Raw genomic sequence first — 57,208 nt, 5'->3', positions numbered from 1 at the left:
GAGGCAGGCTGAGCGACCGGCGGCGCGACGCTGTCGCCGGTCCCCCCCCGAAATACCACGTCAGTGATCCAGTGACCGCGCCCCTTGGGCCGGTCGCCGCAAACACTGTTGCCCGCAGCCCGCACCGGGGCGTGGGCGCGACAGGAGACATCGAATGAGTGCGATGACATTTTCCTCTCTCCAACGGCCATTTCGCAGGGCGCTGCGGGGTCTGCTGGTCACCATCGTCGGGGCCTTGCTGGTGATCATGATCGTGCAGATCGTGTTGCGCTACGGGTTCAGCGCATCCCTGCTCTGGGCCGAGGAAGTCTGCCGTTACCTGCTGATCTGGCTGGCCTTTCTGGCCGTTCCGCTGGCGTTTGAGCGGGGCGAGGTGGCGTCGCTGACGTTTCTGTCGGTGCGCATGGCGCGGGTGCCCGCGCTGGTTCTGGCGAGTGTGACGGCGCTGCTGTCGCTGATCCTGTGCCTGCTGCTGGTCTATTATGGATGGCGGTTTGCCGACATGGCGGGGCGCGCGACGATCCCGGCGATCCGGTTCATCCTCGAGGATCTTTTCGGCGCCAATGCGCCCGAGGCGCCGGGCACCTTCTGGGTCTACGTGGCGCTGCCGGTCGGAATGGGCCTGCTGGCGCTGCGCCTGATCGGGGATCTGGTGCTGTGCCTGCGTGCGATTTCCAGCGGCGACACGCTGGGCGACATCCTGATGCGCACTGAAACGGAGCTGGCGGAATGACCCTCTATCTCGTGGCCTTCGTGGTCTTCATGATCGTCGGTGTGCCGATTGCCTTTTCCCTCGGGCTGGCCTCGGTCGCCTATCTGCTGATCAACGATCAGTGGCAGCTGATGATCGGCTTTCCGCAAAAGATGATCGCCGGGATCGACAGTTTCGTATTGCTGACCATCCCGTTCTTCATCCTGGCGGGCAACCTGATGAATTCGGCCAACCTGACGCGCCAGATCGTGCGGTTCGCGCAGATGCTGGTGGGCCGGGTCAAGGGCGGGCTGGCGGTGGTCAATGTCGTCTCGTCCATGATGTTTTCCGGGGTGTCGGGCGCGGCCACGGCCGAAGCCTCGGCCATCGGGTCGGTGATGATCCCGGCGATGGCCAAGGATGGATACCGTCCCGAGTACGCCGCCGCCCTGACCGCCACGGGGTCGATCCTGGGGCCGCTGGTGCCGCCGTCGCTGTCGCTGATCCTGTATGGCGTGCTGACCGGCACCTCGATTTCCGATCTGTTCCTTGCGGGGATCGTACCGGCCTTTCTGCTGTGTGGTCTGCTGATCCTGTATGCGCTGTGGCGCGCGCGGGTCGAGGACCACCCGATCCCAGCACCGATTCCGAAGAATGAGCGGGTCGGGCTGGCGGTCAAGGCGCTGCCTGCCTTGTTCCTGCCGGTGATCATCGTCGGCGGCATCCGGTCGGGCGTGTTCACCCCGACCGAGGCGGCGGCGGTGGCGGCACTGTATGCGCTGCTGATCGGGGGGGTGCTGTATCGCACGCTGTCGGGGTCGAAGATCGCGCAGGCCTTTTATGACACGGCGACGATGACGGCAGGCGTGATGCTGATCGTCGCCATGGCCTCGATGACCGCATTCATTCTGGGGATCGAGAATATCCCGCGGGCCATCGCGTTGGGGATGCGCAGCATCAGCGAACAACCCTGGATCCTGATCCTGCTGCTGAACATGGTTCTGCTGGTTCTGGGGCTGTTCCTGGAGCCGCTGGCGGCGCTGGTGCTGGCGATGCCGATCCTGAACGAGGTGTTTCCGCTGCTGGAGATCAACGCGGTGCAGTTCGGCGTGATGGTCGTGCTTAACCTGATGATCGGGATGATCACGCCGCCGGTGGGGCTGTGCCTGTTCATCGTCGCGGCCATCGGCAAGCAGCCGCTGGAAAAGGTCGCCCGTGCCATTCTGCCGATGATCGGCATCTGCCTGATCGTGCTGGGTCTGATCGCCTTCGTGCCGTTTCTGACCCTGTCCCTGCCTGCATTTTTCGGAGGTTAACCATGACTGACATGACCAACTCCAACACCACCAACCAATCGACGGTCGCGGCGTTTTCGATACTGGAGGAGATGGCGGCCCATTCCCAGCCCAGCCGGGTGACGGATCTGGCGGTGACGCTGGGGATGCCGCGGGCGCGGGTCTATCGCTATCTTCAGACGCTGGTCAGCCTTGGATACGTGCGCCAGGACCCGGTGACCGAACGCTATCGGCTGACGCTGAAGCTGTTTCACATCGGTCAGGCGATCGCGGACGGCACGCAGCTGACCTCGGTCGCGCGGCCCGTGATGGCGGCGCTGCGCGACCGGATCAGCCAGACCGTGACGCTGTCGCTGCCCGAGGAGGCGGGGATGCGGGTGATCGACATCGTGCGGGTCGAAACGCCGGTGCAGATCGTGACGCGGCCCGGTGCGCTGTTGCCCTTGCAGACATCCGCGCAGGGCAAGGTGGCGCTGGCCTGGGGCAGCTACGGCGCGCAGGCGGACCCGGGCGAGGATGCGTCGGGCAAGCGCTATGACCCGGCGCGCCTGGCCGAGGAAATCGCCGCGGCCCGCCGTCTCGGCTGGGCGGTGGCGCCCGAGGAAACGCTGCGCGGGGTGAATGCCGTCGCCGCGCCGATCTTCGACATCGAGGGCCGGTTCATCGCGACGATCACCATCGTCGGATCGGTCCAGGACATCAAACCCGAACCGGCGGAGGCCTTTGTGGTCGCCGCCACTGGCGCGGCCCGCGAAATCTCGGCCGAGCTTGGCTGCATGGAGTACCCGATATGACCCGATATTCACTTGCCATCGACATTGGCGGCACCTTTACCGACGCTGTCCTGCTGGCCTCGGATGGCACCAGCTATGTCGACAAGACGCTGACAACGCACAACGATCTGCTGGAGGGGTTCTTTCGCGGCGTCGATCTGGTCAGCGCACGCGCCGGTATCCGCGCACAGGACATCGACGACGTGGTCGTGCATGCGACGACGGTCGTGACCAACGCCCTGATCGAGCGGAAGGGCCCGCCCGTCGCGTTGCTGCTGACCGAGGGGTTCCGCGATATCCTGTATATCCGCGAAGAGCACCGCTATGACATGTACGACCCGCAGATCGAATTCGCCGAACCGCTGATCCCGGCCGAGCGGACCTTTACCCTGAAGGAACGCACCTACGCAGATGGCAGCGTCGGTCTGCCTGTGTCGGGCGACGAGGTGCGCGCGGTGATCGCGCAGTGCCGTGAAAAGGGGATCGTCTCGGTCGCGGTGTGTTTTCTGAATTCCTATCGCAACGGCGCGAATGAACAGGAGGTCGCCCGCATCTTTGCCGAGGAAGCGCCGGAGATCTATGTCTCACTCTCAAGCGTCATCGCGCCGCAGATGCGGGAATACCTGCGCGCCTCGACCGTGGCGATCAACGCCTATACCGTGCCGATCACGCGGCCCTACCTGACGGCGCTGATTGCCGAACTGAAGGCGCGCGGATTTCGCCAGCAACCCCTGATCATGCTGTCGAACGGCGGTGTCATCGGGGCCGAGCGCGCCAGCACCATGCCCGTGCGCATGATCGAGAGCGGCCCGGCGGCGGGCGCGCTGGTGGCGTGTTATTTCAGCCGGATTTTCGACATTCCCGATCTGATTTCTTTCGATATGGGCGGCACCACCGCCAAGGCCTGCATGGTGCAGAACCATGAACCGCTGGTGACGGGCACCTTCGAGGTCGACCGCCGGTATCGCTTCAAGCCGGGGTCGGGGATGCCGATCACCGTGCCGTCGATCGACATGATCGAGATCGGCGCCGGCGGTGGTTCGATCGCGTCGGTCGACGATCTGGGGCTGCTGAAGATCGGGCCGGAATCCGCGGGCTCCATGCCGGGGCCGGTGTGTTACGGGCGCGGCGGCACCGACCCTTGTGTCACCGACGCCGACCTGGTGCTGGGCATTCTGGATGCCGACCGGTTCCTGGGCGGCGATATGGATCTGGATCTGACGGGCGCGCAGTCGGCCTTTGATACCCTGGGCAAGGCGTTGAATTTGCCACGGAATCAGGCAGCCTGGGGCGTTTTTGAGGTGGTCTGCGAACAGATGGCGGCCGCGACGCGCACCCATGCGACAGAGCGCGGTATCGATTATCGCGGCTTGCCCCTGCTGGCCTTTGGTGGTGCCGGGCCGGTGCACGCGTGCATGGTCGCGGAGCTGACGGAGAGCACCAAGGTGATCTATCCGCCGCTGGCGTCTGTCCTGTCGGCCTTTGGCACGCTGGTGACGCCGGTGCAGATCGACCTGGTGCGCAGCCATGTCACCACGCTGGACGCGCTGGAGTGGTGCGCGGTCGACGAGGTGCTGGGGGCGATGGTGAGCGAAGGGGCCACGGCCCTGGGCGAGGCCGGCATTCGCGAGGCGGAGTTCACCTTCTCCTTCGCGGCGGAAATGCGCTATCTCGGGCAGCAATCCGAGGTGCGGATCGAGCTGGATTTCGACCCGCGCAAGACGCGCAGCACAGGCGACATCCTGGCGCTGTTCGAGGAAGAATATCACCGCCAGTATGGTCTCAAGCTGGACGGCATGAAGGTGGAGATCGTCAACTGGCTGGTGACGGCTGCGGGGCGCCAGCCCGAGCGGGCGGCGGTCCGGGCGCCCGACGGTTCCGCGCGCAGGTCCGAAACCCGGCCCGTGCAGATCCGTGGCACGGCGCAGGATGTGCCGGTCTGGCAGCGCGCCAGCATCACCGACACCGACCGCATCGCGGGCCCGGTGATCATCGAAGAACGCGAAACCACGATTTTTGTCCTGTCAGGCTGGGAGGTTAGCCGCCACGAAAGCGGCAGCCTGGTTGCCGAAAAATTCGCGGGAAAAGTCGCAGCTGAAAAGGAAGCAAACTAATGGACGGCGTCGAACTGCAAATCCTCTGGAGCAACCTGATCGGGATCGTCAGCGAACAGGCGCGCGCCCTGCAACGCATCGCCTTCAGCCCCATCGTGCGCGAGGCGGGCGACCTGGCCAACGGTCTGTTCGATGAACAGGCGCGCATGGTGGCGCAGGCGGTGACGGGCACGCCGGGTCACATCAACTCGCTTGCCGCGGCGGCGCGCAACCTGCTGGACAATTGCGATGCCGACAGCCTGCAACCGGGCGACGTGCTGATCACCAACGATCCCTGGATGTCGGCGGGGCACTTTTTCGACATCACCATCCTGTCCCCGATCTTTCGCGGTGAGCGGATCATCGGCTATGCCGGATCGACCATTCACCACTCCGACATCGGGGGCTACGGCATCGGGTCGGGCGCGCGCGACATCCACGAGGAGGGTCTGTGGATCCCGACGATGAAGCTGTACGAGGCGGGCAAGCCGAACGAGACGCTGTTCCAGATCATCCGCCGCAACGTGCGCACGCCGGACGCGCTGATGGGCGATCTGGGGGCGCAGGTGTCATCGGGCATCATCGCGTCGGACCGCCTGAACGCGCTGTGCGACCGCTATGGGCTGGACGATATTTCCGAGCTTTCACAAGAGATTATCACCCGATCCGAGACCGCGACGCGCGATGCCATTCGCAAGCTGCCGGGCGGCACCTATCACGGCGCGTCGCGCTTTGACGTGCCCGGCGGGCAGGTGATCGACCTGAAAACCGCCGTCACTGTCGACGCCGAAAAGGGCGAGATCGTGATTGATTTCGAAGGCTCCTCGCCGCCGTCGTCCATGGGGATCAACGTGGTTCCGGCCTATACCCATGCCTATGCGACCTTCGCCGTGCGCTCGTCTCTGAACCCGGATCTGCCGAACAACGCAGGCTCGCTCGCGCCGATCCGGCTGAAGCTGCCGGACGAATGCGTGGTCAATGCCAAGTATCCGTCACCGGTGAATGCGCGTCACGTGGTGGGCATGTACGTGCCGTTCCCGATCCTGAAGGCACTGGCGCAGGTCATTCCCGACCGTGTCGTGGCCGAAGGGTCGGGCGCGGTCTGGACCATCCAGATTTCGGGCAAGGACCGGGCCGGGGTGCCTTTCACCTCGTCCATGTTCAACTACTCGGGCGGGATGGGCGCGCGGGCGACCAAGCCGGGCATTTCGGCGGTGTGCTATCCCACTGGCGTGTCTGCGGTGCCGGTCGAAGTGCTGGAGGCGACCTATCCAATTGCCTTTACTTGCAAGGAGTTGGAGCATGGCACGGGCGGCGCGGGCAAGTATCCGGGCGGGGACGGGCAGCGCATCGGATATCACATGCGCACCGGGCGGACGTGGTTGCTGAACACCATTCCGTCGCGGCTGGTGTCGGGGCCCGAGGGTCTGCTGGGGGGCGGTGATGGCGCTGCGGGCGTGTTCCAGATCAACGGCGAAGCCATCGCGGACACCCGCAAGCGCGAGATGCAGCCGGACGACGAGGTTTTCATGATCACGCCGGGCGGCGGCGGCTACGGGGCGGTGTGATGGCCTATCGCGCGACCTTTGCGGCGCGGTTGCGGGGGCGGCAGGGTCTGGCGGGGACGTTCGTCAAGTCTGCCGATCCGGCAATGATCGAAGTGCTGGGGCATTCGGGGTTGGATTTCGCCATCCTGGATGCCGAGCACGGGGCCTTTGACCGGGGCACGATTGCGGCGATGATGATCGCCGCGCGGGCCGCGCAATTGCCGCTGCTGGTACGGGTGCCGGAGCTGGCGGGCCACTGGATCGCGACGGCGCTGGACGCGGGTGCGGCGGGCATCGTGGCACCCCAGGTGCCCGATGCAGAAGCGGCGGAAAACCTAGCGAAGAGAATGCGTTACGGACCGGGTGGGCGGGGATTCACCCCCTCGGCCGCCGGGGCGGACTATGGCAGCCGGGGGATCGCCGGGCACCTGTCGCGCGCGGGAGAGGAGACGGTTCTGATTTGCCAGATCGAGGACGAGGGGGCCGCTGCACGCGCTGCCGAGATTGCCTCTGTGCCGGGTGTCGATGGCCTGCTGGTGGGGCCGGTCGACCTGGCGGTGTCGCTGGGGCTGACGACCCCGGATGCCCCCGAGGTAGAGCGGCTGTCGCGCGATGTCATGACGGCGGCACAGGGCGCGCAAAAGGCGGCGGGGCTGTTTCTGGGCCAGCCGGGACGCGGTGCCGAATGGGCGGCGCAGGGCGCGACGTTGTTCGTGCTGGGCACCGATCAGGGCTATGTGCTGCAGGGCGCGAAACGGGCGCTGGCCGAGATGCGGGGCGCGGCCTGATGCGCCCCGCGCCGGCAAAGAGGTTAACAGGAAGTGAGGCCGTCAGTGGGCGCGTCGGTGGGTGCGTCGGTGAGCCTGCATGGTTTACGCGCTGTTTTCCGAGATTAATTGAGAAAAGGCGCGATTTGGCACGTCGGTGCCTGCGTCGGTATCCGGGCGGTATCTGAACGGTGCAACTGCGCGGGCTGCGCCCGGATTAACGCAGCGTGCGCCGCTTTGGGCGCACGATCGGCACGGGGTTTCAGGCGCGCGAGTCTTGGGCGCGCAGTCGGCGCGTCCTTGTGTGATCGCGCAACCGGTCCTCGCATTTGGCCCTCGCATTTGGCCCTCGCACTTGGTCCTCGCAACCCGCACTCGCATCCGGGTCTCGAAATCGGCGCGGCGTGTCAGCGCAGGTTGTCGATGATGCAATCGAGTGATTTGAGCAGCGCCGCCCGGCTGTCTGCATCCAGACCGGCGGTGGCGCGGTCTTCGCTTTGCTGGGCCAGCAGGCGCAATTCCTCGGTCACGGCCTCTCCCTGCGCGGTCAGCCAGACCCCCTTTGCGCGGCGGTCCGAGGCAGAGGCGCGCCGTTCCAGCAGGCCATCGGTTTCCAGACGGTCCAGTATGGCCACGAGGCTGGAGCGTTGCAGGGCCACGGCCTCGGCCAGGCGGCTTTGCGGCTGGCCCGGCGTGGCGCGAATGATGGCCAGCAGACCAAGATAGCGCGGCGCGGCACCATAGCCTGTCACGCGCTCTTCGAACGCGCGATAGGCCAGGATCTGGGCCAGGCGCAACTTGAACCCGATATCGTCACGCAGGCTGTCCGGAATCAACCCGTCGGGGTTGGCCCCGGCTGCACTCTTCTGGCGATCGCTCATGTATTCCTCTTGACAGACTCGCCCGCTCCAAACATGTTCGGCATCGAACAGTTCGGATGGAACCTATTCGCTTTCGTTCAATGTGGCCGAGGGAGACGCTTTGCACAAGAGCGCGGCTGCACGAAGGCGATCATTCGGACCACAGGAGGGGGGAATTCCACGGTGACACAGGTGGCAGAGGCACGGGGTGCTTACTGGATTGCGGGCGCGGGCGACGTGCCGCTGCTGGAGCTGACGATCGCCGAGATGCTGGAGCGCCAGGCCGCCGAGCACGGGGCGCGTCCGGCGATCGTGGTGGAGGACGCGGCGCGCGGCCGGGTCGACCGGCTGAGCTATGGCGAGCTGAAGGCGGCGTCGGATGCGCTGGCACGCGGCCTGATGGGTTGGGGCGTGCGGCCGGGCAGCCATGTCGCGGTGATGGCGCCGAACTGTGTCGAGTGGGTGCTGCTGGAATATGCGCTGGCCAGCATCGGGGCGGTGCTGGTCACGGTGAACCCCAGCCTGCAGGAAGACGAGATCGGCTATATCCTGGGCCAGGGCAAGATCAGCCACCTGATGTTTGCCGCCGGTTATCGCCGGTATGATATTGCCGCCGCGCTGGTGCGGCTGATGCCGGACCTTGCGGATGTTCGGGGCGGCGTGCGGTCTGGCGAGGTCCTGCCCGCGTTGACGCATCTGGCGCTGATCGGGGCGGGGGATGCCCGGTTCGCGGCGTCATTCGATGACGTCGTGGCATTGGGGGCGGGACAGGATCTGGCGGCGCGGCGGGCCGGGGTGCGCCCCGGCGACGTGGTGCAGATCCAGTATACCTCGGGGACGACGGGGCGGCCCAAGGGGGCGATGCTGACGCACCGCTCGACCCTGAACAACGCCTGGCTGATGGGCCGGCGCGCCGGGTTTCGCGCCGATGACGTGATGCTGTCGGCCATGCCGCTGTTCCATACGGCGGGGTGTGTTTGCAACCTGATGGGGATGCTGGTGGTGGGGGGCTGTCTTGTCACCATGGATGCGTTCGAGCCGGAGCGGATGCTGGCGCTGTGGCAGGCCCATGCGGCGACGGTGATCAACGGCGTGCCGACGATGTATGCGCGCATGTTGGATCATCCGCGCTTTGGCGACTTCGAGACAGGTTCGCTGCGGCTGGCCAATACCGGGGGCACCTCGATCCCGCCCAGCCTGATGCGGCGGTTGCGCGATCTGACCGGGGCCGAGCCGATGATCGTCATGGGGATGACCGAGTGCAGCCCCGTGATCACCCAGACCGATCCGGCGGATGATTTCGAGACGCGGATCACCACGGCGGGGCGGGCGCTGCCGCATACCGAAATCCGCATCGTCGACCCGGAGAGCCGGGCGCTCTGTGCCTTTGGCGAGGCGGGAGAGCTGTGCATTCGCGGCTACCTGGTGACGGTGGGGTATTTCGACATGCCCGACAAGACGGCGGAGGCGCTGGACGCGGATGGGTGGTTGCTGTCGGGCGATCTGGCGGTGCTGGAGGAGACGGGCCATCTGCGCATTGTCGGGCGGTTGAAGGACATGCTGATCCGGGGGGGCGAAAACGTCTATCCCGTTGAAATAGAGGATTGTCTGCTGGGCCATCCCGATATCGCGCAGGCGCAGGTTGTCGGTGTGCCCGACGCCGATCTGGGCGAGGAAATCTATGCCTTCGTGCTGCTGCGAGAGGGGGCCGCGTTGCAGCCCGAAGCGGTGCGCGATTACGTACGGACCCGTCTGGCGCGTCACAAGCTGCCCCGCCATGTCGAGGTCGTCGACAGCTTTCCGATGACCGCGAATGGCAAGATCCGCAAGGTCGCGCTGCGCGACGCCGCTGCCGCACGGGTGGCTGAAATGAGGGAGGGGAGCCGCGCATGACCTTGCCGCTGCTGTACGAAAAACATGGCGAGATCGCCGTGATCACGATCAACCGCCCCGAGGCGCGCAATGCGATTTCACCGGAGGTCGCGTGCCGGTTGGCCGATGCCTTTACCGATTTTGCCGGTGATCCCGGCCTGCGCGTGGCGATCCTGACCGGGGCGGGAGACCGGGCGTTCTGTTCCGGCGGGGACCTGGCGCTGACGCTGCCGCTGATGACGGGGGCGCGCGCGCCGGAAACCGAGTGGGACCATCGCCTGCTGCGCGAACCCGAGGTGATGTCGCGGTCTGCCCTGCGCGACTGGGAGCTGAACAAGCCGATCATCGCCGCGATCAACGGCGCCTGCATGGCTGGCGGGCTGGAGACGGTGCTGGCGACCGACATTCGCATTGCCGCCGAACAGGCGACATTCGCCTTGCCAGAGGTCAAGCGCGGGTTGATCCCCTTTGCCGGGTCCATCGTGCGGCTGCCGCGCCAGATCACCTATTGCATGGCGATGGAGATGCTGCTGGTGGGCGACGCGATGGACGCCGAGACGGCGCGCGAGGCTGGATTGGTCAACCGCGTGGTGCCTGCCGAGGCGCTGATGGAGACGGCCTGGACGCTGGCGCGCAAGATTGCCGCCAACGGGCCGTTCGCGGTGCAACAGGTGAAGCAGACGGTGCTGGCGTCGTCGGGGCGCACGCTGGTCGAGGGCTATGCGCTGGAGGATGCCGCGAAAGAGGCGGTGATGGCGACCGAGGATGCCCGCGAGGGGCCGCGCGCCTTCATGGAAAAGCGCCCGGCGCGGTTTCGGGGGCACTGAGGCATGGCCGTGACGTTGCAGGACAAGGGGGCGGTGGTCACCGGTGCGGGGCGCGGTATCGGGCGGGCGATTGCGCTGGACATGGCGCGGCGCGGGGCCGCGGTGGTGGTGAACGACATCGAGGGAGACGTGGCCGAGGCCGTGGTGGATGAGATCCGCGCCGCCGGGGGCCGCGCCGTGGCCGAGGTGGCCGCGATCGGCAGCGCCGAGGCGGCGGAGGCCTGTATCGCCCGCGCGCTGAGCGCGTTCGGGCGGTTCGACATCCTGTGCGCCAATGCGGGCGTGTTGCGCGACGCTGTGCTGTGGAAGGCGAGCGACGCGGATTTCGACCTGGTCGTCGCGACCCATCTGCGGGGCGCCTTTACCTGCGGGCGCGCGGCGGCACGGCATTTTCGCGACGCCGGGCAGGGCGGGCGCATCATCCTTGTCGCCTCGCCCGCCGGGCAGCGGGGCAATTTCGGCCAGACCGCCTATGCCGCCGCCAAGGCGGGCGTTGCCGCCATGGCGCGCACGTGGTCGATGGAGCTGGCGCGGGCGGGCGTGACCGTCAACGCGGTGGTGCCGGTGGCGTTGACGCGCATGGTCGCCACCATCCCCGGCATGGCCGAGCACGTCGCGGCCGCCGAGCGGGGCGAGGCGCTGCCCGACGCCTTGCGCGCCGATGCGGGGCTGGGGCTGGCCGGGGACGTGGCGGGGCTGTTCAGCTATCTGGCGTCGGACGCGGCGGCGGGGATCAGCGGCCAGTGCATCGGGATCGGCGGCGACCGCCTGTCGATCTGGGCGCATCCGCAGGAAGTTTCGGTCGCCCTGAACACGGGCGGCTGGAGCGCGGACGACATCGCGCGGGGCTGGGACGACCTGGCCCGCGATCATCTGCAAAGCGTCGGAGTTCAGATGCCCGAGTAGGGCCCGGCGATCACACTTGTTCCGACGCGGGAGGCGGCGGACTTTCAGGGAGGAAAACGACATGAAGACGATTACCTGCATGATGGGCACCTGCATGATGGGCGTCGCATCCGCGATCGGCCTTTTGGCAAGCACGGCGCAGGCCGACACGACCCTGCGGCTGTCGACCTGGCTGCCCGCGCAGCATTCCTTGCAGACCACGGGTTTCGAGCCATGGCTGGCCGCGATCACCGAGGCGTCGGGCGGCAGCATCACCAGCACGATCTTTCCGGCGCAGCAGCTGGGGTCGGCGCTGGATCACTATGACATCGCACGCGACGGCATTGCCGACCTGAGCTTTGTCAATCCGGGCTATCAGCCGGGGCGCTTTCCGGTGATTTCGCTGGGCGAGCAGCCGTTCCATGTGTCCAACGCCGTCGAGGGGTCGGTTGCCTTTGATCGCTGGTATCGCGAATACGCGGCGACCGAGATGCCCGATATCCATTATTGCATGGCCTTCCTGCAAGATCCGGGAACGCTGCATACGGTCAGCGAAATCCTGGTGCCGGGCGACCTGGCGGGCAAGACCATCCGCCCGGGCAATGCCACGATGGGGCGGATGCTGAACCTGCTGGGCGCGGCCAGCGTCCAGGTGCCCGCCCCGGAGGCGCGCGAGGTGATTGCGCGCGGCGCGGCCGAGGGGATCACCTTTCCCTGGGACAGCATCTTTCTGTTCGGGATCGACGAGGAGACGACCTATCACCTCGACATGCCGCTGTATTCCACGACCTTCGTCATGGCGATGAACAAGGACAGCTATGACGGGATGTCCGCCGAGGAAAAGGCGGTGATGGACGCGCATTGCACAAGCGAGTGGGCGGGGAAGATCGCCGCCGGATGGGCCGAGAAGGAAGCCTCGGGGCGCGACCGGGCCATCGCATCGCAGGATCATCATGTGCATGTGCCGAGCGAGGCCGAGATGACCGCCTGGAAAGAGGCCACCGCGCCGCTGCTGGAGGAATGGCACGCCGAGGCGAAACAGGCCGGATACGACGATCAGGCGATCTATGACCGCTTTGAGACGGAAATGTCCGCCGCCAACGCCCTCGGGCAATAAGCAAGTCAGCAGAAAGGAGGGGGCGCGCGCGGCCGTGTTTGCACGAATGCGCCGCCCCCTGAATGACCGCCATGACCGGATTTCGCCGTTCCTTTGATCGCGCCGCCAGCCTTGTCGAGACGCTGGCCGCCCTGTGCCTTGCCGTGGTCACGGTGACGGTCTTTGTCTCGGCCCTGGGGCGATACTTTTTTGCCACGCCGATCCCCGATGCCTTTGACGTGTCGCGGCTGTTGCTGGGGTTGGCGATTGCCTGGGGCTTTGCCGTGCTGGGGCTGCGCGGCGGGCACATCTGCGTCGACATTCTGGCCGAGGCGCTGCCTGCGCGCCCGCGCCAGGTCATCGAGATCGTGGCGCAGCTGGTGTTGCTGGGGTTTTCGGTGCTGCTGGCCTGGAAGATCCATTCGCGTTTCGACAGCGCCTTGCAATCGGGCGAGGCGACGTTCGATCTGCGGCTGGCGGTCTGGCCGTTCATCTTTGCCATCTGGCTGGGCTTTGCCGCCTCTGTGCTGACCACGTTCGCGGGGCTGATCCTGCTGTGCCTTGGCCAGCGGCTGGACCCGTTCGAGCGCCTTGACGACCCCCTGGAGAGCGGAGCCTTTCCCCATGAGTGAAGCGGATATCGTTGCCATCGCCGGATTTCTGGCGCTGTTCGGCCTGATGGCCCTGCGGGTGCCGGTGGGCGTGGCCATGGGGGTGGTGGGCCTTGGCGGGTTCGCCGCGATCACCGGGTGGAAACCGGCGCTGAACCAGCTGGCCATCGCGCCGCTGCGCACGATCACCGATTACAATACCTCGCTGATCCCGATGTTCGTGCTGATGGGGGTGTTCGCGACGCGCACCGGGATATCATCGGAACTGTTCCGCGCCGGGCAGGCGTGGCTGGGGCACCGACGGGGCGGGCTGGCGCTGGCGACGATTTCGGCCTGCGCGGGGTTCGCGGCGATTTCGGGGTCGTCCGTGGCGACGGCGGCCACGATGAGCAAGGTCGCCCTGCCGGAGATGCGGCGCGCGGGCTATTCCGACCGGCTGGCCACCGGCGTCGTGGCGGGGGGCGGGACGCTGGGCATCCTGATCCCGCCGTCGGTCGTTCTGGCGGTCTATGCCTTTATCACCGAGCAGAACGTGGGCGCGCTGTTCATCGCCGGGATCATTCCGGGGCTGCTGGCGGTGCTGATGTACATGGGCACCGTACAGGTGGCCTTTGGGCGCGAATTGCCGCGCGGGGTGCGGGTGTCGCTGGGCGATCGGCTGCGCAGCCTGCGGGGCATCTGGGCGGTCGTGTTGCTGTTCGTGGCGATCATCGGCGGCATCTACGGCGGCATCGTCACCCCGACCGAGGCCGCGTCTGCGGGGGCCGTCCTGACCGCGTTGATCGGCATCTTGCGGGGGCGGCTGAATTTTCGCGACATGCGCGCCTGCCTGATCGAGGCGCTGCGCACCTCTGTTTCGATCTACACGATCCTGATGGGGGCGATGCTGTTCGGGTATTTCCTGGCGATCACGCAGACGCCGCAGAAGATCACCGCATGGCTGGCGGGGCTGGACATCGGCGCCTATCCGACGCTGGCGCTGATCCTGCTGTTCTTTCTGATCATGGGCTGCATCCTGGATGCGATGGCGATGATCATCCTGCTGGTGCCCATCGTCTATCCGGTGATCGTGCAACTGGGGTTCGACCCGATCTGGTTCGGGATCGTCGTGGTCATGACGGTGGAGCTGGGGCTGATCACGCCCCCCATCGGGATGAACGTCTTTGTCATCAACGCCATCGCGCGGGATACCTCGCTGATGACGATTTTCCGTGGGGTGATGCCCTTTGTGGTGGTGGATATCCTGCGGCTGGGAATCATCGTGGCGCTGCCGGCGCTGGTGTTGTGGCTGCCGCGCACGATGGGCTGAGGGGGCGCCGGACGCGCGTTGCTGCTGATGGCGCAATGGGGGCCGGGCGCGCGGTGTGACGGGGACGCGTGAGGGGGCAGAGGCGCCTGAAACGTGCGCCCGCCGCGCGTTCCCCACGGTCGGGTGGTGTGGCGCGACGACAAGCCCCGCCGATCAGGGGGGCAAACGCGGGATGCGCTTGACGGGGCGGGCATTGGGCTGACAGAACGGGCAACCATGACGCGGCTCGCAAAGGACGCTCGATGAAATTCCGTTTCCCCATCGTCATCATCGACGAAGACTTCCGCTCCGAGAACACCTCGGGGCTTGGTATCCGGGCGCTGGCCGACGCGATCGAGGCCGAGGGCCTGGAAGTGCTTGGCGTCACCAGCTATGGCGACCTGTCGCAATTCGCGCAGCAGCAGAGCCGGGCGTCGGCCTTTGTTCTGTCCATCGACGACGAGGAATTCACGCCCGGACCGGAGCTGGACCCGGCGGTCGAAAAGCTGCGCACCTTCATCGAGGAAGTGCGCTGGAAAAACGCCGATGTGCCGATCTTTCTGCATGGCGAGACCAAGACATCGCGCCACCTGCCCAACGGTATCCTGCGCGAGCTGCACGGCTTTATCCACATGTTCGAGGATACGCCCGAATTCGTCGCCAAGCACATCATCCGCGAGGCGAAGGTGTACCTTGAGGGGATCAAGCCGCCGTTCTTCAAGCAACTGCTGGAATATGCCGAGGACGGGTCCTATTCATGGCATTGCCCGGGGCATTCGGGGGGCGTGGCCTTTCTGAAATCGCCCATCGGGCAGATGTATCACCAGTTCTACGGCGAAAACATGCTGCGCGCCGACGTCTGCAACGCGGTCGAGGAACTGGGGCAGCTGCTGGACCATAACGGCGCGATCGGCGCGTCGGAGCGCAATGCCGCGCGTATCTTCAACGCGGATCACTGTTTCTTTGTCACCAACGGCACCAGCACCAGCAACAAGATGGTCTGGCATCACACCGTCGCCCCCGGCGATGTCGTGGTGGTGGACCGCAATTGCCACAAGTCGATCCTGCACGCGATCATCATGACCGGCGCGATCCCGGTGTTCCTGCGCCCGACGCGCAACCAGTGGGGCATCATCGGGCCGATCCAGCGATCGGAGTTCGAGCCGGAGGCGATCCGCGCCAAGATCCGCGCCAACCCGCTGCTGAAGGATTACGACGCGGACGAGGTGCGCCCGCGCATCATGACGCTGACGCAATCGACCTACGACGGGGTGCTGTACAACACCGAAGTCATCAAGGGGATGCTGGACGGCTGGATCGACAACCTGCATTTCGACGAAGCCTGGCTGCCCCATGCCGCGTTTCACCCGTTCTATGGCCAGTTCCATGCCATGGGCCTGAAACGTGGCCGCACCCGGACCTCTGTCACCTACGCGACGCAATCGGTGCACAAGCTGCTGGCGGGCATCAGCCAGGCCAGTCACGTGCTGGTGCAGGACAGCGAGGAGGTGCAGCTGGACCGCGCGCTGTTCAACGAGAGCTATCTGATGCACACCTCGACCAGCCCGCAGTATTCGATCATCGCCAGCTGCGATGTCGCCGCCGCGATGATGGAGCCGCCGGGCGGCACCGCCCTGGTCGAGGAAAGCATTGTCGAGGCGCTGGATTTCCGCCGCGCCATGGGCAAGGTCGACGAGGAATACGGCGCCGACGACTGGTGGTTCCGGGTCTGGGGCCCCGAGGATTTCGACCATACCGAGGACGGCATGGGCGAGGCCAGCGACTGGGTTCTGCAAAAGACCAACGCCGATGGCGTGATCTCGGGTGGCGGGGAAAGCTGGCACGGCTTTGGCGATATGGCGCCGGGGTTCAACATGCTGGACCCCATCAAGGCGACGATCATCACGCCCGGTCTGGATCTGGAGGGGCGGTTCGACGACACCGGCATCCCGGCCTCGATCGTGTCGAAATACCTGACGGAACATGGCGTGGTCGTTGAAAAGACCGGGCTTTACAGTTTCTTCATCCTGTTCACCATCGGCATCACCAAGGGCCGCTGGAACACGCTGCTGGCCGCGATGCAGCAGTTCAAGGACGATTATGACCGCAACCAGCCGCTGTGGCGGGTGATGCCGGAGTTCTGTGCCAAGCATCCACGCTATGAGGGGATGGGCCTGAAGGACCTGAGCCAGCACGTTCATGCGCTGTATGCGAAATACGACGTGGCGCGGCTGTCGACGGAAATCTACCTGACGGACCACCACCCGGCGATGACGCCGTCGGACGCCTTTGCCCATATCGCGCGGCGCAAGACCCAGCGGGTGCCGATCGACGCGTTGGAAGGACGGATCACGACCAGCCTTGTCACGCCGTATCCGCCGGGAATCCCGCTGTTGATCCCGGGCGAGGTGTTCAATGCGCGGATCGTCGAATACCTGCGGTTCAACCGCGAATTTGCGCAGGAATGCCCCGGTTTCGAGACCGATATCCACGGGTTGGTGCATGAGGTCGGACCGGATGGCGACATGCAGTACTTTGCCGATTGCGTCGCGATCTGACAGGTCGCGCCGCGACGGGGCAAGCGCGCGCCGCAGATAGCGGCGGGGGCAAGGGCGCGCCGCTATCTATCTGCGGCGACAGGATAGGGGCAATCCCGGCGGAGCGGGGGCGAGAGCGGCCTGGCCGCGCCGCCGCCGTTCTGTGACGCACGGGGTTCGGTGACGCACGGGCGGCGGGCAGGCCGAAGGCTTTGTCGCCCGCCCACACATGCACCTGATCGGCCCGCGCGATTTCCCGGCGCAGGATGCGTCGGGCTAGGTCGTTTCCCCCTGCGGCCGCCGAGGTGGGCGGACGCGGCACAAGGGGACGATCCGACCGACCTGTCAGTCCCCCTTTGGCGGGGGGGCGAGCAGAAGATCGGGCTCTATCCCGCGCTTTTCCGCGCTGGCGCGCACGGCGGCCTGTAGCGCAGGGCTGCGCGCAAGCAGGCGGCGGAACCGTACCTCGTCCAGCACCAGCAGGGTTGTGGGGGCGATGGCCCGCACTTCGGTGCGGCGGGTCTTGCGTGTCAGGATGGCCATCTGGCCGAACATCTCGCCCCGGCCCAGGCGCCAGCTTTGACCGGCGCTCAGCACTTCGACCGCGCCGGAGGCGATGAAATGGACACTTTGCGTCGTGGCGTCCTTGTGCACGATCGTCTTGCCGGGATTGATGTACTGGGTTTGCAGCGCGCGGCCCAGCCGCTTCAATGCGGGTTCCTCGAAATCGACGAACAGGGGGAACTGGCGGACCAGTTCGGCACGTTGCAGCGCGATATCCAGGGCGGGGCGGTCCTCGGCTGCTGCGCGGCGCAGGCCGAGATCCTGCATCAGCGAGGTATAGACCTCGGCCCCGATCAGGCCGTCGCCGCGCATGGCGATGTATTCGCGTTCTTCCAGCCGCAGGGCCGTGCGGCGGATAAAGCGGCGTTCCAGTTCCTCGGCGTAGCCGGGATATTGCAGGCGCAGACCGTCCAGCGCGGTTTCGACGGTTTCGACGCGCCGTGACAGCAGTTCGTGCAGAAGGTCCGCGACGCGGCGCCCGTGAATGCGGCGGATGCGGCCGTCGATAAAGGCCCCGAGATCCCGCAGGATCAGCTTTTGCGACAACAGCAGTTCGAACCGGTCGGCGGTCATGCGTGCCAGGGGGCCAGACAGGTTGAGACGGCGTTGCAGGGCCACTCCGGCCTGAAAGGCGCGGCCATAGGCGACGCTGCGCCGGGCGGCCCGCTGATAGCCGCTGCGCCCGCCGGAACGCGTGCCCTCGATCAGCTGATCCGCATCCGACAGCACCCGTTCGGCCATGCGCGCGGCGATGGTGCGTTCGCGCATCCGCGCCAGGATCGTATCGCGTTCGTGCCCGGCCAATGCGATCAGCCCGAGGGTGATCCGGTCGCGATCCAGGATATCGGCCCGCGACTCGGCCGTTTCGACGGCCTGGTCCAGGCGTTCGCCGAACATCTTTGCCTCCGAGCGCACGATGTCGCGGGTCAGTTCATAATTTTCGGAGGTGCGCGCAACGTCCTCGCGCACCGTTTGCAGCGCGACGGCGACGACCTGGCGCGACAGAGCCTCGTCCAGCGGTGACAGCCGGTCGAGCCCGAGGCGACCGATCACCGCGCGCAGCGTGGTCCCCTGTACCATCAGCGTGAACAGCGTGAAGCCGGTCGCAAGGATACCCACCACGCGCTTGACCTCGACCGGGACGCGAAAGCTTTCGGTGACGGCCAGCGCAAGCGCCAGCGTGACGGCGCCGCGCAGCCCGCCCCACAGGATCGCAACGCGATAGGGGCGTTGGATATCGGGCGAAGCCCGGAGCAGCGTCAGCAACGGCATCAGCACGAACAGGATCACGGCCCGAGAGGCGACGGCGGCCACGATCACCACGCCGACCAGCGCGATATCCGACAGGCGGACCTCTTCCAGCAGGCGCGGGATCAGCAGCGCGGCGAGGATAAAGATCAGCGCCCCCGCCCAATGCGCCAGCAGATCCCAGACTTCGCTGAGGTTCGTCCAGGCCTGCGGCAGCAGACGACCCGGGCCGACAAGGTTCATCGTCAGGCCCGCGGTGACGACGGCGATCACACCCGAGGCGCCGATGGTCTGTTCCGCGCCGATATAGGCAAGGTACGGCAGCGCGACCGAGATCGAGATCTGGGCGCGTTCGTGATGGGCGAACATGCCCATGAGGCGCAGCGCCAGGCGGGCGGTGATCCAGCCGGCAGCGGCACCGCCCGCGATCAGCATCGGAAATTTGCCGAGGGCGTCCGACAGGCGCGGGTCGGGCACGCCCAGCATGACAAAGCCCATGAACAGGCCGAACAGCGCGATGGCGGCGGCGTCGTTCAGCAGGCTTTCGCCTTCGATGATCCGCGCGAGGCGGCGCGGCGCCGAGATGGAGCGGAAGATGGAGACCACGGCAGAGGGGTCGGTGGTCGAGACGATGGCGCCGATCAGCAGGCAGGCGGCGAGAGGCAGGCTCGATGCAAAGGCCAGCGCATAGCCCACCGTCAGCGTGGCCACGACGACCGCCACCACAGCCAACACCAGGATCGGCACCCAGTCGTCGAGCATCCGGCGCAGGTTCATGCCAAGTGTCGCCTGGAACAGCAGGGTCGGCAGGAAAACGTAGAGGAACACGTTCGAGCGGATCGGCAACCCGATGATCGCCTCGGCCACGGGGTTGAGCGCATCCGTCAGGTCGGTGCGCAGCAGAAAGATCGCGCCGGCGCCGATCAGGATGCCAAGAACAGCAAGGATAACGCTGTAGGGCAGGCGCAGGCGCGCCGCCAGCGGCTCGGCCGTCCCGATGACAAGGAAGAGAGACGCGATAACCGCGGTGATCAGAATAATGTCCATGCGCCTGAATAGCCGAGAAGTTTGCAGGGGGGAATTGGCCGGGTCGCAGAAGGTTGCCGCGAAGCGCGAAAATCGGCCAACGTCCTGCCTTGCCATCAGGGCAACCGGTCGCCGGGGCGGCAACTGTCGCGGGCCCCGTTTGCAGGGGCCCGCGACAGGCCCGCGTCAGGCCTGTGTCAGCATTGCGCGATCAGCTTTCGCCCCAGATCGCCTCGGCGGTGGCGACAACCAGCTCCAGCTTGCGCTTTTCATCGTCTTCGGTGATCGCGTTGCCATGTTCGGTCGAGGCAAAGCCGCATTGCGGCGCGATGCCCAGCTGATCGAGGTCGACATATTTGCTGGCGGCGTCGAACTGGGCCTTCAGGGTGTCGGGGCTTTCCAATTCGCCCGTCTTTGTGGTGATGAACCCCGCCATGATGCGCTTGTCGCCCTTGGGCAGCAGTCGCAGCGGTTCAAGCCCGCCTGCGCGCTCGGTATCATATTCCATGAAATAGACATCGACCGACGTCTGGTTGAAGATCGCGTCGGCCGCAAAATCATACCCGCCTTCGGCGACGTGGGCCGAGCGGAAGTTGCCGCGGCACATGTGCATCCCGATCACCAGATCATCGGGGCGATCCTTGATCGCCTCTTCCAGCATCCAGGCGTATTTGCGCACCAGCTCGTCAGGGTCCTGACCCATGGCGCGGCGCGCTTCGCGCTGTTTGGGATCGCCAAGGTAGGCAAAGAAGATGTCGTCAAGTTGCAGATAGCGGCAGCCCGCGTCGTAGAACGCCTGCACCGCCTTCTTGTAGGTGCGCGCGATGTCGTCGAACAGACGCTCGGGGTCCTTGTAGGGGGCGTATTCGATGTTTTCGGGTTCGGTACGGAAATGCACCGCCGAGGGCCCGGGGATCGAGATCTTGGGTATCTCGCCATGGCTTGCGAGATCGCGCAGGAAGGTGAAGTGCCCCAGCATCGGGTGATCTGCCGAAAAGTCCAGCGGGCCGGTCAGATGCGATTCGATCGGCGTTGTCTTGTGTTCGGTCTTGAACGGCAGGCTGCGGGTCGAGGCCTTCATCTCGAGGCCGTCCAGCATTCCCATGAAGTCATAGTGCCAGAAAGCGCGGCGGACCTCGCCGTCGGTCAGCACCTTGATGCCGGCGTCGCGTTGCAGGGCGACGACATCGCGCACGGCCATGTCCTCGATCCGCGCGAGTTCTTCGCCGGTGATGCCGTCAGCGCGTGCCTTCTGCACGATCGCGGGCCGCAGGAGCGAGCCGACGTGATCTGCGCGATGCGGCGCGCGACGGCGGGCGGATGTGGTGGTGGTCTGTGTCATCGTGACATGCCTTTCTGGGCGGCTCGGGGCCGCACCGGACAACGTGAATGCGCCGCACGCAACGCGCCTGCGGGGCTGCAATGTCACCTCTGCGGAAAAGCCGCCCCCGGCGCGCTCCCCGCGGCCGGAACAGGTGATTGGTCGAGGCAGGTTTCCTGGCTTGCCAACATGCGCCGGTCCCGGCCTTCCCGGTGCATCGTACCAGTGGCATATCGGGCCGGCAGTTCGCCTACAGTTGCGGGGGCAGCATCGGATTTGGACCATGCAACAGGCCGCGCACCGAATTCCCTATTATCCGCAACCTCTGCCCAGTCGGGACGATGCTGCGGCACCTTGACCGGACAGATAATGAGAGAGGTCATGGCGCCTGTCAATCAAACCGGACCATCATTCCATTCATCTAGATAGTGAGGAGGAGCCGATATTGCGCCCGGCGAATGGCATCATGGAACGGGCCTGTCCGCTGTTGGCGTCGCAGTCGGGGTTGCGGGTGGCGCGGTGTCAGGGTGGCCGTGCCATGGGGATCGCCCATGCAATTCGCAAGAGCGCCCTGGCCAATTCGTTCTGACAAGAATTTGAACGATGGGAAGGGCAATTCCCAACCGCGGATATTCCGGCAGGCGCGGCCCGAACAGGACCTGCTGCGGGGCAGGGTAGAGGCTTGTTTTCAAGGTGACAAAGGGGCGGATTCAGGGGCTGGTCGCCGCCGCAACCGCACAACATTCCGCACAGTTGCGTGAGGGCCGCGCGACGCGATCAAGACACCCCGCATGACATTCTCGACTTGCCACTGCGGCACGGGGCTTTATCCAAGAGCCCTAACATAGTGTAAACCGAGCGTCGTCCCCGGAACCGGGGTGCGGCGCATGTCTCGAAGGCAGCACCGGCGGCGTCGAGAGAGAGGATAATGGCCAGAGACTGATGTCCCTATTTCTGATCGTCGCTTTACCGTTTCTCGGGGCGTTGCTGCCCGGCCTGATGGTTCAGGCGGGCCGCCGCACCTGCACGTTGATCACCTTTCTTGTCACGGCGACCGCGCTGATCGGTCTGCTGACGCATCTGCCTGCGGTGCTGAACGGAGAGATCGTCTCGGCCCGGGTCGGCTGGTTGCCGTCGCTGGGGCTGAACGTGAACCTGTTCCTGGACGGGTTGGGCATGTTCTTTGCCTGCCTGATCCTCGGCATCGGTCTGTTGATCATCACCTACGCCGGGTCCTACCTGTCGCGCGATGACAACATGGGTGAATTCTTCAGCTATCTGCTGATGTTCCAGGGGGCGATGGTCGGCATCGTCCTTTGCGACAACATCCTGATGTTGCTGGTGTTCTGGGAACTGACCTCGCTGTCGTCCTTTCTGCTGATCGGGTTCTGGAAACATCTGCCCGAGGGGCGCCAAGGCGCGCGCATGGCGCTGACCGTGACCGGAATGGGCGGGCTGGCGATGATCGGGGGCATGTTGCTGCTGGGCAATATCGTCGGCAGCTACGACCTCAGCACCATCTTGCAGAACCGCGAAGCGATCCAGGCGTCGCCGCTGTCTCTGCCCGCGCTGATCCTGATCCTGCTGGGCTGCTTTACCAAGTCGGCACAGTTCCCGTTCCATTTCTGGCTGCCGCACGCGATGGCCGCGCCGACGCCGGTGTCGGCCTACCTGCACTCGGCCACCATGGTAAAGGCCGGGATCTTTCTGATGGCGCGGATGTGGCCGGTGCTGTCGGGTACCACCGAATGGTTCTGGATCGTCACGTCGGCCGGTCTGATCACAATGGTGCTGGGGGCCGTGATCGCGCTGTTCAAGAATGACCTCAAGGCGTTGCTGGCGTTTTCGACCGTGTCGCACCTGGGCTTGATCACCATGCTGCTGGGGATCGGGACGCCCTATGCCGCGATGGCGGCAGTGTTCCACATCTTCAACCATGCGACGTTCAAGGCGGCCCTGTTCATGAGCGCGGGCATCATCGACCACGGTGCGCATACCCGCGATATTCCCAGCCTTGGCGGGTTGCGGAAACTGATGCCGGTGACCTTTGTCATTGCGACTATCGCATCCTTGTCGATGGCCGGTATCCCGCTGTTCAACGGCTTTCTGTCGAAAGAGATGATGCTGGAACAGGCCGCGCATACCACGCTGTGGGGCAGCCCCTGGGTGATGCCGGTGCTGGCCACCTTTGCCGCAGTGTTTTCGGCGGCCTACGCCTTTCGCTACATCTCGCACGTCTTTCTCGGCCCCGAGCGCCACGATTATCCCGAACACCCGCATGATCCGGGCGTCGGCATGTGGGGACCACCCGCCTTGCTGACCGTGCTTGTCGTTGCGGTGGGTGTGGCGCCCTTCCTTGCCGAACCCCTGGTGCGCCTGGTCACGGCCGCGGTCCTCGGGGGCAGCGCCGCGCTGCCGGATGCGCATCTCAAGCTGTGGCACGGGGTGACGCCGGCGCTGATCATGTCGGCCATCGCCGTGATCGGGGGCCTGATCCTGCTGGCGCTCCAGCGACCCCTGGCCCGCGGGTGGGAGGCCACGCCGCGCCCCGAGGCGAAGGTGATGTTCGATGGGCTGATCGCGCGCCTCGTGCGCGGTGCCCGTGCCATGACGGACACCCTGCATGACGGGGCGCTGACCCGCTATGCGGCGATCCTGACCATTACGGCGGTGATCGTCGGCGGCCACGCCTGGTTCAGCGGGGGCACCTCGGCCCCGACGCATGAGCTGATCCCGCTGAGCCCGATGCCGGTGGCCGGTTGGCTGCTGCTGATCACGGCGGCGGGGTTCCTGGTCTATTGCCATCGCAACCGCCTGCTGGCGCTGGTGCTGATGGGGGTGATCGGCCTTGTCGTTTCGGTCGGCTTCAACTACCTCAGCGCGCCTGACCTGGCGCTGACGCAATTGTCGGTCGAGGTGGTGACGATCATCCTGATGCTGCTGGCACTGAACTTTCTGCCCGACTACACGCCGGCCGAAAGCAGCTGGCCGCGCCGCATCCGGGATGGCGCCATCGCACTGGCTGCCGGGGCTGCGACCTCGCTCCTGGTTTACGGCATCCTGATCCGCGACTTCCCGTTCTCCTCGATCTCGGAATTCCATCTGGCCAATTCCTACAAGGGCGGCGGCGGGAACAATGTCGTCAACGTGATCCTGGTCGACTTCCGCGGCTTTGACACCTTTGGCGAAATCATCGTGCTGGGGATCGCCGCGCTGATCATCTATGCGATCACCGAGGCGCTGCTGTCCGGCCCGGTGCGGCGCCGCCTGGCCAAGCGCGAGGCCGAGTTCCCGCTGGCCGGTGATGCGCACCCGCTGATCATGGTCGTGATAACGCGCGTCATGCTGCCGGTGGTACTGATGGTGGGGATCTATATCCTGCTGCGCGGCCACAACGAACCCGGCGGCGGTTTCATCGCCGGCCTGATCGTGGCCATCGCCGTTGTCGTGCAATACATGGCGTCGGGTTTTGCCTGGGCGGATGAACGTCAGCGGTACCCGTATCATACCATCATCGGATCGGGCGTTCTGGTGGCCGGATTGACCGGCATCGGGGCGTGGTTCGCGGGGGCGCCGTTCCTGACCTCGGCCTACGGGTATTTCCGTATTCCCCCGATGGAGGAGTTCGAGCTGGCGACTGCGATGGGGTTCGACCTGGGCGTCTTTCTTGCCGTTGTCGGCGCTGTCATGCTGTCGCTTGAAAGCTTCTCTCGGCTGGCCCGTCCGGCGCGTGCGAAGGTCAGCGATCATGCGATGGACATCGACCCGTCGCGCGACGAGGGCGACGACACCAGCGGCACGATTGATGGCCACACCAACGGCAAGGAGGCCTGAGATGGAGTTTCTGGTTGCAAGCTCGATCGGGGTGCTGACGGTTGCCGGGGTCTACCTGGTGCTGCGTCTGCGCACCTTTCCGGTGATCATCGGGACGTCGCTGCTGAGCTATGCGGTGAACGTGTTCCTGTTCGCGACGGGGCGTCTGGTGGTCAACCGACCGCCGATCCTGTCCGACGATGCGCTGTCCTACACCGATCCGCTGCCGCAGGCGCTGGTGCTGACGGCGATCGTGATCTCCTTCGGGATGACGGCTGTGGTGGTGATGATCGCCCTCGGCGCGTATCTGAGTTCTGATGATGACCATGTCGACGACCAGCCCGAAGGCCTGGCCGCGCATGACAAAGGCGAGGGTGGCGCATGACCCACTGGATCATTACCCCAATCGTCCTGCCGGCCATGATGGCGGCGTTCAACGTGCTGGTTCTGCGCCATCATCCCGTGCTGAAACAGGTGTTTTCGCTGGGTTCGATGATCGCGCTGATGGGGATTGCGGCAGGGCTGTACCTGGGGGCATCGGACGGCACGATGACGCTGTACCAGCTTGGCGACTGGGCCGCGCCCTTTGGGATCGTGCTGGTGGCGGATCGCCTGTCGACCCTGTTCGTGCTGCTGACGGCGGTGCTGGCGGTGCTGGTGCTGCTTTATGCCATCGGATCGGGCTGGGACAGGCGGGGGCGGCATTTTCATGCCCTCTACCAATTCCAGGTCATGGGCATCATGGGGGCGTTCCTGACCGGCGACGCCTTCAACCTGTTCGTCTTTTTCGAAGTGCTGCTGATCGCATCTTACGGGTTGATGATCCATTCCGGGGGAACCGAACGGTTTCGCGTCGGTGTGCAGTACGTGGTTTTCAACCTGCTCGGCTCGACCCTGTTCCTGTTCGCGCTCGGCACGATCTATGCCGAGACGGGGACGCTGAACATGGCCGACCTCGCCCAGAGGATTGCAGCCCTTCCCACCGATCACACGGCCGGGCTGCGCGTCGGGGCGGTGCTGCTGTTGATGGTCTTTGCCATCAAGGCCGCAATCCTGCCGCTGCATTTCTGGCTGCCGTCCGCCTACGCCACGGCGCCCGCGCCGGTGGCGGCGCTGTTTGCCATCATGACCAAGGTGGGTGCCTATGCCATCATCCGCTTTTTCACGCTGGTCTTTCCGCCCGACCTGACGATCACGCAGGGCCTTTTCGACACCTGGTTGCTGCCCGCCGCGCTGCTGACGCTGGCGCTTGGGATGATCGGCGTTCTGGCGTCGCGTCAACTTGACCGGCTGGTGGCGTTTTCCGTCATCGGCTCGATGGGGATGCTGATGGCGGCGGTTGCCGTGTTCACCCAGGCGGGGATTACGGCGGCGCTGTACTATGCGCTGAATTCGACCTTTGCCACCGCGGCGCTGTTCCTGATCGTGGATATCGTGCGTGACCGGCGGGCCTCCAAGGACGTGGCCCTGACCGCCGCGCCGCCGATTGCGGGCGGGGCATTGATCGCGGGCATGTTCTTTGCCGCGGCCATCGCCATGACCGGCCTGCCACCGCTGTCGGGCTTTGTCGGCAAGTTGATGATCCTGCAAGCCACCTTCGACTCCTCGCTGGTCTGGTGGGTCTGGGCCATCGTCCTCGGTTCCAGCCTGGTTGCGGTCGTCGGGTTTTCGCGGGCCGGCAGCACGCTGTTCTGGAAAAGCCACGCGATCGAGGGCGACCCCGACTGCGCCGACGACCCCGAAGACACGCAGGCGGAACACGAGCGGCACGATCCGAGCGAGGACGTCCCCGTCCTGCCGGTCGTCGCGATTGGCGGGTTGCTGGCCTGCCTGGTCGCGATCACCGTGTTTGCAGGTCCGATCCAGCGCCAGCTGTCGGCCACGGCAGACCAGCTGTTCGATACCGCGCCCTATATCTCGCTGGTGCTCGACACGCCGGGGCGCGCGATAAAGGAAAGTCACCATGACGAGGCACCGGCCCACGGTGCAGACGATGCAGCCGAGGACGAGCATTCCGAACCCGCGGCCGTCGGACAAGAGGAGCACTGAGATGCCCGCAAAGCTGTTTCACCGTGTCTTTCCGCACCCGCTGCTGACGCTTCTGCTGATCGTGGTCTGGTCCTTGCTGAGCAATCACCTCAGCCTTGGTACCGTCGTTTTCGGGCTGATCCTCGGGATCATCATCCCGATTGCCACGGCCGCCTACTGGCCCCGTCGGCCGGTGTTGAAACGCCCGGTCAAGCTGGCGCTCTACGTGTTGCTGGTGATCTGGGATATCCTGGTGGCCAATGTGCAGGTGGCGCTGATCGTGGTGTTCAAGAGCAACGCGCGCATGTCGCCGAACTGGGTCGCGATCCCGCTGGATATCCGCACGCCCGAGGCGATCGCGATGCTGGCGGGCACCATCACGCTGACGCCGGGCACCGTGTCGGCCGATCTGTCGGACGAAGGCCACGCGCTGCTGGTCCATGCGCTTGACGCGCCTGACCCGGACGCGGTGCGCGACGACATCAAGAACCGCTACGAACGTCGACTGAAGGAGATTTTCGGATGATCCTCTATGCGCTCTATTTCGCCTTTGCCTGCGTTGGCCTGTCGTTGGTCATGGCCATGTGGCGGCTGATCAAGGGCCCCGGTATCGGGGACCGGGTGCTGGCCCTCGATACCATGTCGGTCAATGCCGTGGCGCTGATCATCCTGCTGGGCATGGGCGGGCAGACACAGATCTATTTCGAGGCCGCGCTGATCATCGCGATGCTCGGTTTCGTCTCAACCGTCGCCTATGCGCGCTTTGTTCTCAGGGCGGATATCATCGAATGAACATGCTGGCCGAAATTCTCGTGACCGCGATGATCGTCATCGGGGCGCTTTTCACCCTGATCGGCTCGTTCGGGCTGCTCAAGCTGAACCTGCCGATGTCGCGCCTTCATGCGCCGACAAAGGCGGGGACATTGGGGGTGGGGGGTATCCTGCTGGCCTCGATGCTCTACAGCTTTGCCGATGGCCCCGGGTCATTGCATGAATTGCTGATCGCGGCATTCCTGTTCGTGACAGCGCCCGTGTCGGCCTATTTCATCGCCAAGGTGCACATTCACAGGGGGCAGTTGGGGCAGGACCTGCCGCCGCCGCCCGAAGACAGCATCTGGGCCACCAGGGAAAAGCCCCTGCCGGAGGAGTGATCGCATCCGCCGTCGGGGCGGGGCGATATCCACGAACGTCAGGCGTATCCACCAACGTCGGGCCTAGTCCTCTTTCTCGGCGGTGAAGGCCAGCGGATAGCCATGTTCGCGCCCAAGGTCATTGGCCTGCTGCACCTTCATCTCGGCCACTTCGCGGGTAAAGACGGCGACCACACAGGCGCCGCGCTGGTGTGCCGTCATCATCACCACGTCGGATTCCGCCTCGGTCATGCGGAACACCCGGCGCAGCACCTGAACGACAAAGGCGCGGGGGGTAAAGTCGTCGTTCAGCAGGATCACCTTGTACAGACGCGGACGTTCGGTCCGCGTGGCGGTGGTCGGTTTGCGGTCGGTAATCACGTTGGGCATAGCGGTCGGGGTCCTTTCATGCAGTCGGGGCGGCCAGATCCTCAAGAATCGGGCAATCGGGGCGCGCGTCGCCGTGACAGCGATGCACCAGCGTCGTCAGCGTCTTCTGCATCGCCTCCAGTTCCGTGATCTTGGCAGCCACCCGCGCCAGGTTCGCCTCGGCCACCGCGCGCACGTCCGCGCTTGCCCGGCTGCGATCATTGTACAGTTCCAGCAGGGCACGGCAATCTTCGGTCGAAAACCCAAGCGACCGGGATCGGGCGACAAAGCTCAGCTTGTGCAGGTCAGTCTCGTCAAAGGTGCGATAGCCGTTTTCGCCGCGCCGGGGCGCGACCAGTCCGATATCTTCGTAGTAGCGGATTGTCTTTGCAGGCAGGCCGGTGGCCGACGCCACATCGCCGATGTTCATCGTCTTCTCCTCTTTGGTTGCGGGCATGTTGGTTAAGGGCAGTCCCTTGACCTTCCAGTGACTGGAACCCTTATGTGTGATGCCAAAGATGATTCTCCAAGACCCGGCAGGAGGCCCTGATGCCCGACAGCACCGAAACCCCGCAAAATATCCTGCGCGACCCCGTCTGCGGCATGACGGTGGACCCCACCAAGGGCAAGCCGGAGGCAGAGCTGGACGGACGCCACTATCACTTCTGCTCGGACGGCTGCCGCACGAAATTCCTGGCCGACCCGGAGGCCTACCGCACGGCCCGCGATCCGGTCTGTGGCATGAGCGTCGAGCGCGCCGACGCCCCGTACATGAGCAAGCACGAGGGCCAGCGGGTCTATTTCTGTTCGTCCGGGTGCCAGCACAAGTTCGACGCCGACCCCGACGCCTACAGCGGCGCCCTGCCGCAGGCTGCCCCGCAACCGGCAGGCACGGAATACACCTGCCCGATGCACCCGGAAATCGTGCAGGACCACCCGGGCGACTGTCCCAAATGCGGTATGGCGCTGGAACCCATGACGCCGTCTGCCGACGCGGGGCCCAACCCGGAATACGTCGATTTCAAGCGCCGCCTCTGGATCACCGCACCGCTGGCGCTGGCCGTGTTCGTGCTGGAAATGGGCGCGCATATCGGGGTGCCCTTTGCCGATTGGATCGGGCACACGCTGTTTGGCTGGCTGCAATTCGCCCTCGCCACACCGGTCGTGCTGATCTGCTGGCCGTTCTTCAAGCGCGGCTGGTCGTCGATCGTGAACCGTTCGCCCAACATGTGGACGTTGATCGCGATCGGCACCGGCGCGGCCTACCTGTTTTCCATCGTTTCCCTGCTGGCGCCGGGCCTTTTTCCACCGGCGATGCGCGATGGCATGGGCATGACGCCGGTGTATTTCGAAGCCAGCGCCGTCATCCTGGTGCTGGTGCTGATCGGGCAGGTGATGGAACTGGCTGCGCGTGAAAAGACCGGCGATGCCATCCGCGCGCTGATGGATCTGGCGCCGAAGACCGCCCGCCGCATCACTGACGGAACCGAGGAAGACGTGCCGCTGGATCAGCTGCGTACAGGCGATAGCCTGCGCGTCCGCCCGGGCGAGGCGGTGCCCGTCGATGGCACGCTGACCGAGGGGCGCTCCTCGGTGGATGAAAGCATGATCACGGGCGAACCGGTGCCGGTCGAGAAAACCTCAGGTGACAGCGTGACGGGCGGCACACTGAACAAGACCGGCAGCTTTGTGATGCAGGCCGGTGCGGTCGGCGCGGACACGACCCTGTCGCGCATCGTGGCCATGGTCGCCAAGGCTCAGCGGTCGCGGGCCCCGATTCAGGCGATGGCGGATCGTGTCGCCAACTACTTTGTGCCCGCGGTCGTCGGATCGGCCATTCTCGCCTTCGTCCTTTGGGTGATCTTCGGGCCGCAACCCGTTCTTTCCTATGCGTTTGTTGCCGCTGTATCCGTGCTGATCATTGCCTGCCCCTGTGCACTGGGCCTGGCCACGCCGATGTCGATCATGGTGGCCACGGGGCGCGGCGCCCATGCCGGCGTGCTGATCCGCGACGCCGAGGCGCTGGAGCGCTTCTCGAAGGTCGACGTGCTGATCGTCGACAAGACCGGCACCCTGACCGAGGGTCGCCCAAGCCTGACTGACGTGGAGCCGGTCGACGGCATCGAGGGCGCGCATCTGCTCAGCCTGGCCGCCGCGCTGGAGCGGGGCTCCGAACATCCCCTGGCTGAGGCTATCGTGACCGGCGCCGAAGATCGTGACGCCCCGCGCGCGCAGGCGCAGGATTTCGAAGCCGTGACGGGCAAGGGGGTGATCGGTACCGTCGATGGCACGCGCGTCGCCCTTGGCAATGCGGCGCTGATGCGCGATCTCTCGATTGCGACGGAGGCGATGCAGGATCGTCTGGACAGGCTTCAATCCGACGGCAAGACGGCCATGTTCGTTGCCATCGACGGGGCGCTGGCCGGGCTGGTGGCCGTTGCGGACGCGATCAAGGACACTACGCCAGAGGCCATTCGCGGTCTGCATGACGCCGGCCTGCGCATCGTCATGGCCACCGGCGATGCCGAGGCCACGGCGCAATCTGTCGCCGCGACACTGGGCATCGACGAAGTGCACGCCGGTCTCAGCCCCGAGGACAAGAACAATCTTGTCACGCGCCTTCAATCCGAAGGCCGCTCCGTCGCAATGGCGGGCGATGGTGTCAACGACGCCCCTGCGCTGGCGGCGGCGGATGTGGGTATTGCCATGGGGACCGGCGCCGATGTCGCCGTTGAAAGCGCCGGGATCACGTTGGTCAAAGGGGATCTCGGCGGTATTCTTCGGGCGCGTCACCTGGCCGTCGCCACCATGCGCAACATCCGCCAGAACCTGTTTTTCGCCTTTGTCTACAACACTGCGGGTGTTCCGATCGCCGCGGGTATCCTGTATCCCTTCCTGGGTATTCTGCTCTCGCCCATCGTCGCCGCCGCCGCGATGAGCCTGTCGTCGGTTTCGGTCATCGGCAACGCCCTGCGCCTGCGCGGCACGCGGCTCTGACCTCCGCGCGGGTGCCCCCGGCCCACCTTTGACAGGCCGGGGCACCGTCGACGGCACCTTGTCCCCAATCTCCACCGCTGGTGCACGTGGCGCGCCCCCATTTCAGGCAGTTTCGTTAAAATTTTCCTGAATTACCTATGCCCAAGAGGGAATTAATCAAATTACGTATTAACCAAGATGTGGAAGGATCCGTTAACCTTACTTGCTGTTCAGCATGGCTGAAAAAGGAAGCTTTTTCATTTTGGTTTCGCAGGCGCGGTGCCGTCCGGTATTTGGATTGGCGGTAATTTGACCCCTCGGCCGGTCGGTGTGGGGCCGCTAAAACTTGGTTGTTTGCCAGCCTTGCTGCACGAAAACCCCTGTAAAACATGTACCTGGGACTTAAGAAATGTTCACTGGCCTGCACCATTTGCCCGACAAGGCAAGCTGCGCCTGCACATCGCCATTTTCCGGCGGGTCTTAACCATCACTGTCGAGAGATAATTGAATCTTAATAATTTGTGTGAGTAAATCGGAAACAGAATGTTTGTGCGATTCCGCATTCCAATTTGATCGTGCGGAAACGATGTATTGATTTTGGGGTCTGACTGCATATTGCAACGATATGGCAATGCAGAGACCGGTTCCGAGGGATGATTGATGGCGGGTGGCAAGACTGGTGGCGGATCCTCGGGCGGTCGCAAATCCGGCGATACCATTTCGGGAACGGATCGTGACGACACGCTGAGCGGCGGCCGCGGCGCGGATCATATTTCCGGGGGCAACGGGCGCGACGTACTGCATGGCGGTGCCGGCAACGATACCCTGCTTGGCGAGGGCGGCGAGGACAAGATCTTCGGCGACAGCGGCGACGATTTCATTGATGGCGGCCAGTCGCGTGACACGATCAGCGGCGGATCCGGCAATGATCAGGTGTCGGGCGGCGATGGCGAAGATCTGATCTATGGCGATGACGGCGATGACACGCTGGATGGCGGGCAGGGGCAGGACACGCTCTATGGCGGCGCGGGCAACGACGTGCTCAGCGGTGGCGATACGGCGTGGAACAAGGGTGTCGATGTCCTCTATGGTGGGGATGGCGACGACACGCTGTCATCGAACGGCAACCAGGATCAGCTATATGGCGAACAGGGCAGCGATACCTTCACGGTGATCGCCGACGGATCGAACCTCAACAACCTCTCCATCGACGGAGGAGAGGATTGGGATAACACCGATCAGGATGTCCTCGACCTCAGCCAGTACACCGAGCGATATCCCGACCTGCAGATCATCTACGAACAGGGCGGCCCGACCACCGAATCCGGGCAAATTCTGCTCAAGACCGGGTCGGGTCAGGAACTGGGCCGGATCAACTACAGCAATATCGAGGTGATCCGCACCGAACCCGCCGTTATCTGCTTTGCACCCGGCACGTTGATCGCCACGATCAAGGGCGAGGTTCCGGTCGAGGAGCTGCGTCCGGGCGCGCGCGTGATCACCCGTGACAACGGTATGCAGCAACTGCGCTGGATCGGTCGACGGTCCCTGACCGCGGCCGAACTGGCCGTTGCTCCGCACCTTCGGCCGATCCGCATTCGGGCAGGTGCGCTTGGCCGGGGATTGCCTGACCGCGATCTGACCGTCAGTCCCAATCATCGGATGCTGATCCGCTCCGAACGCGCCTCGTTGCTCTATGAAGAAAGCGAAGTTCTGATTGCGGCAAAGCATCTGGTCGGAATGCCGGGGGTCGAACGGGTCGTGCAGGGGCAGGTCGTCTATCTTCATCTGCTGTTTGATCAGCACGAGGTCATCTTGGCCAATGGCGCCTGGAGCGAAAGCTTTCAGCCCGGCGATTATTCGATGAAGGGCCTGGCGGATGACCAACGCAGCGAAGTTTACCACCTGTTCCCAGAATTGGCCGAGGCCGAGCATCTGGCGCAATATTCCGCCGCCCGTCGCAGCCTGAAACAGCACGAGGTCAAGGTGTTGCGGGCCGGAAACGGGGTGTTCGGCTGATCGCGGCACGGTCACCGGACGACACAGTCTTGCAGGTTTCAGCCGCGCGGCGTGCGTGCGGCGCGCCAGCTGTCCCAGGCCTCTGGCGTGTCCAGGTCGGTCAGAGCATGTTCGCCCGGCAGCGGCACCAGCTCCGAACGCTCTGCATGTGCCGCAATCACTGGCCGGGCGCCCTGATCCCCGCGAAGATGCCGTAACGCGCCAAAAAATTCGGCGGGAAACAGCACTGGGTGGCCAGGCCTTTGGCCGCTCGCGCCGCGCAGGATTACCCCGGGCCGACGCGCATGTGCCAGCGTCTGTAAATCCTGTGCTGTCAGGTCCGGCATGTCGGCCGGCAAAATGATCACGGCCTGCGTCTCGGGCGGCAGCGCCGCCACCCCCGCACGGATCGACGCGGCCATCCCTTCGGCGGCATCCGGTACGTACACCGGCCTCAGCTTCAGGCCATCCACCTCTGCGACGCGGGGATGATCCGGGTCGGGCAGGGTCACCACCACCGGCCCCAGATCCGACGCGATCGCCCGGTTGGACATCCGGCGCAACAGGCTCTCTCCGTCAATCCTCTCGGTCAGCTTGTCGCGTCCGCGCATCCGCGACGATGCCCCGGCAGCCAGCAGCAGAACTGCGATCACGGGCGCGCTGCCCGGGCTTGCAGCTCCGCAAGGACAAACAACCGGATGGCCGAGGCAAGACCGACGTCAAGTTCGCGTTCTGCATCAATCGTGGCCGCCAATACATTGATTGGCACGGATTTATCTGCTGCAATCTGACGAAATTCGCGCCAGAAGGCGTCTTCCAGGGAAACGCTGGTGCGGTGCCCGCGCAGGGTCAGGGACCGCTTTTTCGGACCCCCGCTCATTCGTCTTCCGACCGGTCCAGCCTGTGCCCCTCCAGTCGTGCCTGCTCCAGTCGCGCACGCTCGTCTTCCAAGGTGCGCTCGGCCTTGCTGCGCCCGAACCGGGCGGCGTTGGCATCGCCCTTGGCGCGTTTTTCATCGCGCGCGCGGGATTTGCGAAACTGGTTCAGGTTGGTGACCTTGCTCATCCGTCCACCTTGCCACTGCGCGACCGTTCGGGCAAGAACGCCGCGCCAGACAGAACGGGCGGCCGCCGGAAAACCGGGGCCGCCCGTTCACTCGTCACGTCGAAGGTATCAGTCCTTGGGGCCGATCATGTCCTCTGGCCGTACCACGCGGTCAAAGGTTTCTTCGTCGACAAAGCCGAGCGCGATGGCCTCTTCCTTGAGGGTGGTGCCGTTCTTGTGGGCGGTCTTGGCGACCTTGGTGGCGTTGTCATAGCCGATGGTCGGGGCCAGCGCAGTCACCAGCATCAGCGACTCTTTCATCAGCTTGTCGATGCGCTCCACGTTCGCCTGCGTGCCGACGACCATGTTGTCGGTGAAGGCAGACGCGCTGTCCCCCAGCAGCTGCATCGATTGCAGCACGTTGTACGACATCATCGGGTTATAGACGTTAAGCTCGAAATGCCCCTGGCTGCCGGCGATACCGACGGCGGCGTCGTTGCCCATGACATGGGCGCAGACCATCGTCAGTGCCTCGGCCTGGGTCGGGTTGACCTTGCCCGGCATGATCGACGAACCCGGCTCGTTCTCCGGCAGGATCAGCTCGCCCAGACCCGACCGCGGGCCGGAGCCCAGCAGGCGCATGTCGTTGGCGATCTTGAACAGCGACGCGGCGACCGATTTCAACGCGCCCGAGAACATGACCATCGCGTCATGCGCGGCCAGCGCCTCGAACTTGTTCGGCGCGGTGACGAAGGGCAGGCCGGTGATTTCGGCCATGTTCGCCGCAACCATCTCGCCCCAGCCCTTTTTCGTGTTCAGCCCGGTGCCCACTGCGGTGCCGCCCTGTGCCAGCTCGTAGATGTCGGGCAGGCAGCTCTCGACCCGCTCGATCGCTTTCTTGACCTGATGCGCATAGCCGCCGAATTCCTGGCCCAGCGTCAGCGGGGTGGCGTCCTGCGTGTGGGTGCGGCCGATCTTGATGATATCCTTGAACTCTTCCGATTTGGCGGCCAGCGCGGACTGGAGCTTGCGCAGACCGGGCAGCAGGACGTCGCGCGCCTGCATGGCGATGCCGACGTGCATCGCGGTCGGGAAGGTGTCGTTGGACGACTGGCCCATGTTGCAATGGTCGTTCGGGTGCACGGGCTTCTTGCTGCCCATCTCGCCGCCCAGCATCTCGATCGCGCGGTTGCTGATCACCTCGTTGGCGTTCATGTTCGATTGTGTACCGGACCCGGTCTGCCATACCACCAGCGGAAAGTTGTCGTCGAACTTGCCGTCGATCACCTCGGTTGCGGCCGCGATGATCGCGTCCCCGATTTCCTTGTCGATCGACCCTTGCGCCAGGTTGGCCTGCGCGCAGGCTTTCTTGACCACACCAAGCGCACGGATGATCGGCACCGGCTGCTTTTCCCAGCCGATGGGAAAGTTCATGATCGAGCGCTGCGTCTGCGCGCCCCAGTATTTGTCGGACGGAACTTCTAGCGGGCCGAAGCTGTCGGTTTCGGTGCGGGTATCGGTCATTAATCAGCTCTCCCAATGGATCTTGCTGAGTTCATACCGCATCTCGCCCCGGTTTCAATGCCGTTCGCGCCAACATTTCGATGCACCTTGGCGGGGCCAATTGCCACGCTGGCACGGCGTTCCCGGCTGGGTTGCGCGCAATAAGGCGCGCTCAGTGGGCGCTGCGGCGAAACTCGAAGACGCGGGCGGGGGGCAGATTGCCCCAGACCGTACCGCGCTTGCGGGCCGTGATCCCCATGGCCGCCTGAACATCCGGCGGGATCGGCGCATTCGGGCTATAGGTGATCTGGGCAAAGAAGCCGTCCGGCGCCATCACGTTGAACGCCCGGCCCACGACCTCGCGCTGGATCTGGGGCCGCGCCAGAACGGGCACGCCCGAAATCACGCAGCCCAGGTTCGCGACACCGATCTGCTCGATCTCCTGCGCCGGCTGGTTCAACACGCGGACGCCGGGAAACTTGCGCGTCAGCTCCTCGCAAAAGCGCGGGTTCAGCTCCATCAGGATCAGGCGCTCCGGGGCGACACCGCGCGCCAGCATGGCGCGGGTGAAAGACCCGGTGCCCGGCCCGATCTCCAGGATCGGCCCGACGACATTTTCAACGCCCTCGGTCATCTTGCGCGCCACCGCAGCCGAGGATGGCGCAATCGCGGAGACTTCCATCGGATTGCGCATCATCTGCCCGAGAAAAACCGTAAAATCGCTGGCCACCTGGGTTGCCTCCCTTGCACGTGCCACGTTCGGCCATGTCATATCCAGCAAAGGGTCGCGCCGCACAGAGGCTTCGTTCGATTTTACAAAAAATTCATGAAAATCAGCGTGCTAGGTGTGGCACTTTATACTTGCAGCAGGGCGTTCCGATCCGGGTCGAGGGCGCCCTCCGGTGTGCCGGGATCTGTTCTGCCGACCCGTGGCCCCGAAATCGCGTTGCCTGAAAATGGGTCAATTCAGACCTCTCCCAGAGTCGGGCGAGGTCTATGCCCAGACCCTGGCAGGACGGCCAAAGGGCGCGTCGCAGGCCATCTGCCGGATCCCGGTTTGGCGGGTGCAGGCACCCTCCGTCGCCCACCGGGCGACGTTGCATGAAATGGCTGTACGACATGAAACGGCTGTACGACGGGCCGCGTGGCGACCTACTTGCGAAACTTGTCCAGGCTGACAACCTCGGCGTCCTGTCCGGGGCGCTTGTCGCCTTTCTTGCCGTCGTCTTTCTTGGTGCGGTCGCGCAGCGGGCTCGGCGGCTCGGGCGGGGTCGGGTCGTCCTCGCCGTCCAGCATATCCTCGTCGTCTTCGTCATCCTCGTCGGCGCCGCCCTGCGTTTCAAAGCGCAGGCCGAATTCCACCGAAGGATCGACAAACGTCTGGATCGCGTCGAACGGCACGGTCATCCGCTCGGGCGCATCCCCGAAATTCAACGTCACGGCAAACCCGTGGTCGGTCACTTCCAGGTTGTCGAACCAGTGCTGGATCACCACCGTCATCTCGTCGGGATAGCGTTCCTTCAACCAGTCGGCCAGCTCGGCCTCCGGGTGGGTCGTGTCGAAGGTGATGAAGAAATGATGCGCGCCCGGCAGGCCGTTGTCGGCAATATCCGTCAGGACCTCCTGGATGAGGCTGCGCATCGCGCGATGCATGAGATTGCCGTAGTCGATTGTACGAGGCATGGTGTCTTCCGCTTCTTTCGGGTGAGCATAGGGGATTCGAACCAAAACGAAAGGTCGCTGCCGGAAATTTATGTCGGATCGGCGGGACTTCGGGCGCAGGCTTTACCCCATCCAGCGGCCACAGGCCAAACCCGCCAGCGCCATGCACGCCAAGGCAGGCAACAGGCCAAGGCGCAGAGCGAAGATCAACCACCCCGCAAGGCCCAGCAGCAGCACCGCGACCGGCTGAACCGAGGTCAGGCGCGGCCATGGCAGGGCGTGATAGGTCTGCACGACGTCAAAGATCAGGTGCAGCGTGAACCACACGGCCAGGCTGGCAATGATCCCGACGACGGCGGCGGTGATGGCACGCAGGCCAGACGCCAGCCGGGGGTGCGCCAGCAGGCGCTCGACATGGGGCGCAAAGGCGAAAATCCACAGGAAACACGGAACAAAGGTGACCCACAGCACCAGCAGACCGGCCCCGGCGCCATAGATCGGCCCATGGCGCAACGCCGCTGCCAGCATCCCCACGAATTGCGTCACCAGGATCAGCGGGCCGGGGGTGGTTTCGGCCAGTCCCAGGGCGTCGATCATCTGTTCGGCGCTCAGCCAGGCGTGATCCTGCACCACCGTCTGTGTCATCCAGGCCAGCAGCGCGTAGGCCCCGCCAAAGCTGACCACGGCGAGTTTCGAGAAGAAAAAGCCAAGCTCGGCCAGGAACTCCGACCCCGCCACCCACAGCGCCAGGGTCGGTGTGACCCACAGCACCAGCCACAGCGCCACCATGCGCAGCGTTTGCCCCAGGCGCGGCGGGGCCCTGTGCGCGGCCGCCGGGGCGGGCGGAACCGTCGGCGTCGTGCCGCGCAAAAAGCCCCACAGGCCCGCCCCCAGCACGATCAGCGGAAACGGCAACCCCAAGGCGAAAATCGCCAGAAAGGCCAGCAATGCCAGTATCCTGGCATCACGCCCCGTCAGGGCCTTGCGGGACAAACGGATCAACGCCTGCACGACGATGGCAACAACCAGTGCCTTGATCCCCAGAAAGGCCTGTTGCACCAGCGGCACCGCGCCCCATTCCAGGTACAGGATGGCCAGTGCTCCGATCACCAGGGCGCCGGGCAGCACGAACAGCAGCCCCGCCAGCAGGCCGCCCGCCACACCTCTGAGCAGCCAGCCACAGTAGGTGGACAGTTGCATCGCCTCGGGACCGGGCAGCAACATGCAGAAACTCAGCGCCCCGAGAAAGCCCTGTTCGCCGATCCAGCCGCGCCGGGTGACAAGCTCTTCGTGCATCACGGAAATCTGTGCCGCCGGTCCGCCGAAGCTGACGATGCCGATGCGCCCGAACGCCGCGAACATGGCGCGCCAATCGGGCGGCGGTGCCGGGGATGCAGGCGCTGTCGGCGCGGTGGACTCAGGGGCGGTGGACTTAGGGGCGGTAGGCTCCGGGGCGCGCGGCGTCGGATTTTGCATGGCGGCTCCTCGGCACGGCCTCGGCCGCATCCCGCGCGGCCCGTTCGGTCGGGGCATCCTTTGCGACTGCCGGGCGGGGGTCAAGCCCGTTCGCGCAGCGCCGCAATACCCGGTGGCGATGCCCCCCTAGGGCAGCGGTGCGGTCTGGTACAACCTGACGCGCAATCCGCCATGGGGCACCGGCGCGCCAAGGGGCAGAAACGGCAGGCCCGTGGCCTGCGCCAGCTGCGCGTCGCTGGTGATGATCCCGACCCGCCAACCGGAAAACCGCTGTTTCAGGACGGACCCGAGGCTGGCGTGCACCGAAAAGAGCAGCTTGCGATTGCCGATCCGTTCCCCGTAGGGCGGGTTGACGATGACCAGACCGGGGCGCGCGCCCTCAGGTGGATGCACATCGGCCACGGACACGTTCTGAAAGTCGATGGCGGCGCCAATGCCCGCGGCATCGGCATTGCCACGGCTCATGCGGATCGCGCCTGGGTCGCGGTCGCTGCCCTGAAAGCGCGGCAGATCGGGGCGTGGCGGCGGGCAGGCGGCTTTCATGTCGGCCCAGCGATCGGCGTTGAAACTGGCCAGGTCCTGAAAGGCAAAGTGACGCGACCGCCCGGGCATCAGACCCGCCGCGATCTCGGCCGCCTCCAGCACGAAGGTGCCGGACCCGCACATCGGATCGACGACGCTTTGCGTGCCGTCATAGCCGCATTGGCGCAGGAACAGCGCGGCCAGTGTCTCGCGCATGGGGGCCTTGCCGACGGCGGGCTTGTGGCCGCGCTTGTGCAGGCTGTCGCCGGACGTGTCGATGCTGAAGGTGACGTGATCGTTTTCGATGCGCGTTTTCAGCACCAGGGGCGCGGTGCGGTCGATGGTGGCGCCGAAACTCTCCCTCAGGGCCGTCTCGATGCGCTGCTGCGCCGCACCGGCGTGATAGATCCGAGAGCGTTTCGAGGCCGTCACCTCGACCCGCAGCGCGACGTCCGGGCGCAGCGTATCGCCCCAGGGAAAGGCCCGTGCCTTCTTGTCCAGCTCGGCCAGGTGATAGGCCGGAAAGCCTCCGATCCGGGCCAGAACGCGGCCCGCGCCGCGCATCACCAGGTTGGCGCGCCAGACCGTGGTCCAATGCCCCTTGAAGGTCACGCCACCGGGCACGACGCGAGCATGGGCAAAGCCGTTGTCGACGGCCTCGGCGCAGAGGGTCTCTTCCAGTCCCGGCGGGGCGGAGAGAAAGATTTCGAATGGGGCTGTCATGGCGTGCTGATAGCGTGATTGCGCCGCCCGCGCGAGAGGGGAATGCGAAGGGAGTCGGGTCGTCGGATGCGGGAGGGCTGGGTGCAGACCGCTGGGCGCAGAAGACAATTCGGCACGAACCAACTGTGGGCGCAAGCAGCAGAGCGGGGGGGTAGGTGCAGGTTTCTGTTGCCAGGTACCTGCGGACCCCGCCTTACGTCGCTAAACGCAAGGACTTAGGTTTCGATCACTCGAACCGCTTACGCGGCCAGAGCCATCGGAGCACGATTGTCATTTGCAATTGTACTTTTTTCGCCGGTAACGGTGGCAGACAGCCGAGACAAAGCAAAACCCCTTTAGACGTTCGTCGATCCTATTTCGGCCCCATGATCCCCAAATGAAGGATGTTTGGTGGAGCCGCCGGGTACCGCCCCCGGGTCCGAGCCGCTTATTACGAGCGCGTTTATGTCCATAGTCCCCGAAGGGACAAGGCTGATATAGGACGGGACGGGGCGGATTCAAAGGGGGTAATTGGAGATTTCGCACGCCGATTGCGACACATCGCCGACAGGCTGGCGCGGCAAAGGGCCAAGGAGTGGGGGTCAGAGGGTGGGGCCAAAGAGTGGGGCCAAAGAGTGGGGCCAAAGAGTGGGGGCGGGAGGAGGCGCAGAGTATCGGGGCGATATGGCGACCGGGGGAGAGGAAAGGGGGACGCTGTCCCCCTCGTTGGCCTGACGGCCCCCTCACCCCCTGGGGTATTTCCGGCCAGATGACAGGGAGGCCGCCGCTGAAGCGGCCTGCCCGCATCCGCGATCAGGTTGCCAGGCGGACCAATGCGTGACGCTTGCGGCCCGCCGAGAGCTTGACGGGCGAGGCCAGGGCCGTCGCATCCAGTACCAGGCTGGCGTCGGTCAGGGGGGCGTCGTCGAGGCGGGCCCCGTTGTCCGCGATCAGGCGCTTGGCCTCCTTGCCGGAAGTGGCGAGGCCGGCACGCACCATGAGCTGGACGATCGAGATGCCGCCGCCGACCTCTTCGGTCGTGAGGTCAAGCGTCGGCAGATCGTCCCCGACGCCGCCTTTTTCAAAGACCTCGCGGGCGGTCGCCTCGGCCGTTTGGGCCGCGTCGGATCCGTGCAGCAGGGCCGTCACCTCGTTCGCCAGGATGATCTTGGCGGCGTTGATCTCGGATCCGCCGAGGGCGCCGAGACGGTTGCATTCGTCGAGCGGCAATTCGGTGTAGAGCTTGAGGAAGCGGCCGACGTCGGCATCCGTCGTGTTGCGCCAGAATTGCCAGAACTCGTAGGGCGACAGCATCTGGTCGTTCAGCCAGGTCGCGCCATTGGCGGATTTGCCCATCTTGCGCCCGTCGCTGGTGGTCAGAAGCGGGGTGGTCAGGCCATATATCTCCTTGTCGACGACGCGGCGCGTCAGGTCGATGCCGTTGACGATATTGCCCCATTGGTCCGAGCCGCCCATCTGCACGAGGCAGCCATAGCGGCGGTTCAGCTCGAGGAAATCGTAGGCTTGCAGGATCATGTAGTTGAATTCGAGGAAGCTGAGCGATTGTTCGCGATCCAGCCGCGACTTGACGCTCTCGAAGCTGAGCATCCGGTTGACGCTGAAATGCCGCCCGATGTCGCGCAGGAAATCGAGGTAGTTCAGCCCGTCCAGCCATTCGGCGTTGTTCAGCATCAACGCCCCGGTGTCGCTGTCGCCGTAATCGAGGTAGCGGGCGAAGACACGGCCCATGCCGTCGATATTGGCGTCGATCTGGGCGGCGTTCAGCAGCGGGCGTTCGTCCGAGCGAAAGCTGGGGTCGCCCACCTTGGTGGTGCCGCCGCCCATCAGGGTGATCGGCTTGCCGCCCAGTTTCTGGAACCAGCGCAGCAGCATGACATTCATCAGGTGGCCGACATGCAGCGAGGCCGCGGTGGCATCATAGCCGATATAGCCGGGCAAGACCCCCTTCACCATCGCCTCGTCGAGGCCCTGATAATCCGTGCAGTCGGCGATGAAACCGCGGGCCTGAACGGTCGCGAGGAAATCCGACTTGGGGGTGTAGGTCATGGCTCTTGTCCCTGAATAGGTTGCGCGGCACTCTATAGACGTGAGCGGTACAAAGGAAAAGACCATGATGGATGGCGACGGGCAGGCAGGTCCGGTGCGCGCACTTGGCGCGATGTCGGGGACCTCGCTGGATGGGGTCGACGCGGCGGTGGTCGAGACGGACGGCGTGGATATCGTCACCTTCGGGCCAAGTGCCTATCGCGGCTATTCCACTGAGGAGCGGGACGTGCTGGCGCAGGCATTGGGCCGGTGGCCGGGGCCGGGGCTGGAAGCGGCGGCGCAGGTGGTCATGCGGGCACATGCGGAGGTGCTTGCGGGCTTTGACGACGTCGCGCTGGTGGGGTTTCACGGTCAGACCCTGGCGCATGAGCCGGCCGGACGGGGTACGCACCAGCTGGGGGACGGCGCCGCGCTGTCCGAGGTGCTGGGCCTGCCGGTGGTCTGGGATTTCCGCAGCGCCGATGTGGCGGCGGGGGGCGAGGGTGCGCCGCTTGCCCCGTTCTTTCACCACGCCTGCGCGCGCTGGATGGGGGCGCAGCAACCGCTGGCCTTTCTCAACCTCGGGGGGGTGGGCAACCTGACCTGGGTCGACCCCGGGGTCGATGCGCCCGACGCGCCCGGCGCGCTGATGTCCTTTGACACCGGCCCCGCCAATGCGCCGATCAACGACCTGATGCAGGCGCGGCGTGGCCTGTCCCATGATCACGATGGCGCGGTTGCCGCCGCAGGTCAGGTGGACGCCGATGTTCTGGCGCGCTTTCTCGGCCATCGATATTTCTCAAGAACGCCACCCAAGTCCTTGGACCGAAACGATTTTGGTGATCTTGTGGGGCAGGTGTCGCACCTGTCGGATGCCGATGCGGCGGCGACGCTGACGGCGATGGCCGCGCGGTCCGTGTTGCATGGCATGACCCAGCTTCCGACCCCGCCGCAGCGCCTGTTGGTGACGGGGGGCGGGCGCCAAAACCCGGTGATGATGGCGCTGCTGCGCGCCGGGCTGTCCTGTCCGGTGGAGCCGGTGGAGGCGCAGGGCCTGGATGGCGACATGCTCGAGGCGCAGGCCTTTGCCTATCTTGCCGTGCGGGTGGCGCGTGGCCTGCCGACCTCCTGCGCCGCGACGACCGGCGTGGCGCAGCCCGTCTCGGGGGGGATCGTCAGCTCCGCCCCCAGCTGATCCCGTCTGACCCCGGCTGACCGCTTCGGCGCAGGAAACGGCGGCACAAGAAAAGACGGCGCAGGAAACGGCGACATCCCGCGATTGCGCCCGCCGGGCCGCGCCCAGCGGGCCATCGCCCTTGCGTTGCCGCCCCGGATGCCGATCATCCGGGGGCGGAGCGTGGCCTCGGCGCGGCAGTCACCGGCAGCGTCTTGTTAACGCTAACGCCCGGCATTGTGGCGCGGCTGACTTCTGCTAAAGTGCGGGCGAATTGCCGGGTTTCGCAAACAGACCGGCGCCAGATTTGGGCAAACCAGACGGGCTTTGGCCCGTTGCCCATGCGGAAAGGAGCTTTGATGGTCTCTCGCGTGATTCCCGTCGATGAATTCGACCTCGTCATTTTCGGCGGCACTGGCGACCTTGCCCGTCGCAAGATCCTGCCAGCCCTGTTCCGGCGTTTCTGCGCCGGCCAGATGGAGGGCGGGTCGCGCATCATCGGCGCCGCCCGTTCCGAACATTCCACCGAGGAATTCCGCGATTTCGTCACCGAGTCGATCCGCGAATTCAACGGCGGCACCCATTGCGAAGATGGCACGCTGGAGTCGTTCCTGACCCATATCGATTATGTGCAGATCGACGCGCTCGGCACCGATGGCTGGGCAGAGCTGGCGGAAAAGGTCGAGGAAAAGCGCATTCGCGCCTTCTATTTCTCGGTCGCGCCCAGCCTGTTCGGGGCCTTGGCCGAACGGCTGCACAAACATGGCATGGCCGACGACGACACGCGGATCGTCGTGGAAAAACCCTTTGGCCGCGACCTTGCCTCGGCGCGGGTGCTGAACGACGGGCTGGCCCAGCACTTCGACGAATCCCAGATCTACCGGATCGACCATTATCTCGGAAAGGAAACCGTCCAGAACCTGATGGCGGTCCGTTTCGGCAACATGCTGTTCGAACCGCTGTGGAATTCGCAATACATCGACCACATCCAGATCACCGTGTCGGAAACCGTCGGTGTCGGGGGCAGGGGCGAATACTATGACAAATCCGGGGCGATGCGCGACATGGTGCAGAACCACCTGATGCAGCTGCTTTGCCTGATCGCGATGGAACCGCCCGCAAAATTCGACCCCGGCGCGGTGCGTGATGAAAAGCTCAAGGTGATCCGCGCGCTCGACCCCGTACCGGCCGACGACCTGGTGCGCGGGCAATACATGGCGGACGGCCCCGGCAACGACGGCTATTTGCAGGATGTCGACGACACCAGCAGCCTGACCGAAAGCTATGTCGCGATGAAGGTCAAGATCTCGAACTGGAGGTGGGCCGGAACACCATTCTACATGCGCACCGGCAAACGTCTCAAGGCGCGCACCTCCGAGATTGCGGTGGTTTTCAAGGAAACCCCGCATTCGATCTTTGGCCCGGAATCCGGCAGCCACCGCAATATCCTGACCATCCGCCTGCAACCGAACGAAGGCATGGAACTGGGCGTCACCATCAAGGAGCCCGGCCCCGGCGGGATGCGCCTGGTCGATGTGCCGCTGGACATGACCTTTGCCGATGCCCTCGGCCCGGATGCCGAAGACGTGCCCGACGCCTATGAACGGCTGATCATGGACGTGATCCGTGGCAACCAGACCCTGTTCATGCGCGGGGACGAGGTCGAGGCCGCCTGGGCCTGGGCCGATCCCATCATCGAGGGGTGGGAAGAGCGTGGCGACAAGCCGAAACCATACGAGAGCGGCTCGACCGGGCCGGAGGAGGCGCTGATGCTGATGCACCGTGACGGTCGCCGCTGGAGGGAGATCCGCACATGAATTTCGTCGAATACCCCGACCGCGAAATGCTGGCGATGAGCGTCGCGGACAAGATCGCATCGGACCTGGGCGCGGCCCTGCGCCATGACGACCGCGTGACCTTCTGCGTGCCCGGCGGCACCACGCCGGGGCCGATCTTCGATGCCCTGACGGCGGTCAAGATGGACTGGGATCGCGTCGACGTGGTGCTGAACGATGAACGCTGGGTGCCCGAAAGCAGCCCGCGTTCCAACACCGCCCTGCTGCGCAACCGTCTGCTGACCGGCCACGCCGCCGCGGCCACGATGCTGCCGCTCTACGCCGAGACGGACCGCCCCGAAGACGCGCTGGATGGTCTGTCCGAGGCACTGGCCCCGCATATGCCGATCAACGTGCTGGTGCTGGGCATGGGCACCGACATGCACACCGCCTCGATCTTTCCCGGCGCGGATCGCCTGGCCGAGGCATTGGCCCCCGACGCGCCGATCCTGCTGCCGATGCGCGCCGATGCCGCGGATGAGCCGCGCATCACCATCACCGCGCGGTATCTGCGTGGCGCGCTGGCGACACATGTCATCATCACCGGCACACGCAAGCGCGAGGTGCTTGAACGCGCCCGCTCCCTCAGCCCGGAAGAGGCCCCCATCGCGGCCGTTCTGGGCGATGCCACCGTGCATTGGGCGGAATAAGCTTCGCATCCCAAGTATTTGATCTAAAGGATAAAACCTCATGTGGGAAAAGCTGACCAGTCTCGCTGACAGCCTGCGCGATCGCCCGATCCTCAGCCTGTTCAACGACGATCCCGCGCGCTTCGACAGCTTCTCGGCCCGGGCAGAGGGTTTGCTGTTCGACTATTCCAAGACCAATATCGACGCCGATGTGATGGCCGCGCTGCTGGAGCTGTGTGAAAATGCCGATCTGACGAACAAACGCGCCGCCATGTTCGAGGGCGAAAAGATCAACGATACCGAGGGGCGCGCGGTGCTGCATACCGCCCTGCGCAATCTCGACGCGACGCCCGTGATGGTCGATGGGACGGATGTCATGCCCGGCGTCCTCGATACCCTCGCGCGGATGCAGGCCTTTGCCGAGGATCTGCGCGCGGGTCGCTTTACCGGACAGGGCGGCGCGATCACCGACGTGGTGAATATCGGCATCGGCGGCTCCGATCTCGGGCCGGTCATGCTGGACATTGCCCTTGGGCCCTATCGCGACGGGCCGCGCGTGCACTATGTCTCCAACGTCGATGGGGCGCACATTCACGACACCTTGCAAGGTCTTGATCCCACGACAACTCTTGTCATCGTCGCATCAAAGACCTTCACCACAATCGAAACCATGACCAACGCGGAAACGGCCCGCGCATGGATGGCCGAAACCGTCAGCGACACCGGCGCGCAATTCGCCGCCCTCAGTTCCAACCTGGAAAAGACCACCGCCTGGGGCATCGACCCATCCCGCGTTTTCGGGTTCGAGGATTGGGTCGGCGGGCGCTATTCTCTCTGGGGGCCGATCGGCCTGTCGGTGATGCTGGCCACCGGCCCTGCGACCTTCCGCGACCTGCTGTCCGGCGCACAGGCGATGGACCATCACTTCCGCGACGCGCCGTTTCCCGAAAACCTGCCGGTCCTGCTGGCCCTCACCGGCATCTGGCACAACCAGGGCCTCGGCTATGCCACCCGGGCCGTGCTGCCCTATGAACAGCGCCTGCTGCGTCTGCCCGCCTACCTCCAACAGCTCGAGATGGAGAGTAATGGCAAGCGCGTCTCGATGGATGGCAGCGACCTGCCGGTCAACTCCGGCCCCGTGGTCTGGGGCGAACCGGGCACCAACGGGCAGCACGCCTTCTACCAGCTGATCCACCAGGGCACCCGCGTCGTGCCCTGCGAATTCATGGCCGGTATCCAGGGGCACGAGGCCGATCTGACGCATCAGCACGACCTGCTGCTGGCCAATTGCCTGGCCCAGTCCGAGGCGCTGATGCTGGGCCGCTCGCTGGAGGAGGCGACAGCCCTGATGGCCGACAAGGGCTTTACCGGCGACGAACTGATGCGTCAGGCCGCGCACCGGGTCTTTCCCGGCAACCGCCCCTCGACCACGCTGCTCTATCCCAAATTGACGCCCTACGTGCTGGGTCAGATCATCGCGCTCTATGAACACCGCGTCTTTGTCGAGGGCGTGATCCTCGGCATCAATTCCTTTGACCAATGGGGCGTCGAACTGGGCAAGGAGCTGGCGCTGAAACTCGCCCCGATCCTGTCGGGCGATGAACCTGCGGATGCCAAGGACGGATCGACCGCGGGTCTGATCGCCGCGATTCAGGCGGCGCGCTGACCGGACCCGGACAAACGCAGGGCCGAACGAACAAGAGGCGGGGCAATGCCCCGCCTCTTTTTCTGCCGATCCCCGACACGGTAACGTGGGGAAACCCGTCTCGGCGGCAGAATGCCCACTTCCGGCTGGACACGGCGACCAGAGCACTGAACGCAGTCCCCGGTACACGCCCGGAAGTGGGCGCGGAGCCACTCTTTAACAACACAACCAACGCACTCGGCTCCGTAGGTCCATACTTGAACCGAAGACAGGACATTGCCCCGACGTGGGCCGCGGCACCCCGGACCGCCAAGGCGATCGCGGGGTGCCGCGGGGCTGCTGACGACGTCATCAGGCTGGCTGCGGCAATGGGGATGCCGGTGGCTTGCGCTGTCGCGTCGGGGACCATTCATGGAAATGGCTCCGCCCTCGTCATGTCGGGGCACGGCTTGCGCCGGCCTCCCTGACAATGCCCTTAACACTGTCTTCGCCAAAGCTACGAATGGCGCAGCGGCAGAGTTTCAACGTGGTACAAGTTTTTTTTAGATTTTTTTTGAAAGGGCGCATCACCCCTGCGCCTCAGGTCTCACTGGTGCGACGTGATGTGCTGCGCGGGCCCAACCTGTACAGACGCGCAAACAGGCCCGCCGCCACCTCGACCGGGCAAAAACCGCTCACCGGGGTCTGACAGGGGGCCGGCGGACGCGCCGCACGGGTCAGGCAGGGCCCGGAATGTCGAAATCTTCCGGTGCCAGGGTAAAGCCGGCGAAATCGAAGGCAGGTGACACCGTGCAGCCAACCAGCGCCCATCCGCCAATGGCGCGCGCGGCCTGCCAATGCCCGACCGGCACGATCACCTGCGGGCGTTGCCCATCGGCCAGATCCGGCCCCAGCCGGTGCACCTGATAGGGGCCGCTGGTCGTGTCGGACAGGCGCAGCTCGACGCTGGCCCCCGCGTAGTGGTGCCAGATCTCGGTGCTGTCGACGGCGTGCCAATGGCTCGTCTCGCCCTCGCGCAACAGGAAATAGATGCAGGTGCCTGCCGCGCGCTCCGCTCCGGCGTCGGCAATCCACGTCTGGCGGAAATGGCCGCCCTCGGGGTGGGGGGTCAGGTCCAGCAGGGCGATGATCTCGTCGGCGGTCATGCAGGGCTCCTTGCTGGCCTGCGCCACCGGACTGCACTCAGGACACAGCCGGCGAAGCAGATCGGGGCGAGAGAGGGGGGCGCGGTGCGCCGGTTAACGGTGTTGTGCATCGTTGTTTGACGCGAATCATGACCACAGACTATTCAGCCACAGACGAAAAGCCAAAGGCCGGGTGGTTATCCCGGTCGCCGTGCCGCCGCACGGCAAGGTCTTCGCGGTCCGAACCAACGCATTGCTCACGTTAGCCGCAGCGTATCTGCGTCGGCACCCTGCCATCTTTTACCGGAGACTGACATGCCCCCCACGACCAAGACCACCATCATCGTCTCGCAATTCTTCATCTCCGGCCTGATGGCGCTGTTGATGAGCTTTGCAATGTCGATCCTACCCATCGGATTCGCCGACGGCTGGCTTTTTCAATGGATGCAGAACTGGCTGACGTCCTGGCCAATCGCCTTCGTGCTGTCGCTGATGGTCTGCCCGGTCGCGTTCAAGCTCGCGTCGCTGACGTTGCGCCTGCTGCCGATCAAGCGAACGATCTGATCTGACGCCCGCATCGCCCCACGCCCGGTACGCCCGACGCCCGGTACGCCCGACGTGCCGCTGCGCTCCGTGTGGTGCCGCGCACCGCCTGTCGCTTTGCGGTGCTGCGTGCCGTCTGTCGCTTTGTGGTGCTGCGCACCGCCTGTCGCCTCCTCCGGTGCCTCTGAACCAGGAGGGCAGCGCACGCTGCGTTAACCAGGGCATTTCCGCCGCCGTTGCACCGCCCGGATACCGCTTCGATACCGTTCTGATACCGACGTTGAAAATCCGGGGCCAATCGCCTGATTAACCAAAGAAAACCGCCCCGAAGCCCGATCAGGGGCCGCGGGGCGGTGCGCATCAGTCACACCTTGTCAGCCAAGGTTACTTTTTCAGGATCGAGGTCCCGGCATATTCTGCCGTCTCGCCCAGCATCTCTTCGATGCGGATCAGCTGGTTGTATTTCGCCAGACGGTCGGACCGCGCCAGCGACCCGGTCTTGATCTGGCCGCAGTTGGTTGCCACGGCCAGGTCGGCAATCGTGGCATCCTCGGTTTCGCCAGACCGGTGGCTCATCACGTTAGTATAGCGCGCGCGGTGCGCCATATCGACGGCCTTCAGCGTTTCGGTCAGGGTGCCGATCTGGTTGACCTTGACCAGCATCGAGTTGGCGACGCCCTTGTCGATCCCCATCTTCAGGCGGGCCGGGTTGGTGACGAACAGATCGTCGCCCACCAGCTGCACCTTGTCGCCCAGCAGATCGGTCAGCATCTTCCAGCCGTCCCAGTCATCCTCGGCCATGCCATCTTCGATCGAGATGATGGGATAGGCATCGCACAGCGCCTTGAGGTAGTCGGCATTTTCCTGTGAGGTCAAAGACTTGCCCTCACCCTTCATCTCATACTTGCCGTCCTTGTAGTACTCGGTCGAGGCACAGTCGAGCGCGAGGTAGATGTCCTTGCCCGGTGCGTAGCCGGCCTTTTCGATGGATTTCAGGATGAAATCCAGCGCCTCGGTGGTACTGCCCAGCTCGGGTGCAAAGCCGCCCTCGTCGCCCAGACCGGTCGACATGCCCGCCGCCGACAGTTCCTTTTTCAGCGTGTGAAACACTTCGGAGCCCATGCGCACGGCGTCGCGGATATTCTCGGCCGCAACAGGCATGATCATGAATTCCTGGATGTCGATCGGGTTGTCGGCATGTTCGCCGCCGTTGATGATGTTCATCATCGGCACCGGCAGCACGCGCGCCGAGGTGCCACCGACATAGCGGAACAGCGGCTGTTGGGTGAATTCGGCGGCCGCCTTGGCCACGGCCAGCGACACGCCGAGGATCGCGTTCGCGCCCAGGCGCCCCTTGTTGTCGGTGCCGTCCAGTTCGATCATCGACATGTCGATGCCAACCTGGTCGGTCGCCTCAAAGCCCAGCAATTCCTCGGCAATCTCGCCATTGACGGCCGCAACCGCCTCCAGAACGCCCTTGCCCAAGTAGCGGCTCTTGTCGCCGTCGCGGCGCTCGACCGCTTCGTGCACGCCGGTCGATGCGCCCGAGGGCACGGCCGCGCGGCCCATTGTCCCGTCTTCCAGGGTCACGTCGACCTCGACCGTCGGGTTGCCACGGCTGTCCAGGATCTCACGGGCGAAAATGTCGATAATCGTGCTCATTGGGGCGGTTTCCCTTTGCTGATGGGCTGTTGCCAAAGTCTTAGGCTGTCGGGCGAGATGAGGAAAGGGGCAGGCGGCATCTGATTGCGTTAACGTGCAAATTGGTGCGGCCTCGGGCAGATTGGGCGACGCTGCCGCGGGCGTGCGACGCCGCCGCATGTCCTGCCTGGCCCTGCCTGGGGGACGGGCGCCGGCACCCAGCGGGCGGGGTCACTCGGCGGCCCGGTCCGTCTTGATCGGTACGCCATAGAGTTCCAGCTTGTGACCTTGCAGCCGATAGCCCAGCTTGGCCGCAATCTTCTCCTGCAAGGCCTCGATGTCGGGGTCGACGAATTCGATGACCGTGCCGGTGGTGATGTCGATCAGGTGATCGTGGTGATCGCGCTCGGCGTCCTCGTAGCGTGACCGGCCATCTCCGAAATCGATCTTCTCCAGGATCCCTGCGCCCTCGAACAGCTTGACGGTGCGATAGACCGTCGCCAGCGAAATCCGCGGATCCCGTGCATTGGCGCGTGCATGAAGCTGTTCCACGTCCGGGTGGTCGCGCGCCTTGTCCAGGACGTCCGAAATCACCCGGCGTTGTTCGGTCATGCGCAGGCCCGAGGCTTCGCAGCGCGACAGAATGGTATCTTTCTTGGCCATGCGGAATTCCGGTTGGATCTGCCCCAATGTCGCAGATGGCGGGGCGAACAGGCAAGGGGATTAGGCGGTCAGCCTTCCTCGATGCGGTAATCGCGGGGCAGCCCCTGCGTAATTTGCGCCCATTCGCTGGCAGCGGCACGGGCCTGATGGTGGTCGAACGCAGCGCGGCTTGCAAAACACTCGGCAACGCCGAACGTCCCCGGTGTCGTTTCGGTCACGTCGAACGACAGGCAACCGGGTTCGGCGCGGGTCAGGCGGATATGTGCGGGCAGGGCGGCCCGCACCGCATCGCAACGCCCTGGCGGGCAGGACATGGTACCGGTCAGGCGCACCTGACCGGTACCGATCATTCCCACTCGATCGTTCCCGGAGGTTTGGAGGTGATGTCGTAGGTGCACCGGTTGATGCCCTTGACCTCGTTGATGATACGCGTCGCGGTCTCGCCCAGGAATTCATGGGTGAAGGGATAATAATCCGCAGTCATGCCATCAACGCTGGTCACGGCGCGCAGGGCGCAGGCGAAATCATAGGTGCGTCCATCGCCCATGACACCCACGGTGCGCACGGGCAGAATCGCCACGAACGCCTGCCAGATGTCATCGTAGAGGCCATGTTTGCGGATCTGGTCGATATAGACGGCATCGGCCTTGCGCAGGATATCCAGCTTTTCGCGCGTGATCTCGCCCGGGCAGCGGATCGCCAGCCCCGGCCCGGGGAACGGATGCCGACCGATGAAGCTGTCTGGCAGGCCCAGTTCCCGTCCCAGCACGCGCACCTCGTCCTTGAACAGTTCGCGCAGCGGTTCGACCAGCTTCAGGCCCATCTTCTCGGGCAGGCCGCCGACGTTGTGGTGGCTTTTGATGGTGACCGACGGCCCACCGGAAAACGACACGGATTCAATGACATCGGGATAGAGCGTGCCCTGCGCCAGAAACTCCGCACCCTCGATCTGGTCGGCGTATTTCTGGAACACCTCGATGAACAGACGGCCAATGATCTTGCGCTTGGTCTCAGGGTCCGAGACCCCCTCAAGCTCGCCCAGGAACAGGTCCTGTTCCTGCGCATGGATGACCTTGAGGTTCATGTGATCGCGGAACATGGCAACGACTTCGTCCGCCTCGTTCAGGCGCAGCAAGCCATGATCGACAAAGACGCAGGTCAGTTGATCGCCGATGGCTTCGTGCAGCAACGCCGCCGCGACCGAGCTGTCGACGCCCCCGGACAGGGCACAGATCACCGGCTTGTCGCCGACCTGATCCTTGATCTTGCGGATGGCTTCCTCACGGTAGGCGTCCATCGTCCAGTCGCCGGTAAAGCCCGCGTCGCGCACGAAATTTTCGTACAGGGTCTTGCCGTTCGGGGTGTGGTGCACCTCGGGGTGGAACTGGACCGCGTAAAACCGGCGATCGAGGTCGGCGGTGATGGCAAAGGGCGCGCCGGGCGAGGTCGCATAGACCTCAAAGCCGGGGGCGATGTGGCTGACATGGTCGCCGTGGCTCATCCAGACCTGCTCGCGGCCGGTGCCATCCAGGAACCAGCCGTTCATGAAATCGATCCGGGCCTCGGTGGGTTTGACATAGGCCCGACCGAATTCGGCGGTGTGGGATTCACCGGCCTCTACCGTGCCACCCAGATCCTGCATCATGACCTGCTGGCCATAGCAGATGCCCAGGATCGGCACGCCCAGATCGTAGGCGGATCGGGGCGGACGCGGCGACCCCTCGCGCACCACCGAATCCGGCCCGCCCGAAAAGATGATCGCCTTTGGGGCGAATTCGGTCAGGAACGCGTCGGTGACGTTCTGATAGGGGTGGATTTCGCAATAGACGTTCAGCTCTCTCAGGCGGCGCGCGATCAGCTGCGTTACCTGGCTGCCAAAGTCGATAATCAGAAGGCGGTCATGGGATGTCTGGCTCATGCGCAGGGATTAGTGCGACCGGCGCAAAGGCGCAAGAGAAAGCGCGCGCAACGCGGCATTGCCGGGCACGGGGGCGCGCCATGACGGTCGCTGCGGGTGCATCGCATGTCGCTTTCCCCCCTCACGCGCCGCAATCTGCGCCTCCCGCGGCCGGGTGGACGCGCTATCAGGGGGGGAATCCCGCGGCCCGACTCGGCTCTCAGGGACAAGGCATGAGGATCTGCGATGACGGAAGAAGCAGCAGTCGGCGGCAAACGGGTGCGCGGCGGAGGCGGGGCGGCCCGCCGTGCCGCCCGCAGCGCGGTCAGTTTCGACACGGCAAAATATATCGAGCGGAACATTCCCAACCTCGAGATGCTGTCGACCGAGGCGCTTGAAATCATCGAGGCCAACGCCGAAACCGTGCTTGAGGAGATTGGCGTCAATTTCGTCAACAATCCCGCAGCCTTGCAGCGCTGGCGCGAGGCTGGCGCGGATGTTCAGGGCGAACGCGTCCACATCCCGCGCGGACTGGCCCGCAAGCTGTGCGCAACCGCGCCCTCCAGCTTTACCCAGCACGCCCGCAATCCTGAACGTAATGTCGAGATCGGCGGCAAGAACCTCGTGCTCTCTCCGGTTTACGGCCCGCCCTTCGTGCGCGACCTCGACGGCGGCCGCCGCTATGCCACGATGGAGGATTTCCGCAATTTCGTGCGCCTCGGTTATATGTCGAAATACCTGCACCATTCCGGCGGCACCGTCTGCGAACCGACGGACGTGCCGGTGAACAAGCGCCACCTCGACATGCTGCTGGCCCATATGACATTGACCGACAAACCCTTCATGGGATCGGTCACCGAACCCAGCCGGGCGCAGGATTCGGTCGACATGTGCAAGATCCTGTTCGGAGACGAGTTCGCGACCAACAACACCGTCATGACCTCGCTCATCAACATCAACTCGCCGTTGACCTTCGATGATACGATGATGGGCGCGCTGGAAATCTATGCCGCGAACATGCAGGCCAGCATCATCTCGCCCTTCATCGTCGGCGGCGCGATGGCGCCGGTTTCGGTCGTCGGGACGCTGACCCAGGTTTTGGCCGAGGTCCTGGCGGGCATCGCCTATTCCCAGCTCGTGCGCCCCGGTGCGCCGGTGATCTTCGGTGCCTTCGTGACGACGATCGACATGAACTCCGGTGCGCCCACCTTCGGCACCCCCGAGGCCAGCCAGATCCTCTATGGTGCGGGTCAACTGGCGCGGCGCCTGAACCTGCCGTTCCGCTCAGGCGGCGGCTTGTGCGGCTCGAAACTGCCAGACGCGCAGGCGGCTTACGAGACGGCCAATACCCTGAACGCGGCTCTGCTCGGTGGCGTCAACTTCATGCTGCACGCCTGTGGCTGGCTGGAGGGCGGGCTGGTGTCGTCGTTCGAAAAATTTGTCATGGACGCCGACCAGCTGGGCATCCTGCATCGCATGGCGGCCGGCGTGCCCCACGACGCCGAAGCCCAGGCAATGGACGCGATACGAGAGGTCGGTCCCGGCGGGCATTACCTTGGCTGTTCCCACACCGAGCGGCATTTCCAGACGGCCTTCTGGCGCTCGGATCTGCTTGACAACAAACCCTTCGAAACCTGGTCGGACGAAGGCGCGCGCGACACCCAGGCACTGGCCGCCGTCCGCGTGAAAAAGCTGCTCGACAGCTATCAGCAGCCCTTCCTCGACCCAGAAAAGGCCGAGGCGCTGGCGGCCTTCGTCGCGCGTCGCAAGGGCGAAATGCCCGATGCCTTTGCCTGACCACCTGACCGCATAACCGCCCGATCAGCCGAACTCTGGGTCGGCTGATCCCCCGGCACCGGGTCTATTGCGCCGCTGCCTGCAAAAGACGCGCCTCGGCCATGATTGCCGACAGCACCTCGACATGGTGCGATGGCGTATACATGCTGGACCGGTCGCGACGCTGCCGGTCCAGTTCGGCTTCGCGCTCCCACAGTTTCATCACCGCCGCGCCGTGGCGTGGCAGCACCGTCTGCCCCAGCAGCGCAGACAGGTGGGTTTCGCGCCGATAACCATCTGCCGCAATCCGTGCCGCGCGGACCAGCAGGCCGGGGCGGCGCAGCTGCGCCAGCATTGTGTGAACATCCTGCATCGTCGTTTCCTTTGGATTTCCCAGGTTGCAATAGGTGGCACACGTCCCTTGGCAGCGTTGCCTCGGCAGATGCCCGGACCCCATGAGGACCTGAACCTACACAACCCCGACGCGTGTTGCGTCGATCTTTGCGCGGCGAACGGTCGTGCAAGAATAGTTTATCATTTGGAAACAATGATTGCCGTGAGGGTTAATAGTTAACCTTTCAGAAACCTTAACGCCGTTTGGTGTAGATAATTATGGGGATAATTCTGACTGCAAGGCAGGGCTCGCTCGTGATCGATAGGAATCACACGAAAGAACCTGCGCCTATCTGCCAGGCGCATCGGGCGGGGCAGGCGGCACATGTGCCGTCCTGGCTGCCAAATGCCGCGCGTCACTACATCGCTCATATCGAAGACGGTATTACCATCCGCCAACTGGCGCGCGACGCGGGCTGCCACGCCTCGACAGTGCTCCGTCAGATCCGGCGGTACGAAACCCTGCGCGATGATCCGCTGGTGGACGCCGCGCTCAGCCGGTTTGGCCGGCGCGGCAGGGCTGCCCCCTGTCGGGAAAACCAACAGGAGCATCTTGTCATGAAACCGACCGCCTCGACCGAATTTCTTCCCCCCATTACCGAAGCGCGCCTCAATCGCGACGCGTTGCCGGTGCTGCGCCATCTCGCCCGTCCCGGTACTGTCCTTGCCGTGGCGCAAGACATGGATAAGGCGGTGGTGGTGCGCGACCGCATCGATGGCTCGCCCGATCGTCTTGACGTGGTCGGCCGGGATCTGGCCGAGGCGATGGCGCTGAAGGATTGGATCGCCTGCAAGACCCCTGGCCGTGTTTCGCGATATACCATCACACCGACGGGAAGAACGGCGCTCAATCTGTTGATTGCACGGTCAGAAAATGCTGCCCGTGGATTTGCCGAGGGGATGGCGGGTTTCGAAATGCGCGGCGCGCAAGCCGTGGAGCAGGCGCAGGACGACGACGACGAGACACCTCGCGGGCGTGGGTTTGTCAACGACACGCCGGTCGCCGCGCTTGCGCGACGGCGCGACCGCGATGGCACGCCCTTCCTCAAACCCGAACACGTTCGCGCCGGGGAACGGCTGCGCGAAGATTTCGAACTGGCGCAGATGGGGCCGCAGATTGCGCAGAACTGGGATCACTTCCTGACCGCCGGCGTCAGCTCGGGGCTGGGCAAGGGCCGTCCGCGTGGCCCCGAAGCCGCCCGCGACCGTGTCGCGACGGCCCTGGGTGAGCTTGGCCCCGGGCTCAGCGATATCGCGCTGCGGTGCTGCTGCCACCTGGAAGGGTTGGAAACAGCCGAGCGCAAGATGGGCTGGTCCG

General features: G+C 64.9%; 50 protein-coding genes, 1 other RNA gene and 1 riboswitch (2 of these 52 running past the window's edge). Of the genes, 30 read left to right on the top strand and 21 right to left on the bottom strand.

All coding sequences use genetic code 11. The features are described from left to right. The 7 genes from DL237_RS05680 to DL237_RS05650 form a co-directional block, all read left to right on the top strand. On the top strand, positions 1–2 hold a 2-nt sliver of the coding sequence (locus tag DL237_RS05680) for a cupin domain-containing protein (protein WP_119398076.1). Its footprint begins 373 nt before the window's first position; only 2 of the gene's 375 nt are visible here; its start codon lies off the left edge, out of view; only part of the stop codon is in view: it crosses the left edge, with 2 bases visible at positions 1–2. A gap of 152 nt (positions 3–154) precedes the next feature. Next, positions 155–733: a TRAP transporter small permease gene (locus DL237_RS05675; protein ID WP_119398075.1), complete on the top strand. Its 579-nt coding sequence runs from the start codon at positions 155–157 to the stop codon at positions 731–733. Further along, entirely contained in the window at positions 730–2,007 is a 1,278-nt protein-coding gene (locus DL237_RS05670) for a TRAP transporter large permease (protein WP_119398074.1), read from the top strand. The genes DL237_RS05675 and DL237_RS05670 overlap by 4 nt, the downstream gene beginning before the upstream one ends. 2 nt (positions 2,008–2,009) lie before the next feature. Continuing rightward, the gene (locus DL237_RS05665; protein ID WP_119398073.1) at positions 2,010–2,780 is read left to right on the top strand and encodes an IclR family transcriptional regulator; all 771 of its coding nucleotides are present in this window, start codon (positions 2,010–2,012) and stop codon (positions 2,778–2,780) included. Continuing rightward, positions 2,777–4,873 carry a hydantoinase/oxoprolinase family protein gene (locus DL237_RS05660; RefSeq protein WP_119398072.1) on the top strand — a complete coding sequence of 699 codons (2,097 nt, stop codon included), beginning with the start codon at positions 2,777–2,779 and terminating at the stop codon, positions 4,871–4,873. Before DL237_RS05665 ends, DL237_RS05660 begins: the two co-directional genes overlap by 4 nt. After that, positions 4,873–6,420 carry a hydantoinase B/oxoprolinase family protein gene (locus DL237_RS05655; protein ID WP_119398071.1) on the top strand — a complete coding sequence of 516 codons (1,548 nt, stop codon included), beginning with the start codon at positions 4,873–4,875 and terminating at the stop codon, positions 6,418–6,420. The genes DL237_RS05660 and DL237_RS05655 overlap by 1 nt, the downstream gene beginning before the upstream one ends. Continuing rightward, entirely contained in the window at positions 6,420–7,187 is a 768-nt protein-coding gene (locus DL237_RS05650; RefSeq protein ID WP_119398070.1) for an HpcH/HpaI aldolase family protein, read from the top strand. The genes DL237_RS05655 and DL237_RS05650 overlap by 1 nt, the downstream gene beginning before the upstream one ends. A gap of 386 nt (positions 7,188–7,573) precedes the next feature. On the opposite strand, the gene DL237_RS05645 is transcribed toward DL237_RS05650, so the two are convergent. Further along, positions 7,574–8,047 (bottom strand): MarR family winged helix-turn-helix transcriptional regulator, encoded by a 474-nt coding sequence (locus DL237_RS05645; protein ID WP_119398069.1) that lies wholly within the window; start codon positions 8,045–8,047, stop codon positions 7,574–7,576. 162 nt (positions 8,048–8,209) lie between these two features. Here DL237_RS05645 and DL237_RS05640 point away from each other — a divergent pair, with 162 nt between their 5' ends. The 7 genes from DL237_RS05640 (at position 8,210) to DL237_RS05610 (ending at position 17,163) form a co-directional block, all read left to right on the top strand. After that, positions 8,210–9,919 (top strand): AMP-binding protein, encoded by a 1,710-nt coding sequence (locus tag DL237_RS05640; RefSeq protein ID WP_233544881.1) that lies wholly within the window; start codon positions 8,210–8,212, stop codon positions 9,917–9,919. Beyond that, positions 9,916–10,725, top strand: a complete 810-nt coding sequence (locus DL237_RS05635) for an enoyl-CoA hydratase/isomerase family protein (RefSeq protein WP_119398068.1) — start codon at positions 9,916–9,918, stop codon at positions 10,723–10,725. The genes DL237_RS05640 and DL237_RS05635 overlap by 4 nt, the downstream gene beginning before the upstream one ends. A 3-nt stretch (positions 10,726–10,728) precedes the next feature. Then, positions 10,729–11,631: an SDR family NAD(P)-dependent oxidoreductase gene (locus DL237_RS05630; protein WP_321185952.1), complete on the top strand. Its 903-nt coding sequence runs from the start codon at positions 10,729–10,731 to the stop codon at positions 11,629–11,631. 61 nt (positions 11,632–11,692) lie between these two features. Next, positions 11,693–12,727: a TRAP transporter substrate-binding protein gene (locus DL237_RS05625; protein ID WP_233544880.1), complete on the top strand. Its 1,035-nt coding sequence runs from the start codon at positions 11,693–11,695 to the stop codon at positions 12,725–12,727. Positions 12,728–12,798: 71 nt separating this feature from the next. Next, positions 12,799–13,338 (top strand): TRAP transporter small permease, encoded by a 540-nt coding sequence (locus DL237_RS05620; RefSeq protein WP_119398230.1) that lies wholly within the window; start codon positions 12,799–12,801, stop codon positions 13,336–13,338. Further along, positions 13,331–14,626, top strand: a complete 1,296-nt coding sequence (locus DL237_RS05615; protein ID WP_119398067.1) for a TRAP transporter large permease — start codon at positions 13,331–13,333, stop codon at positions 14,624–14,626. The genes DL237_RS05620 and DL237_RS05615 overlap by 8 nt, the downstream gene beginning before the upstream one ends. 242 nt (positions 14,627–14,868) lie before the next feature. Continuing rightward, positions 14,869–17,163: an arginine/lysine/ornithine decarboxylase gene (locus DL237_RS05610; RefSeq protein ID WP_119398066.1), complete on the top strand. Its 2,295-nt coding sequence runs from the start codon at positions 14,869–14,871 to the stop codon at positions 17,161–17,163. A gap of 324 nt (positions 17,164–17,487) precedes the next feature. Here the strand turns inward: DL237_RS05610 and DL237_RS05605 are convergent, their stop codons facing one another. Together DL237_RS05605 and DL237_RS05600 are read right to left on the bottom strand one after the other, a co-directional pair. Further along, complete coding sequence (locus DL237_RS05605; protein ID WP_119398065.1) at positions 17,488–20,001, bottom strand: cation:proton antiporter; 2,514 nt, start codon at positions 19,999–20,001, stop codon at positions 17,488–17,490. Between the two features lie 190 nt (positions 20,002–20,191). Then, complete coding sequence (locus DL237_RS05600) at positions 20,192–21,322, bottom strand: 5-methyltetrahydropteroyltriglutamate--homocysteine S-methyltransferase (protein WP_119398064.1); 1,131 nt, start codon at positions 21,320–21,322, stop codon at positions 20,192–20,194. A gap of 128 nt (positions 21,323–21,450) precedes the next feature. Continuing rightward, positions 21,451–21,673: riboswitch (cobalamin riboswitch) on the bottom strand. A gap of 73 nt (positions 21,674–21,746) precedes the next feature. On the opposite strand from DL237_RS05600, the gene DL237_RS20560 reads away from it, so the two are divergent. The 7 genes from DL237_RS20560 to DL237_RS05570 all read left to right on the top strand — a co-directional run bounded on the left by DL237_RS20560 (position 21,747) and on the right by DL237_RS05570 (position 28,293). Then, positions 21,747–21,890 (top strand): hypothetical protein, encoded by a 144-nt coding sequence (locus DL237_RS20560; RefSeq protein WP_158585589.1) that lies wholly within the window; start codon positions 21,747–21,749, stop codon positions 21,888–21,890. A gap of 353 nt (positions 21,891–22,243) precedes the next feature. Beyond that, positions 22,244–25,135 (top strand): monovalent cation/H+ antiporter subunit A, encoded by a 2,892-nt coding sequence (locus tag DL237_RS05595; protein ID WP_119398063.1) that lies wholly within the window; start codon positions 22,244–22,246, stop codon positions 25,133–25,135. Position 25,136: 1 nt separating this feature from the next. Further along, entirely contained in the window at positions 25,137–25,499 is a 363-nt protein-coding gene (locus tag DL237_RS05590; RefSeq protein WP_119398062.1) for a Na+/H+ antiporter subunit C, read from the top strand. Further along, a complete protein-coding gene (locus DL237_RS05585) occupies positions 25,496–27,163 on the top strand; it encodes a monovalent cation/H+ antiporter subunit D (RefSeq protein ID WP_119398061.1) in 1,668 nt (555 codons plus the stop codon). The genes DL237_RS05590 and DL237_RS05585 overlap by 4 nt, the downstream gene beginning before the upstream one ends. Position 27,164: 1 nt before the next feature. Continuing rightward, positions 27,165–27,668 carry a Na+/H+ antiporter subunit E gene (locus DL237_RS05580; protein ID WP_119398060.1) on the top strand — a complete coding sequence of 168 codons (504 nt, stop codon included), beginning with the start codon at positions 27,165–27,167 and terminating at the stop codon, positions 27,666–27,668. Then, complete coding sequence (locus DL237_RS05575) at positions 27,665–27,934, top strand: K+/H+ antiporter subunit F (RefSeq protein WP_119398059.1); 270 nt, start codon at positions 27,665–27,667, stop codon at positions 27,932–27,934. Before DL237_RS05580 ends, DL237_RS05575 begins: the two co-directional genes overlap by 4 nt. Further along, entirely contained in the window at positions 27,931–28,293 is a 363-nt protein-coding gene (locus DL237_RS05570) for a Na+/H+ antiporter subunit G (RefSeq protein ID WP_119398058.1), read from the top strand. The genes DL237_RS05575 and DL237_RS05570 overlap by 4 nt, the downstream gene beginning before the upstream one ends. Before the next feature lie 63 nt (positions 28,294–28,356). On the opposite strand, the gene DL237_RS05565 is transcribed toward DL237_RS05570, so the two are convergent. Both DL237_RS05565 and cueR read right to left on the bottom strand, forming a co-directional pair. Continuing rightward, positions 28,357–28,662 carry an ATP-dependent Clp protease adaptor ClpS gene (locus DL237_RS05565; protein WP_119398057.1) on the bottom strand — a complete coding sequence of 102 codons (306 nt, stop codon included), beginning with the start codon at positions 28,660–28,662 and terminating at the stop codon, positions 28,357–28,359. Positions 28,663–28,678: 16 nt separating this feature from the next. Continuing rightward, entirely contained in the window at positions 28,679–29,071 is a 393-nt protein-coding gene (gene cueR, locus DL237_RS05560) for a Cu(I)-responsive transcriptional regulator (RefSeq protein WP_119398229.1), read from the bottom strand. Positions 29,072–29,190: 119 nt separating this feature from the next. Between cueR and DL237_RS05555 the strand changes: the two genes are divergently transcribed. Both DL237_RS05555 and DL237_RS05550 read left to right on the top strand, forming a co-directional pair. Further along, positions 29,191–31,638, top strand: coding sequence for a heavy metal translocating P-type ATPase (locus tag DL237_RS05555; protein ID WP_119398056.1), 2,448 nt, complete (start codon positions 29,191–29,193; stop codon positions 31,636–31,638). Positions 31,639–32,277: 639 nt separating this feature from the next. Next, positions 32,278–33,636, top strand: coding sequence for a Hint domain-containing protein (locus DL237_RS05550; RefSeq protein WP_119398055.1), 1,359 nt, complete (start codon positions 32,278–32,280; stop codon positions 33,634–33,636). A 38-nt stretch (positions 33,637–33,674) separates the two neighbouring features. Here the strand turns inward: DL237_RS05550 and DL237_RS05545 are convergent, their stop codons facing one another. The 10 genes from DL237_RS05545 to tyrS form a co-directional block, all read right to left on the bottom strand. Beyond that, positions 33,675–34,268 (bottom strand): nucleotidyltransferase family protein, encoded by a 594-nt coding sequence (locus DL237_RS05545; RefSeq protein ID WP_267897007.1) that lies wholly within the window; start codon positions 34,266–34,268, stop codon positions 33,675–33,677. Next, on the bottom strand, positions 34,265–34,495 hold the full coding sequence (locus DL237_RS05540) for a ribbon-helix-helix domain-containing protein (protein WP_119398054.1): 231 nt from the start codon (positions 34,493–34,495) through the stop codon (positions 34,265–34,267). The genes DL237_RS05545 and DL237_RS05540 overlap by 4 nt, the downstream gene beginning before the upstream one ends. After that, positions 34,492–34,680, bottom strand: a complete 189-nt coding sequence (locus tag DL237_RS05535) for a DUF4169 family protein (RefSeq protein WP_119398053.1) — start codon at positions 34,678–34,680, stop codon at positions 34,492–34,494. The genes DL237_RS05540 and DL237_RS05535 overlap by 4 nt, the downstream gene beginning before the upstream one ends. A gap of 108 nt (positions 34,681–34,788) precedes the next feature. Continuing rightward, a complete protein-coding gene (gene fumC / locus DL237_RS05530) occupies positions 34,789–36,183 on the bottom strand; it encodes a class II fumarate hydratase (protein ID WP_119398052.1) in 1,395 nt (464 codons plus the stop codon). 151 nt (positions 36,184–36,334) lie between these two features. Continuing rightward, positions 36,335–36,892 carry a class I SAM-dependent methyltransferase gene (locus tag DL237_RS05525; RefSeq protein WP_119398051.1) on the bottom strand — a complete coding sequence of 186 codons (558 nt, stop codon included), beginning with the start codon at positions 36,890–36,892 and terminating at the stop codon, positions 36,335–36,337. 422 nt (positions 36,893–37,314) lie between these two features. Further along, positions 37,315–37,845 carry an SspB family protein gene (locus tag DL237_RS05520; RefSeq protein ID WP_119398050.1) on the bottom strand — a complete coding sequence of 177 codons (531 nt, stop codon included), beginning with the start codon at positions 37,843–37,845 and terminating at the stop codon, positions 37,315–37,317. A 102-nt stretch (positions 37,846–37,947) separates the two neighbouring features. Continuing rightward, positions 37,948–39,186, bottom strand: a complete 1,239-nt coding sequence (gene chrA / locus DL237_RS05515) for a chromate efflux transporter (protein ID WP_119398049.1) — start codon at positions 39,184–39,186, stop codon at positions 37,948–37,950. 240 nt (positions 39,187–39,426) lie between these two features. Further along, a complete protein-coding gene (locus DL237_RS05510) occupies positions 39,427–40,545 on the bottom strand; it encodes a THUMP domain-containing class I SAM-dependent RNA methyltransferase (RefSeq protein ID WP_119398048.1) in 1,119 nt (372 codons plus the stop codon). Between the two features lie 154 nt (positions 40,546–40,699). Further along, positions 40,700–41,051: a transfer-messenger RNA gene (gene ssrA, locus DL237_RS05505) on the bottom strand. A gap of 286 nt (positions 41,052–41,337) precedes the next feature. After that, a complete protein-coding gene (gene tyrS, locus DL237_RS05500; RefSeq protein WP_119398047.1) occupies positions 41,338–42,591 on the bottom strand; it encodes a tyrosine--tRNA ligase in 1,254 nt (417 codons plus the stop codon). A gap of 64 nt (positions 42,592–42,655) precedes the next feature. On the opposite strand from tyrS, the gene DL237_RS05495 reads away from it, so the two are divergent. The 4 genes from DL237_RS05495 to pgi all read left to right on the top strand — a co-directional run bounded on the left by DL237_RS05495 (position 42,656) and on the right by pgi (position 47,874). Continuing rightward, positions 42,656–43,765, top strand: coding sequence for an anhydro-N-acetylmuramic acid kinase (locus DL237_RS05495; RefSeq protein WP_119398046.1), 1,110 nt, complete (start codon positions 42,656–42,658; stop codon positions 43,763–43,765). A 338-nt stretch (positions 43,766–44,103) separates the two neighbouring features. After that, the gene (zwf, locus tag DL237_RS05490; protein WP_119398045.1) at positions 44,104–45,561 is read left to right on the top strand and encodes a glucose-6-phosphate dehydrogenase; all 1,458 of its coding nucleotides are present in this window, start codon (positions 44,104–44,106) and stop codon (positions 45,559–45,561) included. Continuing rightward, complete coding sequence (pgl, locus tag DL237_RS05485) at positions 45,558–46,229, top strand: 6-phosphogluconolactonase (protein WP_119398044.1); 672 nt, start codon at positions 45,558–45,560, stop codon at positions 46,227–46,229. Before zwf ends, pgl begins: the two co-directional genes overlap by 4 nt. A gap of 40 nt (positions 46,230–46,269) precedes the next feature. Then, positions 46,270–47,874, top strand: coding sequence for a glucose-6-phosphate isomerase (gene pgi / locus DL237_RS05480; RefSeq protein WP_119398043.1), 1,605 nt, complete (start codon positions 46,270–46,272; stop codon positions 47,872–47,874). Between the two features lie 695 nt (positions 47,875–48,569). Here pgi and DL237_RS05475 read toward each other — a convergent pair. After that, positions 48,570–48,998, bottom strand: a complete 429-nt coding sequence (locus DL237_RS05475) for a cupin domain-containing protein (protein ID WP_119398042.1) — start codon at positions 48,996–48,998, stop codon at positions 48,570–48,572. Positions 48,999–49,292: 294 nt separating this feature from the next. Here DL237_RS05475 and DL237_RS05470 point away from each other — a divergent pair, with 294 nt between their 5' ends. Beyond that, the gene (locus tag DL237_RS05470) at positions 49,293–49,541 is read left to right on the top strand and encodes a DUF2798 domain-containing protein (RefSeq protein ID WP_119398041.1); all 249 of its coding nucleotides are present in this window, start codon (positions 49,293–49,295) and stop codon (positions 49,539–49,541) included. A 363-nt stretch (positions 49,542–49,904) separates the two neighbouring features. On the opposite strand, the gene eno is transcribed toward DL237_RS05470, so the two are convergent. The 4 genes from eno to guaA form a co-directional block, all read right to left on the bottom strand. Further along, a complete protein-coding gene (eno, locus tag DL237_RS05465; protein WP_119398040.1) occupies positions 49,905–51,182 on the bottom strand; it encodes a phosphopyruvate hydratase in 1,278 nt (425 codons plus the stop codon). A gap of 210 nt (positions 51,183–51,392) precedes the next feature. Next, on the bottom strand, positions 51,393–51,824 hold the full coding sequence (locus tag DL237_RS05460) for a Fur family transcriptional regulator (protein WP_119398039.1): 432 nt from the start codon (positions 51,822–51,824) through the stop codon (positions 51,393–51,395). 68 nt (positions 51,825–51,892) lie between these two features. Then, on the bottom strand, positions 51,893–52,174 hold the full coding sequence (locus DL237_RS05455; RefSeq protein WP_119398038.1) for a putative quinol monooxygenase: 282 nt from the start codon (positions 52,172–52,174) through the stop codon (positions 51,893–51,895). Then, entirely contained in the window at positions 52,171–53,742 is a 1,572-nt protein-coding gene (gene guaA / locus DL237_RS05450) for a glutamine-hydrolyzing GMP synthase (protein WP_119398037.1), read from the bottom strand. Before guaA ends, DL237_RS05455 begins: the two co-directional genes overlap by 4 nt. A gap of 225 nt (positions 53,743–53,967) precedes the next feature. On the opposite strand from guaA, the gene DL237_RS05445 reads away from it, so the two are divergent. Continuing rightward, positions 53,968–55,518 (top strand): trimethylamine methyltransferase family protein, encoded by a 1,551-nt coding sequence (locus tag DL237_RS05445; protein ID WP_119398036.1) that lies wholly within the window; start codon positions 53,968–53,970, stop codon positions 55,516–55,518. Positions 55,519–55,582: 64 nt separating this feature from the next. On the opposite strand, the gene DL237_RS05440 is transcribed toward DL237_RS05445, so the two are convergent. Next, positions 55,583–55,870, bottom strand: a complete 288-nt coding sequence (locus DL237_RS05440; protein WP_119398035.1) for a DUF6477 family protein — start codon at positions 55,868–55,870, stop codon at positions 55,583–55,585. A 347-nt stretch (positions 55,871–56,217) separates the two neighbouring features. Between DL237_RS05440 and DL237_RS05435 the strand changes: the two genes are divergently transcribed. Continuing rightward, on the top strand, positions 56,218–57,208 hold the 5' portion of the coding sequence (locus DL237_RS05435; RefSeq protein WP_233544879.1) for a DUF6456 domain-containing protein. 92 nt of this gene lie beyond the right edge of the window; only the first 991 of its 1,083 coding nucleotides appear in the window; its start codon is at positions 56,218–56,220; the stop codon falls past the right edge of the window.

The sequence above is a fragment of the Pseudooceanicola sediminis genome, from assembly GCF_003575965.1.
Classification (GTDB): domain Bacteria; phylum Pseudomonadota; class Alphaproteobacteria; order Rhodobacterales; family Rhodobacteraceae; genus Pseudooceanicola; species Pseudooceanicola sediminis.
The sequence above is the reverse complement of the archived record's forward strand: the minus strand, read 5'-3'. Positions and strand labels throughout refer to the sequence as shown.

Excerpts from the sequence above, each read along its gene's own strand:
- DL237_RS05675 (WP_119398075.1), top strand. The coding sequence starts at position 155 with ATGAGTGCGATGACATTTTCCTCTCTCCAACGGCCATTTCGCAGGGCG.
- DL237_RS05670 (WP_119398074.1), top strand. The coding sequence starts at position 730 with ATGACCCTCTATCTCGTGGCCTTCGTGGTCTTCATGATCGTCGGTGTG.
- DL237_RS05665 (WP_119398073.1), top strand. The coding sequence starts at position 2,010 with ATGACTGACATGACCAACTCCAACACCACCAACCAATCGACGGTCGCG.
- DL237_RS05660 (WP_119398072.1), top strand. The coding sequence starts at position 2,777 with ATGACCCGATATTCACTTGCCATCGACATTGGCGGCACCTTTACCGAC.
- DL237_RS05655 (WP_119398071.1), top strand. The coding sequence starts at position 4,873 with ATGGACGGCGTCGAACTGCAAATCCTCTGGAGCAACCTGATCGGGATC.
- DL237_RS05650 (WP_119398070.1), top strand. The coding sequence starts at position 6,420 with ATGGCCTATCGCGCGACCTTTGCGGCGCGGTTGCGGGGGCGGCAGGGT.
- DL237_RS05645 (WP_119398069.1), bottom strand. The coding sequence starts at position 8,047 with ATGAGCGATCGCCAGAAGAGTGCAGCCGGGGCCAACCCCGACGGGTTG.
- DL237_RS05635 (WP_119398068.1), top strand. The coding sequence starts at position 9,916 with ATGACCTTGCCGCTGCTGTACGAAAAACATGGCGAGATCGCCGTGATC.
- DL237_RS05630 (WP_321185952.1), top strand. The coding sequence starts at position 10,729 with ATGGCCGTGACGTTGCAGGACAAGGGGGCGGTGGTCACCGGTGCGGGG.
- DL237_RS05625 (WP_233544880.1), top strand. The coding sequence starts at position 11,693 with ATGAAGACGATTACCTGCATGATGGGCACCTGCATGATGGGCGTCGCA.
- DL237_RS05620 (WP_119398230.1), top strand. The coding sequence starts at position 12,799 with ATGACCGGATTTCGCCGTTCCTTTGATCGCGCCGCCAGCCTTGTCGAG.
- DL237_RS05615 (WP_119398067.1), top strand. The coding sequence starts at position 13,331 with ATGAGTGAAGCGGATATCGTTGCCATCGCCGGATTTCTGGCGCTGTTC.
- DL237_RS05610 (WP_119398066.1), top strand. The coding sequence starts at position 14,869 with ATGAAATTCCGTTTCCCCATCGTCATCATCGACGAAGACTTCCGCTCC.
- DL237_RS05605 (WP_119398065.1), bottom strand. The coding sequence starts at position 20,001 with ATGGACATTATTCTGATCACCGCGGTTATCGCGTCTCTCTTCCTTGTC.
- DL237_RS05600 (WP_119398064.1), bottom strand. The coding sequence starts at position 21,322 with ATGACACAGACCACCACCACATCCGCCCGCCGTCGCGCGCCGCATCGC.
- DL237_RS05595 (WP_119398063.1), top strand. The coding sequence starts at position 22,244 with ATGTCCCTATTTCTGATCGTCGCTTTACCGTTTCTCGGGGCGTTGCTG.
- DL237_RS05590 (WP_119398062.1), top strand. The coding sequence starts at position 25,137 with ATGGAGTTTCTGGTTGCAAGCTCGATCGGGGTGCTGACGGTTGCCGGG.
- DL237_RS05585 (WP_119398061.1), top strand. The coding sequence starts at position 25,496 with ATGACCCACTGGATCATTACCCCAATCGTCCTGCCGGCCATGATGGCG.
- DL237_RS05580 (WP_119398060.1), top strand. The coding sequence starts at position 27,165 with ATGCCCGCAAAGCTGTTTCACCGTGTCTTTCCGCACCCGCTGCTGACG.
- DL237_RS05575 (WP_119398059.1), top strand. The coding sequence starts at position 27,665 with ATGATCCTCTATGCGCTCTATTTCGCCTTTGCCTGCGTTGGCCTGTCG.
- DL237_RS05570 (WP_119398058.1), top strand. The coding sequence starts at position 27,931 with ATGAACATGCTGGCCGAAATTCTCGTGACCGCGATGATCGTCATCGGG.
- DL237_RS05565 (WP_119398057.1), bottom strand. The coding sequence starts at position 28,662 with ATGCCCAACGTGATTACCGACCGCAAACCGACCACCGCCACGCGGACC.
- cueR (WP_119398229.1), bottom strand. The coding sequence starts at position 29,071 with ATGAACATCGGCGATGTGGCGTCGGCCACCGGCCTGCCTGCAAAGACA.
- DL237_RS05555 (WP_119398056.1), top strand. The coding sequence starts at position 29,191 with ATGCCCGACAGCACCGAAACCCCGCAAAATATCCTGCGCGACCCCGTC.
- DL237_RS05550 (WP_119398055.1), top strand. The coding sequence starts at position 32,278 with ATGGCGGGTGGCAAGACTGGTGGCGGATCCTCGGGCGGTCGCAAATCC.
- DL237_RS05540 (WP_119398054.1), bottom strand. The coding sequence starts at position 34,495 with ATGAGCGGGGGTCCGAAAAAGCGGTCCCTGACCCTGCGCGGGCACCGC.
- DL237_RS05535 (WP_119398053.1), bottom strand. The coding sequence starts at position 34,680 with ATGAGCAAGGTCACCAACCTGAACCAGTTTCGCAAATCCCGCGCGCGC.
- fumC (WP_119398052.1), bottom strand. The coding sequence starts at position 36,183 with ATGACCGATACCCGCACCGAAACCGACAGCTTCGGCCCGCTAGAAGTT.
- DL237_RS05520 (WP_119398050.1), bottom strand. The coding sequence starts at position 37,845 with ATGCCTCGTACAATCGACTACGGCAATCTCATGCATCGCGCGATGCGC.
- chrA (WP_119398049.1), bottom strand. The coding sequence starts at position 39,186 with ATGTTCGCGGCGTTCGGGCGCATCGGCATCGTCAGCTTCGGCGGACCG.
- DL237_RS05510 (WP_119398048.1), bottom strand. The coding sequence starts at position 40,545 with ATGACAGCCCCATTCGAAATCTTTCTCTCCGCCCCGCCGGGACTGGAA.
- tyrS (WP_119398047.1), bottom strand. The coding sequence starts at position 42,591 with ATGACCTACACCCCCAAGTCGGATTTCCTCGCGACCGTTCAGGCCCGC.
- DL237_RS05495 (WP_119398046.1), top strand. The coding sequence starts at position 42,656 with ATGATGGATGGCGACGGGCAGGCAGGTCCGGTGCGCGCACTTGGCGCG.
- zwf (WP_119398045.1), top strand. The coding sequence starts at position 44,104 with ATGGTCTCTCGCGTGATTCCCGTCGATGAATTCGACCTCGTCATTTTC.
- pgl (WP_119398044.1), top strand. The coding sequence starts at position 45,558 with ATGAATTTCGTCGAATACCCCGACCGCGAAATGCTGGCGATGAGCGTC.
- pgi (WP_119398043.1), top strand. The coding sequence starts at position 46,270 with ATGTGGGAAAAGCTGACCAGTCTCGCTGACAGCCTGCGCGATCGCCCG.
- DL237_RS05475 (WP_119398042.1), bottom strand. The coding sequence starts at position 48,998 with ATGACCGCCGACGAGATCATCGCCCTGCTGGACCTGACCCCCCACCCC.
- DL237_RS05470 (WP_119398041.1), top strand. The coding sequence starts at position 49,293 with ATGCCCCCCACGACCAAGACCACCATCATCGTCTCGCAATTCTTCATC.
- eno (WP_119398040.1), bottom strand. The coding sequence starts at position 51,182 with ATGAGCACGATTATCGACATTTTCGCCCGTGAGATCCTGGACAGCCGT.
- DL237_RS05460 (WP_119398039.1), bottom strand. The coding sequence starts at position 51,824 with ATGGCCAAGAAAGATACCATTCTGTCGCGCTGCGAAGCCTCGGGCCTG.
- DL237_RS05455 (WP_119398038.1), bottom strand. The coding sequence starts at position 52,174 with ATGATCGGTACCGGTCAGGTGCGCCTGACCGGTACCATGTCCTGCCCG.
- guaA (WP_119398037.1), bottom strand. The coding sequence starts at position 53,742 with ATGAGCCAGACATCCCATGACCGCCTTCTGATTATCGACTTTGGCAGC.
- DL237_RS05445 (WP_119398036.1), top strand. The coding sequence starts at position 53,968 with ATGACGGAAGAAGCAGCAGTCGGCGGCAAACGGGTGCGCGGCGGAGGC.
- DL237_RS05440 (WP_119398035.1), bottom strand. The coding sequence starts at position 55,870 with ATGCAGGATGTTCACACAATGCTGGCGCAGCTGCGCCGCCCCGGCCTG.